Genomic DNA, 56875 nt, shown 5'->3' on the forward strand with positions numbered 1-56875 from the left:
CACAACCGGCTCAAGTACCGCCGCAACACCCGCCGCACCCGGAACAAAACCGGTACCGGAGCCGGGGCCGGGGCCGGGGCCAAAGCCCCGCCCCCGCCGGACGGCAAGGCCCCGCCGGGAGGCAAGGCCCCGCCGGGCCCGCCAGGCAGCAAGGACCCGCCCGACTCCGCGGGCTGACACCACCACCCTCCTCACCCCCGGGAAGAGAACACCCCGGAGGGCCACACCCCACGGCACCCCCTGGCCGGGAGGCGATTGTTCCCGACCAGGGGGTGCCCGGGCGGGCGTGTTCGGCGGTGTAGGCGGGTGATCCCCCGCTTCGCGGTCATTCTCGGCACCGAAAACGGCCGCGAAGCGGGGGCGCGTCACCGAAAACCCCGTTGTTGGTGCTCATGGGAGCACTGCCAACACTCGAGGCCGGCCCCGGAGGCCGGCCTGACGGTCGAACCCGACACTGGCAGCAAGAGCAGCGGTTACCGCCCTCGGCAGTGACGCTGGAACCGGCTTCGACCGCCGAAGTCGGCTCCAGTAGCAAGAGCGCGGGCACCAGGGGTCGAGTTCGGCTCCGGTAGCAAGATCAACAGTGCCTGGGCAGTTCCAGAGGAGCGCACACGCCGGCCTGCCCCGGCCTCAATGCCGTCACCGGGAGCAGGCGGGGCCAGGCTTGTGCCTTACGCAGGAGCGAGCCACCATGCCCGCGCCGCAAGCGGTGGTCGCAATGCGGCCACCACAGGGGGTTTGGTAGTTAGGACCCCCACTTCTTCGGCCGGATGGGGACCTGCGGCCGGTAGGTGTTCGGCGGCGAGAGCGCAACAGCCCGGCATCAAGGGGCGGACCGCACACCCCGAGGCGCCCCACCCCGACCCACCACAACGCCGCCACCATCCCCATCCAGGAACAGGAGTGGGGGTGGCGCCGAAACGGGTTGCGGAAAGCCCCGGCCGGGCTAGGCTCGACGCTCCGACGAACACCACCCACCTCAGCCACAGCCCCCCGACCCACCATCCACCTGAACCGATCCCCGAGCCCCACCCGAGGACCAGGACCCGACGCTCCACCGAACACCACCCGCCCCGAACCAATCCATCCATGAACCCCACCCCCTTGCCCCATCCCCCTCGTCCCCTCGTCTTCCCACAGCCCCGGCCCGACCCGCCCCGCCCCGGCCACCCGCAGGAACGAGCGACCCCGCCCCATCAACGATCCAGCGTGTGTCCCGCGGATGCCGGTACACCGGAAAGCCGAGGAGGGCACGGCTCGAGTGACCGATGAGAGCAGAACAGGAGCAGCGCCCCCGCCGGACGCGGGCACGATCGCCGCGCGGGTCCGCCGGGGCGAGGTCAGCGCGGTCGAGACCGCCCGGGAGACGCTGTCATGCATCGACCGAACCGCACACCTGCACGCTTTCACCGAGGTATGGCCCGAGGAAGCACTGGAGCGGGCACGCTCGATCGATGGTGCCCTCGCCCGCGGCGCGGACCTGCCGTTGGCTGGGGCGTCCCTCGCGGTCAAGGCTTCGGAAGGAACCGGCTCCCACCAAGCCGATGCGCTGATCGGGGCCGGGGCGGTGCCGGTCGGTTCCACGTCCGTTCCCGGGCCCGGGACTGCGTGGAAGACCTGGGGCCACACCGACGCCGGGCGCACCCTCAACCCTTGGGCCCCGGACGTGGTACCCGGCGGTTCGTCGGCGGGTTCGGCGGTGGCGGTGGCGACCGGGGCGGTGCCGTGGGCGACCGCGAGCGACGGGGCCGGGTCGACACGGATCCCGGCCGCGTGGTGCGGGGTTCTCGGGTACAAGCCCACGACCGGGTTGTTGCCGGCGCGCGACAGGGCCGGGTTGACCGTGGGTGGGCCGATCGCGCGCACGGTGGCCGATCTGGAGCTGTACCGGCGTGTGGTCCTGGGCGCTCTCCCGGCCCCCGCTCCCGTCCGTGTCAGGGTGGCGTGGTCGGGGACGTTGGGTTTCAACACCCCTGAGCCCGAGGTGGCAGGCCTCGCCGAACGGGCCCTGCGGCGTTGGGAGCGCGGGTCCGACACGGTCGAGGTGGTCGACACACCCATCGCGCTCAGCGATCCGGGCGTGGTCTGGTTCGCCCGCCGCGGGGCCGGTCCGGACACCCGTGCGGTCGTGGGCCGGGGCGACCGGGAGGCGCTGGCGGAGCTGTTCTCCCGTGTGGACCTGTTGGCCACCCCGACCACACCCAATCCCCCGCACCCGCACGCGGGGCCCGGGGAGGTGATGAGTGTGGGGTTCACGTGGTTGTTCAACCTGACCGGGCACCCGGCGGTCAGCCTTCCGGCCGGACGCACCGCGCGGGGGCTCCCGGTCGGGCTGCACCTGGTCGCCGCGCACCGCGCGGACGCATTCCTCCTGTCGGCCGCGGCGGACTCCGAACGCGCCGCCACGCCCGCACTGTGGCCGGGGTGAGCAGGCGCCTCAGAAGCCGGTGAAAGCGGTGTCGGTGCGGTCCAGGGATGCGGCCACACCGACCCGGTGGTCGTCGGTGTCCATGAGGGCGACCTGTTCGGCGGCCTCGTGCTCCATGGCGGCGGGCAGCGCCGCGCGGAGGCCGGCGCGGAGCGTGGCCTTCATCGAGCGCACCGCCAGGGGCGCGGAAGTGGTGATGCGGTGGGCGTGTACGAGGGCGGCCTCACGTACCGCGTCGGCGGTGTCCTCGTCGGTGAGGTGGTCGGCGAGACCGATGGCGTGGGCCTCGGTCCCGGTGACGCGGCGGGCGGTGTAGAGCATGTCGGCGGCCTTCTGTTCGCCGGCCAGACGCGGGAGGGTGAGGGTGATCCCGAAACCCTGGTGCAGACCCAGGCGCCCGAAGTTGGCGTGGAAGCGGCTGGAAGGTGCGGCCACCCGGAAGTCGGCGGCGCACGCGAGGCCGAGCCCGCCGCCGACGGCTGCCCCTTGGACGGCGGCGACCACGGGGACGGGCAGGTCGAACAGGCGCCGTCCCTCGGTGTAGAGGGCACGCAGGGTCCGGTCGGGGGTGGCTCCGATCCCGGTTCCGGAGAAGTCGACGCCGGCGCAGAAGTTCTTGCCCTCGGAGGTCAGGACGAGCGCGCGACACCCGGGTGAGGCCGCGGCCTTCTCGGCCTCCTCGGCGAGCTCTCGGAGGAGGTCGAGGTCGAAGTGGTTGTTCGGGGGCCTGCGGATCTGCAGGACTCCGACGTGCCCGTCGAAGCGGACGGACAGTTCCTCACTCATGGTCTCTCCCGGGTCTGGTGGTGGAACGGACCCGAGGTTACTCGGTAGTAGATCAGCGCCCGGTGACCCACCCCCGTGCGCGCCGCCCCGAGGCGCCCGGCAGGCATGACGAAGGCCCCTCCCTCGGGAGGGGCCCCGGCCCGGCTCGGATGCCCCGTAGGGCGCGTGATGTCGCTGCACGCTCTCCGCCAGGCAAAATCCACCCTACGCGCCCCTTCACGGTGGAGCGCACGAAGAACCCGGACCGGACACCCTCCCGTTCAGGGGTGTGACCCACGTCGCCCGCACAGCCCCGGTTTCCGCGACCTCGGCACCGTCGGAGATTCTTCACATCGAGGACACCCGGAAGACCGGGAGGCTGCCCCGGGAGAGAGTGACGCGCGTCGCATTCACGAATTTTCCGAGTGGCTCGGCCCCCTCCATCCCCGAACGGGCCATCCGATGAACACACTCCGTGACCCCCGCCCCGCAGTTCGGGGCGCACGCGCGCGCGAAACCGACCGTTTTTCCATGACCGTGCGTGTCCGCCCTGGCCCTCAGTGCCACGAACCGACCGCTGTACGAAGCCTGGTCTTTAGGTTAGCCTTCCCTTGGTCCGGAGCCCTTCTGCCAGGAGCGCCCCGTATTCAGTGCCTTCGTTCCGCCTCATGGCCGCATCCGATCCACGGACGCAGCCGGCATGCCCGTTCTCAGGAGGACCATCCATGAGCTCGCTCGCGCGGTCCGTACAGGACCCGCAGGCCGCCACACCGGCCACGCCGCCCGACCCCTCCCCCGAGTATCTGGCGCAACTCTTCGACTCCGGAAGCGCCGAGCGCTACCACGACCTCACCCGAGAGGCCTCCGGACGTGTCGCCCGCCGTGTGGCCGACACCGAACAGCCACTGACCGGCGCCACCGCCGAGGACCTGCGTCCCGGCATGGCCGACGTCGACCTCGACCGCCCCCTCGGCGACCCCGTCGCGGCCCTGGACGAGCTCGAGCACCTCTACCTCGACGACGCCGTCTACTTCCATCACCCCCGCTACATGGGCCACCTCAACTGCCCCGTGGTCCTGCCCGCCCTCATGGGCGAATCCGTGCTCTCGGCGGTCAACTCCTCCCTCGACACCTGGGACCAGAGCGCCGGCGGCACCCTCATCGAACAGCGGATGATCGAGTGGACCTGCGGACGCATCGGCTTCGGCCCCTCCTCCGACGGGATCTTCACCAGCGGCGGCAGCCAGTCCAACCTCCAAGCGCTGCTGCTGGCCCGCAACGAGGCGCACGAACGCGAGGGTGAAGGCGCCCGTCTGGCCGACCTCCTCCCTCGGATGCGCATCCTGGCCTCCGAGGCCGGTCACTTCAGCGTCGCCAAGTCGGCCGCTCTGCTGGGACTCGGGTACGAATCCGTGATCCCGGTAGCCTGCGACGATCGCCGCCGTATGCGCCCCGGCGCCCTGGCCGCCGAGCTCAGGCGCTGCAAGTCCGAGGGGCTCCTGCCCGTGGCCGTGGTCGCCACCGCCGGTACCACCGACTTCGGCAGCATCGACCCGCTGCCGCAGATCGCCGACCTGTGCTCACGCAACGGCGTGTGGATGCACGTGGACGCCGCCTACGGGTGCGGGCTGCTGGTCTCGCGCCACCGCCACCTGCTCAGCAGTATCGAACACGCGGACTCGGTGACGGTCGACTTCCACAAGTCGTTCTTCCAACCGGTCAGCTCCAGCGCCGTACTCGTGCGCGACCGCACCACGTTGCGCCACGTCACCTACCACGCGGACTACCTCAACCCGCGCTCGGACGGCAGCACCCCGATCCTCTCGCCCAACCAGGTCGACAAGAGCCTGCAGACCACACGGCGCTTCGACGCGCTCAAGCTCTGGCTGACCCTGCGTGTCATGGGCGCCGAGGGTGTGGGCGAACTCTTCGACGGTGTCCTCGATCTGGCAGCGCAGGGCTGGCAGCTGCTCGACCGGGACCCCAGGTTCACGGTCGTGACTCGGCCGGCGCTGAGCACGCTGGTGTTCCGGTGCGCGCTGCCCGGGGTCGAGGAAGATCTGGCCGACGCCGCCAACCGCTACGCCCGTGAGGCCCTGTTGGACTCCGGGGCGGCCTTCGTCGCCCGTACGACGGTCGACGGGCGCCCCCACCTGAAGTTCACCCTGCTCAACCCCAAGGCCACGGTCCAGGACATCGGCGAGGTCCTGGACCTGCTGGCCGGGTACGCCGAGCGGTTCGCCGCCGAGCACGGCGCCCCTGCCCCCGACGCCCTGTCGGCCGCCGGCACCGAGCCGGCCACCACGACCAACGGGAGCCCTCAGTGAGTGACAGCGCGCAACAGGTGTACGACTTCGCCGCGATTGGTGTGGGCCCCTTCAACCTGGGCCTGGCCGCCCTGAGCGAGCCCGTGGCCGAGCTCGACGGGCTGTTCCTGGACGAAAGACCCGAGTTCGACTGGCACAGCGGCATGATGCTGGAGGACGCCGAGCTCCAGACCCCGTTCATGTCGGACCTGGTCACCCTGGCCGACCCCACCTCCCCGTTCTCCTTCCTCAATTATCTGAAGGAGTCCGGGCGCCTCTATCCCTTCTACATCCGCGAACGTTTCTATCCCCTGCGCGCGGAGTTCAACGACTACTGCCGCTGGGTCACGCGCCGGCTCGGCGACCGGGTCCGGTTCGGCCACCGGGTCGAGTCCGTGGAGTTCGACGACGAGCGCGCGCTCTACCTCGTGCACAGCACGGAGACGGCCACCGGGCACACTCGCGTGGACCCGGCCCGGCGCCTGGTACTGGGCACCGGCACCCCGCCCTATGTGCCCGGCCCCTGCCGTGACCTGCCCGGGGACGCGGTGCACAGCTCCGGGTACCTGTACGCCAAACAGGATCTGCAGAAGAAGGACAGCATCACGGTCGTGGGCAGCGGCCAGAGCGCCGCGGAGATCTTCCACGACCTTTTGCAGGAGGCCGACACCCACGGCTACCGGCTCAGCTGGGTCACCCGATCGCCGCGGTTCTTCCCGCTGGAGTACACCAAACTCACGCTGGAGATGACCTCCCCGGAGTACGCCGACCACTTCTACTCGCTGCCGAAAGGCAAACGCGAGGAGCTGATCGCCTCCCAGAAGAACCTCTACAAGGGCATCGACTCCGACCTCATCGACGCGATCTACGACCTGCTCTACCTCAAGGGCAGGGCGGGGGCGCCGAAGGTGCGCCTGATGACCAACACCGAGGTCACCGGAGTGCGCCAGGACGAGCAGGGCGCCTACCGGATGGAGCTGCGCAACACCGACCAGGAGCGCGGCTTCGCCCTGTACACACACGGTCTGGTGCTGGCGACCGGATACCGGTACCAGGTCCCCGATTTCCTGGAGCCGATCGCCGACCGCCTGGCATGGGACGGCCCGGGACGGTTCGCGGTGCGCCGCGACTACCGGGTGGACCGGGCCGCGCACGAGGGCGGGGCCGCCGAGGGGACCGGTGCGGTCTACGTGCAGAACGCAGAACTGCACACGCACGGGTTCGTCTCCCCCGACCTGGGCATGGGCGCCTACCGCAACTCCTGCATCCTGCGCGCAATGCTGGGACGCGAGCCCTACACGGTGGAGCGTTCCATCGCTTTCCAGGAGTTCGGTGCCCCCGGCGGGACGGCCGCGGGGACGTGGGACGGCGACGACCTGGTGCCCCTGCCCGCCACCGACGACGCTCCCCTGGAGGCCTCGAACCGATGAGTGAGTCCGCACACGAGACCACGGTGTTCACCCGCGAGGACCCCCTGCTGGGCCGCTTCACCGTGCGCCCCCTGGACCCCGGATCCGACATCCCGATGCTGCACCGGTGGCTGACCGACCCCAAGTCGGAGTTCTGGTTGCTGACCGAGGCGAGCCGGGACGACATCGCACGCCAGTTCCGGGCCACGGTCGCCTCCGAGCACGAACAGGCCTACATCGGCGAGTGGGAGGGCGAGCCCAGGTTCCTGGTGGAACTGTACGACCCCGCCCACAGCGAACTGAAAGACGTGTACACGGTGCTGCCCGGCGACACGGGCATGCATTTCCTGGTCGCACCGACCGACACCCCGGTCTCGGGGTTCACGCGGTCGGTGATCACCACGGTCATGGAGCTGGCCTTCGCCGACCCCGGCACCGACCGGGTGGTGGTCGAACCGGACGTGCGCAACCGGCCCGTGCACGCGCTCAACACGGCGATGGGGTTCCACGTCGAGCGCACGGTGGCCCTGGGCGGCAAGGAAGCCCGCCTCAGTTTCTGCAGCAGAGACCAGTTCGGGGCCGCGACGGCGGCCGAGACGACCACGGGAGGGGACCGGCGATGAGCGTCAGCACCCACCACGACCGGACCGACACCGACCAGGGACGGGACGAGCCCCGTACGGCAGCCCCTCGGCCGTACGGCGCCGCGCCCCAGGAGGCGACGGCGCATCTGACACCAGAACTGTGGGACCGCGCCAACCGCCTGCTGGTGCGCAAGGCCCTGGCGGAGTTCACGCACGAGCGCCTGCTGGAACCGCAACCGGCCGGGGAAGAGCGGTACACGCTGAGCAGCGACGACGGCGGCGCCGAGTACCGGTTCACCGCCCGGGTCATGGCGTTGGACCACTGGAAGGTCGACGCCGACAGCATCGAGCGGGTGGGCCGTGGCGGCGAGGCCCTGCCGGTGGACGCCCTCGACCTGGTCCTGGACCTGCGTGAGACGCTCGGGCTCAGCGACGAGGTGCTGCCGGTCTACCTGGAGGAGATCACCAGCACCCTGGCCGGGAACGTCTACCGGATGGCCGACGGCCCGCGCAGCGCCGCCGAGCTGGCACGGGCCGGGTTCCAGGAGATCGAGGCCGGCATGACCGAGGGCCACCCCTGCTTCGTGGCCAACAACGGGCGGCTGGGTTTCGACGCCGCCGAGTACGCGGCCTTCGCCCCCGAGGCGGCCGCCCCGGTGCGCCTGGTGTGGGTGGCGGCGCGGCGGTCGCTGACCACCTTCACCTGCTCGGACGACGTGGACCGCGAGCAGCTGTTGGCCGAGGAGTTGGGCACTCGGGTGCTGGGCTCCTTCAACGCCCGGATGCGCGACCTGGGGCTGGATCCGGCCGAGTACCACCTGATCCCGGTGCACCCGTGGCAGTGGTGGAACCGCATCTCGGTCACCTTCGCCGCGGACGTGGCACGCCGGGACCTGGTGTGCCTGGGGCACGCACCGGACGAGTACCGCGCCCAGCAGTCGATCCGGACCTTCTTCAACACCTCCTCGCCCGAGCGGCACTACGTCAAGACGGCGCTGTCGGTGCTGAACATGGGGTTCCTGCGCGGGCTGTCGTCGGAGTACATGGAGGCCACGCCCGCCATCAACGACTGGCTCACCGAGCTGGTGGCCGGCGACCCGATCCTGGCCTCGACCGGGGTGGGGGTCCTGCGGGAGCGGGCCGCGGTGGGCTACCGCACCGACCACTACGCGCGAGCCGCCACGAAGGGCTCGCCGTACCTGAAGATGCTGGCGGGACTCTGGCGCGAGAGCCCGGTCCCGCGCCTGGGGCCGGGCGAGCGCCTGGCGACGATGGCGTCGCTGCTGCACACCGACGCCGAGGGACGCTCGCTGGCGGCCGAGCTCATCGCCGAGTCGGGCCTGGAGCCCACCGAGTGGCTGCGCCGGTACCTGGACGCCTACCTGGTGCCGCTGCTGCACTCCTACTACGCCCACGACCTGGTGTTCATGCCGCACGGCGAGAACGTCATCATGGTGCTGCACGAGGGGGTGCCCCAGCGTGTGCTGATGAAGGACATCGCCGAGGAGATCGCGGTGATGAGCGAGGACGCGGTGCTGCCGGAGGCGGTGGAGCGCATCCGGGCGGAAGTACCCGAGGACAAGCGGCTGCTGTCGCTGTTCACCGACGTCTTCGACTGCTTCCTGCGGTTCCTCAACGGGATCCTCTCCGACGAGGGCGTGGTGAACGAGGACGAGTTCTGGTCGACGGTGGCGCGGTGCGTGACCGATTACCAGGACTCGGTGCCGCACCTGGCGGAGAGGTTCGAGCGTGAGTCGCTGTTCGTGGACCGGTTCGCGCTCTCGTGCCTGAACCGGCTGCAGCTGCGCAACAACAAGCAGATGGTGGACCTGCAGGACCCGGCCGGGGCCCTGCAGCTGGCCGGCACCCTGGAGAACCCGCTCGCCCGGTTCCGTCCGGGCGGCGAGTCCCGGTAGGCGCATCGGGCCCGTCAGCAGGAAACGGGTTTCCGCGTCGGCGGCCCTTCCCGGTCCGGCATGTACCGGGTTCAGGAAGGGTCGTCGACGTGCAGCCCGGCCACGGCCGCCTGCAGCCGGTCCCGTCGGCCTCCGGTCAGGGCCACCCCGAGCCGGTCCAGCCACTCATCGAGTTCGCCTCTGCCGAGTTCGCGCTTGGTGGTGCGTGTGCCGGGACGGCGCACGGTGACGGTCCCGTGGGTGAGGGTCGCGTGGCTGCCGTCCGCGAGGTGGCCGGACACGGTCAGCATGGACCGGAAGGGCGAACCGCCGTGGACACTCACGTAGTGGTTGGCCATCGCCACGTCGACGGGGCGTACGGGCAATTCGTCCGTGGTGTGTTGACGTTCCCACGCACCACGGGTCCAGCGCTGCAGTTCCCAGAAGACCGTTTCCTCCTCCACGACACGGCGCATCCGGTGGGTCGCCCCGCCGTAGGTGTCCTGTGCCCCGTCGCGCATCTCGATCGGCCGCAGCAACCTGGCGTCGAACCCGGGGTCGGCCAGCCACCGGCGCCCGTCCAGGACGATCTCGACGACCATGTGCGCCCGCGCCGACTCCGCGGGGTCACCCACCCGCCCCAAGCGGCGCCGTACGTCGTAGCCGAGGCGTTCCAGGGCAGCGGCGAACAGGACGCCGTGCTCGAAGCAGTATCCGCCGCGCCCTTGCTCGAGGAACTTGCGGCTCACCGAGGCCAGGTCGACGTGTGGGCCGTCGCCGAGCAGCACGTCGATGTTGTCGAAGGTGAGAGTGCGTATGTGGGCCTCGTTCAGACGGTCGAGGGTCGCACGGTCGGGCACGCGCGGTTCCACCCCCAGGCGTTCGTAGTAGGCCCGCAGGTCCAGTGCCGCGGTGTTCCAAGGGTCCTCGTGCCGCATGGTCCGTTCCTTCCTGTGGGGTGTGCGATGTTCCGACCGTGGCCGATGAGGGTTCCGGAAGGGTTCCGGCGACCTGTCGGCCGGGGCCGGGACGCGGGAGCGCCGTGGCCCCCGGTCGGGTGTCCGTAGGAGGATGTGGGCATGCACGTCGATGTGTTGGGGCAGGTGCGTCTGAGCACCGATGCCGGTGAAGGGGTTCCCGTCCCGGAACGCAAGGTACGGCTGCTGTTGGCCCTCCTGGTTTCTCGGCGGGGCGAGGCGGTCCCCGCNGCCCGGCCCACACGTGTACTCCGGTCCAAGCTGTCCCAGCTCAGGAGCGCCCTGGACCTGGCCGGGGACGGCGGCCGGGGCCTCTTGGTCCACACCCCCGCGGGTTACCGGCTGGATCTTCCGTCCGGGGCGGTGGACGCCGAACGGTTCCGGGACCTGGTGGAACGTGCGCGCGCCGCGGGATCGGCGCGCGAGCGTGCCGACCTGTCGGGTGAGGCGTTGGCGCTGTGGCGGGGTGAGGCGTACGCGGACGTGGCCGACGAACTCTGGCTCGCCCCTGAGCTGGCCGCGCTGGAAGAGGCCCGGTTGAGCGCGGTCGAGGAGCGGACCGAAGCTCTGGTGGAGACCGGCGAGGCCGAGGCCGCGGTGGAGCTGGCGACCGTCCCGGCGAAGGCGCACCCCACTCGGGAGCGGCTCGCGGGGGCGTTGATGTCGGCCCTGTACCGGACCGGGCGCCAGCACGACGCGCTGATGTTGTTCGAGTCCGTGCGCGGGCACCTGGCCGAGGCGCTCGGGGCGGATCCTGGACCGCCGCTGCGGGCGCTCCACGAGCGCATCCTGCGGCACGACCCGGAACTGACCCCGCAGACCGGTGAGCGCCCCGGAGAGAGGACCGGGCCGACCCGGGGCGGACTGCCGGCCGAGGTCTCGTCGATCATCGGTCGTGAGAACGAGGCCGCCGAGGTCGGCGGGCTCCTGAGCAACGGGCGGCTGCTGACCGTGACAGGGATCGGCGGGGTCGGCAAGACCCGGCTGGCGGTGCACGTGGCGCACGCGTGGAGGGGTCGTTTCCCCCGGGGTGTGTGGTTCGTGGACCTGACGGCGCTGTCTCCCTCTCCGGGGCTCACGGACCGGGCCGAGGGGTGGGAAGTGGCCTACCGGGTGACCGACCTGGTCGCGGCCGCGATAGGGCTCCCGGTGCGCACCGTTCCCGACGACTGCCTGCACCGGCTCGGGGACGCCCTGGGCGGGCGGCCCTCACTGCTGGTACTGGACAACTGCGAGCACGTGATCGACGAGGCCGGGGCCTTCGTCGCAGCACTCCTGGAGAACGTGACGGGGCTGCGGGTGCTCACCACCGGCCGGGAACCGTTGAACCTGCCCGGCGAGCAACGCTATGAACTGCGTCCGCTGACCACCACGGCCGACCACGGTCCCGGGCCGGCGATGCGCTTCTTCACCGAGCGTGCACGCGCCGTGGACCCCGGTTTCGTGATGGACGAGGAGACCGCTCCGGTGGTGGCGCAGGTCTGCCGTGCCCTGGACGGGCTGCCGCTGGCGTTGGAGCTGGCCGCGAACCGGGTGCGCGCCCTGTCGGTCCACGAATTGTCGGAGCGGCTGGCCAACCGCCTCGACCTGCTTACCCGACCGGGCGGGCGAGTGCCGCGCCGCCAGCAGACACTCAGGGCGGTGATCGACTGGAGCTGGTGGCTCCTGGACGACGACGAGCGGAGGGTCCTGAGGCGCCTCGCGGCCTTCCGCGGCGACTGTCCGTTGACCGCCGCCGAGGCGGTCTGCCCCGACCCCGACGGCACGGGGGCCGAGGGGGTGACCTCCTCCCGGGTCCTGGACGTCCTGACCGGGTTGGTCGACCGCAGCCTGGTGACCTCGACCCTGGTGGGCCGCGAGCGGCGGTTCGGGCTCCTGGAATCCATCAGGATCTACGCGGCCGAGAAACTCGCCGAGGCGGGCGAGGCCGAGGAGATCGGCCGACGCCACCTGCACCATTACACGGAGCTGGCCCGTCGGGCCGACGCCGGCCTGCGCGGGCACGACCAACGCGCGTGGCTGTGCCGGATGGAGAGCGAACACGTGAACCTACGGCAGGCCCTGGAAACGGCGCTGGCCGTCGGGGACGGTGCTTGTGCCGTCGAGCTGACGCTGGGCACGTTCTGGTTCCAATGGATCACCGGGCGTATGTCGCACGTGCGTGAGGACCTGGCGGCCGCGATCGCGCTGCCCGGCACGCACCGTGACCGCTTCGCCCGGGCGAACGCCCTGTGCGTGACGTTGGGGGCCCATGCACACCCCGATCAGGCGGAGGCCCGGATCGGACGTGCACTGTCCCTGTTCGGGGACGCGGCCCCGGTGGAACGCGCCGATGTCCAGTGGTTCGCCGGTCTGACCCTGTTCACCCTGGGCCAGGAGGAAACCGGCGAGCACCACATGTCGGATGCGGTCGGTGCCCTGTCCGAGCACGGCCGGGACCGGGCCGCCGCCGTGGCGGTCTGTTACAGGGACTGGGTGCGCCTATGGGTGCAGGGCATCCTGCCCGAGGGGCTGCCCGACGGCCGCGCGGCCCGGACGGTCCTGGAGGAGGCGGGCGACGAGTGGGCCGTGGCCAAGAGCCTGGAGGTGGACCACCTCGAGGCCGAGGTTCGAGGCCGCCACGACCGTGCACGCACGATCGCCGAACGGGCACTGGAGCTGTGCCAGGACCTGAACCTGCGGTCGGAGGTCTCCTGGTGGCGGGTGAGTCTGGCCGTCTGCGCGCTCCGCGCGGACGAGAAGGAGGAGGCCACCGTCCTGCTGCGGCAGGCCAGGGAACAGGCGGGTGAGCTCGTCGACACCTACTGCCTGGGCTATGCCGACCTGGCCGAGACGATGGTGGCCCGCCGGGACGGTGACCCCGCCCGCGCACGCCGGTTCCTGGACCGGTGGACCGGGGCCGGAGCGGTCAGCGGAACCGGTCCTCTCACAGGTTTCGAGGAAGGGTTCCTCGCGTTGGCCGAGGGCGAGCACCGGCGGGCCGCGGCGGCCCTGCGGGGCCTGCTCCCGTCCGTGGTGGCCACGGGGGCCGGGCCGGTGCAGGCCCGTGCCCTGGAGCTGGCTGCCGGGGTGTGGGCTCTCGGCGGTGAACCGGCGCGTGCGGCCGAGGCGTTGGGTACGGCCGAGACCACGCGCGCGGGCGCCGCGCCGAACGTACTGGAGCGGGCCGACCTGGACGCGGCGCGGGCCTCGGTACTGCGGCGGATCGACGAGGGGGCCTTCGAAGCGGCGCTGGAACGGGGCCGGGTACGGGACGCCGCCTCCGTTCTGTCCCACGCCCTCGGCCGTGTCCCCGAACCTTCCGGCTGACACCCCTGGCGGGCCGAGCGGGTTCCGGGCCGACCCGGTGCCCCGGAACCCGGGGGGAACCCTTCCGGAACCCAGCGGGGCGAGTGTCGGGGCATCGACACAGAACGACGTCCCGGAAGGATCACACGGCGATGACCGACACACAGCGTTCCGCGCACGCCCCCGCCCACACGGCCGTCCCCCTGCGGGTGGCCCTCATCATCGGCAGTGTCCGCAAGGACCGTTTCGGCCCGGTCCCGGCCCGGTGGATCTCCCGACAGCTCGGTGCCCGACCGGATCTGGAGGTGGAAACGGTCGACCTGGCCGAGTACGAGCTGCCCCTCGTACTCAACGGCAACGACCCGGGCGAGCCCCTTCCCGAACCGGTCAAGGCGCTGGGCGAGCGGTTGCAGCGGGCCGATGCCTTCGTGGTGGTGACCCCGGTCTACAACCGCAGCTACCCGGCCTCGCTGAAGACCGTCATCGACTGGTTCCACGAAGAGTGGACGGCCAAGCCCGTCGGGTTCGTCTCCTACGGCGGAATGACCGGCGGGGTGCAGGCGGTGGAGCACCTGCGCGGGGTCTTCGCCGAGTTCAACACGGTCTCCCCTCGTGAAGCGGTGCTGTTCCCGAACTTCTGGGAGGTCTTCGACCACGACGGACGCCCGGTGGAGGCCGAGGCCGTCTCCGGGGTGACGGAGGTCTTCCTCGACCAGCTCCTGTGGTGGGCCCGCGCGCTGCGGCGGGCACGTGCGGAGTCCCCCTTCCCTGGGCAGGGCGAGCCGTGAGTTTCCCGGGGCAGGACGGCCTCAGGGTGTGGTCCCCTCGCTGAGGCGCCCGCCGTGCAGGCGCAGGATCCGGTCGGCGCCGCGCGCCTCCTCGGCGGCGTGAGTGGCCACGAGGACGGCGCGGCCCCGGTCGCGTTCCTCGGCGAGCACATGCGCGATGGCGGAGCGCGCGTCGGTGTCCAGCCCGGTGGAGGGTTCGTCCAGGAGCAGCAGTTCGGCCTCCTGGGCCAGGCCCTGGGCGACGAGCACCCGCTGGCGCTGGCCTCCCGAGAGCGTGTTGAGGGCCCGACCGGCCAGGTCGGCGATGTCGAGCCGGGCCAAGCAGTGTGCGACGGCCTCGTGGTCCTCGCGCCGCAGGCGCCGCCAGGCACCGCGGCGGGCCCAGCGCCCCATGCGCACGGTCTGGACGACGGTGAGCGGCAGCGCGTCGGGCACCGCGCTGCGTTGGGGAACGAACGCGGGCCGTTGCGGCCCGTGGTGCCGGACGCGGCCGGAACGCAGGGGGTGGGTTCCGGCCAACACCCCGAGCAGGGTCGACTTCCCGGATCCGTTGTCGCCGACCAGAGCGGTGACGGCCCCCGCGTGGAGGTCGGCGTTCACACCGCGCAGGATGTCGTCCCCGTCGTACCCGGCGTGCACCGCGTCCAGGTGCACCCGTGTCGTGGTCATGGTGATCTCCGCTCCGCGTTCGATTTGCAAATGATAACGGTTTTCATTGTAAAGTATCGGTCATGGAAGCACTGATCGGGCCCTTCGAGGTCACCTTCGTCCAGCGCGCCCTGTGGGGCGGCGTCCTGGTATCGCTGACCTGCGCGCTCGCGGGAACGTGGGTGGTGCTGCGCGGCATGGCCTTCTTCGGGGAGGCCGTCTCGCACGGCATGCTCCCGGGTGTGGCCCTGGCCTCACTGCTCGGCGGGAGCGTCTTCGTCGGGGGTGCCCTGGCCGCGGGCGCCATGGCCGCCGGGGTCACCGTGCTCAGCCGTTCGCCCCGGCTGTCCAGGGACACCAGCATCGGGCTGCTCTTCGTCGGCATGCTCTCGATCGGTGTCATCGTGGTCTCGCACTCGCGGTCCTTCGCCGTGGACCTGACCGCGTTCCTGTTCGGGGACGTGCTCGCCGTGGCCCCGCGCGACCTCGTGCACCTGGCGGTCGCGCTCGCGGCGGTCGCGGCCCTCGCGCTCGTGGGGCACCGGTCCTTCCTCGCCCTGGCCTTCGACCCGCGCAAGGCCCACACCCTGGGGCTCTCGCCCCGCTGGGCCCATGCGGCACTCCTGGCCCTGGTCACCCTGGCGGTGGTGGCGTCCTTCCACGTGGTCGGCACCCTGCTCGTCTTCGGCATGCTCATCGCCCCACCCGCCACGGCCGCTCTGTGGGCCCGCACCGTCCCGGGCATCATGCTCGGCTCGGCCGTGCTCGGATGCGCCGCGACCTACGTGGGCCTGCTCGTGTCCTGGCACGCCGGAACCGCCGCCGGAGCCACCATCACCGCCACCGCCGTCGGGTTCTTCCTCCTCTCGGCCCTGGCCGCACACGTGCGCGGATCACTGACCCGACGGACCTCCCCGCTCCCCGTCCCACCCGTACCCGCCGCCGGCTCCGAGAGCACGGCCCGCAGCGAGAGGATCCCCGCCCCATGATCCAGCCACCCCGCCACCGCACCCCGCGCGCCCTTCCGCTCACCGCCGGGGTCCTGGCCCTGACGGCCGTGGCCACCGCGTGCGGCACCACAGGTGCCCCGGCGGACGAGGCCGGCGAGGCGAGCGCCGAGGCCACACCCCACGGCCACGTCGAGGGCGCCGAGGAGGCCACCGAACCCCAGCCGCGCCTGGTCGTGGCCGACGAGAGCGGCACAGCACAGGTCCTGGACCTGGTCACCGAGGAGACCACCGACCTCGACCCGCTGTCCGAACCGCTGTCCCTGACCGGGGACGGCCGCTTCGCCCACCTGTCCGACGGCGAGCGCACCCGTGTGGTCGACACCGGGGTGTGGACGGTCGACCACGGCGACCACGACCACTACTACCGGGCACCGGTCGAAGAGCTCGGCGAGGTGCCGGTGCAGGGCCCGTCCCGGGTCGCCGCGGACACCACCCGCGCGGTGCTCTCCGGCGAGGAGGACAGCCTCGTACTCGACCGCTCCTCCCTGGAGGACGGCGGCGTGGAGACCGCCGGCCCCGGGACCGATGATGCCGGTCCCGGCTCGCTCCTGGCCCCGTTCCGCGGATTCCTCGTCCGCGTCGGCGACGACGGGACGGTCGAGGTACTGGACGGGGACGGCGAACAGGCCGAGAGGNTTCCTGGCCTGCGAGCACGGCGCCCTGGAGGTGACCGAGTCCGACGGGGAGTTCTCCGCCGCCTCGGTCCCCTACCCCGAGGGCACTGACGCCGACGAACGCGCCGAGACCCTGCACCACCGCCCGCACGCTTCCACCGTCGCGGCCCCGGCCGGCGGCGACGGCGTGTGGGTGCTGGAGTCCGACTCCGAGGAATGGGACCGCATCGACCTGCCCGACACGGTCGCGGCCACCGCGATCGGGGCGGGCGGCCCGGTACTGGCCCTGACCGGGGACGGCCGCCTGCACGCCTTCGATCCGGAGACCGGCGAGGAAGAAGCCTCGGCCGACCTGCTCGGGACCGTCGGCCCCGACCACCCCCCGGTGATCGAGGCCGGCACCGGGCGCACCTACGTCAACGATCCCGAGGAGGGACTCGTGTACGAGATCGACCACGACGACGACCTGCGGGTGGCCAGGGAACTGGAGACCGGACCCGCCCCGCACTTCATGGTCCGGACGGGATACTGATGCGTACCCCCGCGCACGGGCCCGCGTCCGCCGCCGCGGCCCTGGCACTCGCCCTCACCGGGTGCGCGAGCGAGGCCGGCGCGCAGGAACAGGTGGTGGTCACGACCAACATCCTGGGCGACATCGCCGAGAACGTCCTCGGCGACCGGGCCGAGGTCACGGTGCTGATGCCGCCCGACACCGATCCGCACTCCTTCGAGGTCTCCGCGCAGGAGGCGGCCCTGCTCGAGTCGGCCTCCCTCGTCGTGCACAACGGCCTCGGCCTGGAGGAAGGCGTCGAACACCACGTCGCCGCCGCCGAGGAGGCCGGGGTGCCCACCCTGGAGGTCGGCGCGCACGTGGACCCGATCGATTTCACCTCCGACGAGGACGAGGGCGCACCCGACCCGCACTTCTGGACCGATGCCCGACGTGTGGCCACCGCCGTCGACCTCATCGCCGACGCCGGTGCGGAGGAGCTCGACGGGGCCGACGCCGACGCGGTGCGGGCCGACGCCGAGGACTACCGCGGGCAGGTCGAGGAGCTCGACGCCTGGATGGCCGAGCGCTTCGAGGCCCTGCCCGAGGAACGCCGGGCCCTGGTCACCAACCACCACGTCTTCGGTTACCTGGCCGAACGCCACGGGTTCGAGGTGATCGGCGCGGTCGTTCCCAGCGGCACCACGCTGGCCTCCCCCAGCAGCTCGGATCTGGCCTCCCTGGCCGACGCGGTCGACCGGGCCGGGGTCGGGGCGGTCTTCGCCGACTCCTCCCAGCCCGACCGGCTCGCCCGAGCCATGGCCGAGGAGGCCGACACCGAGATCGAGGTCGTGCCCCTGTTCTCGGAGTCGCTGACCGCACCGGGCGGGGGCGCCGAGACCTACCTGGAGATGATGCGCGCCAACACCGACGCCATCGCCGACGCCCTGGCCGAGGACCAGGACTGACCCCCTTGTTCCCCCACACGACATCCCCGCAGATGAGGAGAAATCCCATGTTCACCCCACGCCACACGGGCCCGGCTGCCCTGGCCGTGTCGGCCCTGCTGTTGACCGCTTGCGGCGGCGAGACCGACGGAGCCACGCAGGCCGACACGGGTGCCGACGTCACCGACCCCGTGGTCACGACCTACGACGGGGGCGTCCTCGTCCTGGACGGTTCCACCCTGGAGGTGGAGGCCGACATCGAGCTCGACGGGTTCAACCGCCTGAACCCCACCGGGGACGGCCGACACCTGCTGGTCTCCACCTCCGAGGGTTTCCAGGTGTTGGATGCGGTCGCCGGGGAACTCACCGGCACCGTTTTCGGGGCCGAGACACCCGGCCACGTGGTCGTGCACGAGGGCCGCACGGCGCTGTTCGACGACGGGACCGGCGAGATCACCGTGTTCGACAGCGAGGCCGCCGGCGAGGTCACCCCGGAGGAGGCCGACACCCACACCGCCGACGAACCGCACCACGGTGTCGCGGTGGAGCTGTCCTCCGGGCAGCTCCTGCACACCCTCGGCGACGAGGAGTCGGTGGACGGGGTCGTGGCCCTGGACCCCGACGGCGAGGAGATCGCCCGCAGTGAGGACTGCCCGGGTGTGCACGGCGAGACGGTGGCCCAGGACGAGGCCGTCGTCGTGGGCTGTGAGGACGGCGCCCTGATCTACGACGGCGACGGCTTCACCAAGGTCGACAGCGAGGACGATTACGGGCGGATCGGCAATCAGGCCGGTTCCGAGCACTCCCCCGTGGTCCTGGGTGACTACAAGGTCGACGAGGAAGCGGAACTGGAGCGCCCCGAGCGGGTCGCGCTCATCGACACCGCGGACGAGGAACTGGAGCTGGTCGACCTCCCTGCCAGTTACACCTTCCGTTCCCTCGGCCGCGGTCCGCAGGGTGAGGCCCTGGTCCTGGGCACCGACGGCACCCTGCACGTGATCGACCCGGAGGAGGGCGAGGTGACCGACGGCGTCGAGCTCATGGACGAGTGGGAGGAGCCGCTGGAGTGGCAGAAGCCCCGCCCGGCGCTGTTCGTTCGGGGTTCCACGGCCTACGTGAGCGACCCCGACGCGGACGAGCTGCACGCGGTCGACCTGGAGTCCCTGGAAGTCACGGCCACGCAAGGGCTGGAGGCGGCACCGAACGAGCTCAGCGGCGTCTCGACGCCCTGACCCGCACCCGCTGACCCCTCCCCCGCCGGCGGCGGACCCGGCTTCCCCCGGGGCCGCCGCCGGTCCCTTCTTCCCCCGGCGGCGTGGCCTGTTGCTCAGGCACGCTGGGGGCGGCGGTCGACCGGGACGATCATCGGGGTCTCGGTCTCGGGGTCGGGCACCACACGCACCGGCAGCCCGAAGACCTCCTCCACCAGGTCGGCGGTGACGACCTCCGAGGGGGTGCCCTGGGCGACGATCGCGCCCTCCTTCATCACCACCAGGTTGGTGGCGTAGCGGGCGGCGTGGTTGAGGTCGTGCAGGACCGCCACGAGGGTGTGCCCGCGGTTGTGGTGCAGGTCCGCACACAGGTCGAGCACGTCCATCTGGTGGGCGATGTCGAGGTAGGTGGTGGGCTCGTCCAGCAACAGCAGCGGGGTCTGCTGGGCCAGGACCATCGCCAGCCACACACGCTGGCGCTGCCCGCCGGAGAGTTCGTCGACGGAACGGTCGGCCAGGTCGGTGACCCCGGTGGCCTCCATGGCGTCGGTGAGCACGGCCTCGTCCTCGGCCGACCACTGGCGCAGGAATCCCTGGTGGGGGTAGCGGCCGCGGGAGACCAGGTCGGCCACACCGATGCCCTCGGGGGCCACCGAGCTCTGCGGCAGCAGGCCCAGACGGCGGGCGACCTCCTTGGCCGGGTAGGAGCCGATGGCCTCGCCGTCCAGGTGCACCTGACCGTCCGCGGGCTTCAGGGTGCGCGAGAGGGCGCGCAACAGGGTGGACTTGCCGCAGGCGTTGGGCCCGACGATGACGGTGAAGGAACTGTCGGGGATGGACACGCCGAGGTCGCGGGAGATGACGCGCTGATCGTAGGCCAGGGTCAGGCCGTGGCCGTGGAGACGGGTGCCGTCGTGGCCGTTGGTACTCATGTGTTCCTCGTTGTGCTCAGGCACGGCCGCCGCGCCATTCGGTGTACAGAAGCCAGATGAGATAGCTGCCGCCGATGACGGCGGTGACCACACCCACGGGGAGCTGTGTGGGTGCCAAGGCCCGCAGGGCCACCAGGTCGGCGACCACGAGCAGTGTCGCACCCATGGCTGCCGCGCCCACCAGGGTGGTCCCGCCGGAGCGGGTCAGGCGACGGGCCAGCTGGGGTGCGGCCAGGGCGACGAAGCCGATGGGGCCGGCCACGGCGATGGCGGCTCCGGTCAGGGCGCTGGCCGCGGCGAAGGCGATGATCTGGGTGCTGCGGATGTCCACGCCCAGGCCGCGTGCGGTGTCCTCGCCCAGTTCCATGAAACGCAGGCGCCGGCCGAGGGCGAACAGTACCCCGCCCAACAGTACGAACGCGGTCCACACGGCCACGACCTCGGCCCAGCCGCGGTCGTTGAGGCTGCCGATCATCCAGATCTGGGCACCCAGGGCCTCGGTGAGTTCGGCTCGGGTCATGAGGTAGTCGCGCACCGAGGAGAGCATGGCGCTGATACCGATACCGACCAGGACGAGCCGGTAGCCCTGCACCCCGTTCTTCATGGCGAGCAGGTAGACGGCCGCGGCGGTGACCAGTCCGCCCGCGATCGCGCCCAGGGACACCTCGAGGCGGCCGGCACCGAAGACGAGGATGACGGCGACGGCACCGGTGGCGGCACCGGAGGTGAAACCGATGATGTCGGGGCTGCCCAGAGCGTTGCGCGAGAGACTCTGGAAGACGGCTCCGGCCACGCCCAAGGCGGCCCCCACACCGGCCGCGGTCAGGGCGCGGGGCAGGCGGGTGCCTTGGACGAAGAAGACGTCGAGGTGCTCGCCGTGGCCCAGGATCGCCCCGGGTACGGCCGCCAGGGACACCTCGTAGTCACCGACCGAGACCGACACCGCCAGGGTGAGGGCGCTGATCAGCAGAAGCACGAGGCAGACCACGAGGGTGCGGGGCCGGGCCAGGAAGGACATGCGTCCCTGCAGCGGCCGTACGGGAACGGTGCCGCGCGGGGAGCGGCGGGGCCGGCCGGTGCGGCGCCGCGGGGTCAGGGTGTCGCTCACAGCTGAGCCATCCTTCTGCTGCGGACCAGGGCGATGAACACGGGGGCGCCGACGATCGCGGTGATGATGCCGACCTCGAGTTCCGCGCCGGGAACGACGAGGCGGCCGACGATGTCGGAGGCGGTCAGCAGGACCGCCCCGAGCACGGCGGAGTAGGGCAGGAGCCAGCGCTGGTCGGGCCCGGTGACGATACGTGCCATGTGGGGGATGACCAGGCCGACGAACCAGATCGGCCCGGCCGCGGCGGTGGCGGCGCCGCACAGCAGGATGATGCCGACCGCGGTCAGCGCGCGCACGAGGGGGATACGGGCGCCGAGGGAGGCGGCGAGCTCGTCCCCGAGGGCGACGGCGTTGAGGGAGGGGCCCAGGCAGAGGGTGAGGACGATACCGGCGACGAGGAAGGGCGCGACCTGCCAGAAGAGGTCGATGTCGCGTCCGACGAGGGAACCGACCTGCCAGAAACGGATCCGGTCGAAGGCGAAGTCGTTGAGGACGACGATCCCGTGCACGAGCCCTTGGAGGACGGCGGCCAGGGCGGTGCCGGCCAGGGCCAGGCGTACCGGTGTGGCGGCGGAACGGCCGCGGGAGCCGAGTGCGTAGACGGCGACGGCGGCCAGGGCGGCGCCGAGGAAGGCGGGCCAGACCAGGGAGGTTCCGCCGAGGCCGAGGACGACACTGGCGACGACCACGGCCGCGGCGGCCCCGGAGTTGACCCCGAGGATGCCGGGTTCGGCGAGGGGGTTGCGGGTCAGGGCCTGCATGAGGGCGCCGGCGAGGCCGAGGGCGGCCCCGACGAAGACGCCGAGGACCGTGCGGGGCACGCGCAGGCTGCGGACGACGTCGTGGTCGTAGCCGCCGTCGTAGTGGACGAGGGCGTTCCAGACCTCGCCGGGGGCGATGGCTCTGGACCCCACGGAGACGCTCAGAAGCACGCACACGCCGAGGACGGCGAGGGCGAGCAGGAGGCCGGCGGGGCGGGCCACGCGTCGGGTGCGTGCGGGGGGAGGGAGTGTGGGAGCGCGCGGAACCACGTGCGTCCCCCGTTCGTGTTCGCGTCGATGAAAGGTGAGGCTTGCCTTACTGTGGCCCGAGGCGTCATCGTGGGGCGCGTCGGACCGCACCTGCCACCCGAGTTGTCAGGCCAGGCTTACCTTACCAATCCTCCATGCGAAGGATCCGATCGATGCCCCTGTCTTTCCGCGATTACCGTTCTGTCCCCACCCTGGTCCTGGGGCTCGCCCTCCTGGCCACCGGATGCTCCGCCGACGGTGAGGGGCACGGATCCCCCGAAGGCGGGTCCCGCACCGTGGAGGGCACCAACGGATCGGTGGAGATCCCCGCCGAACCGGAGAACGTGGCGGTGCTGTGGCGCCCCACCCTGGCCGCCGCCACCCGGCTCGGACACGACGTCGCCGCGACCATGGGCACACCGGGCGAGAGCGGACAGGGTCTGGAACCGTTCCTGCCGCCGGAGGCCGAGGGCGATGAGCTCGACGTGGTGACCAACTCCCCCTCCGAGGAGGACATCAACATCGAGGAGCTGGCCAACGCCGCGCCCGACCTCATCATCGGTGTGCAGACGCAGACCGGTACTCAGGCCGAGATGCTGCAGGACCTGGAGCAGATCGCCCCGACCGTGCTCCTGGAATGGCAAGGCACCGGTTCCTGGCGCGAACACCTGGAAGAGGTCGCCGAGGTCCTGGACGAACACGAGCGCGCCGAAGAAGCCGTGGCCGAGTACGAGGACGCGGTCGAACAGGCCCGCGAGGAGTTGTCCGGGGCCGGCACCGACCCGGCGGAGACCGAATTGTCCCTGGTTCGGTTGCAGGACGAGAGCGAGATCCGCTTGGAGACCTCGGCCTCCTTCCCCGGCCAGGTGGTGGAGGACCTCGGCTTCGCCCGCCCCGACGACCAGCTCGATCCCGAGGGCGGGACCGACTTCGTACCGCGCAGTTACGAGAACCTCGACTCCGCCGACGGCGACGCGGTCTTCGTGCTCACCGGCTCCGGCTACCCCGAGGCGCCCGAGTCCTTCTCCGAAGGGATCTGGGCCAACCTGTCGGCGGTACAGGAGGAACAGGTCTTCCACGGCGACCACGACGTGTGGGGCGCGGCCTCCTACTACGCGGCCCACCACATCGTCGAGGAGGTCACCGCCGCGCTCACGGGTGAGACCGGCCCCGCGGTCTGAGAACGCGGGGCCGGACCCCGGGCAGGGACCCGGCCGGGCCCCGCCCACGTCGCGCAGGCGCGGGCCCGGCAGCGGGTCACTCGAGCCCGTGCACGTCCAGGGACGACACGTACGCGGTGCCTTCCTCGGCTTCGGGCAGCACGAGGTCGGTGATCACCGCCTGGCCCCGGTCACCGAAGACCTCCACGGTGGAGCGGTCCACCACCCGCAGGTGCACCGTCCCGTCTCCGGTCTCCAGCGCCCTGGTGCGGCGGGCGCGAAAACCGGAGGTGATATCGACGGTCCCGTGTTCGGTGCGGCTGGTGGGGAGGGCCACGGGTGCCCTCCAGGGCCTCAACCGGTCGGGGTTCCTTCGGCGGGGGTACCTTCGTGCTCGTCGGCCAGGAGAGCGGCGAGATCGTCGAGAATGCCTTCGTCGTCGGCGGTGAGCTCGACCTCGTCGCCGTGGGCGGCGCCCAGCGACATCAGGGCCAGGACACTGGCGGCGTCGACCGGGGGCCCGGCCTCACCGTCGACGACCTCGGCCAGGCGGACGGCGCCCTGGTGCTCGGCGGCGGCCCGGGCCAGCAGCGAGGCCGGGCGGGCGTGCAGCCCCACGGGGGAGGCGATGGTGACACGTCGGTGCACGGATGCTTCCTCTCGGATCGTCGGGTCAGGCGGCGGCCGCGGCGGGGACCTCGGCCGGGATGCGCGCGCCGCGGCCGATGCTCTTGGCCAGCAGCACGGCGGCGGTGGAGACCGCGATCCCGATGAGGACCGCGACCAGGTACAGCAGCGGACCGCCGACCAGGGGCAGGACGAACACGCCCCCGTGCGGTGCCATGAGGGTGCTGCCGAAACCGATCGCCAGGGCACCGGCGGTGGCCGAACCCAGGACGATGGAGGGGATGACCCGCAGCGGGTCGACGGCCGCGAAGGGGATCACGCCCTCGGTGATGAAAGAGGCCCCCAGCAGCCAGGCCGGGCGGGCGCTGGCGTGCTCGGCGGGACTGAACAGGTCGCGCTTGATCTTGGTGGCCAGTGCCAGGGCGATGGGCGGGGTCATGCCCGCGGCCATGGCGGCGGCCATGAGCGCGAAGGCGGTCTCACTGCCGGTGGTGAGACCGCCGACGGCGAAGGTGTAGGCGACCTTGTTGACGGGCCCACCCATGTCGACGGCCATCATGGCGCCGATGAGACCGCCCAGAAGGATCGCGTTGGTCCCGGTCAGGCCGTTGAGCCAGGCGGTGATGGCCTGCATGGCCACGGCGATGGGCTCGCCCACGACCACGAACATCAAGGTGCCGACCACCGCCGATCCGATCAGGGGCAGCACCAGGACCGGCATCACCCCGGCCACGGCACGCGGCACGGGCACACGGCGCATCCCGGCGACGACCGCACCGGCGAGCAGGCCCCCGAGAAGGCCGCCGAGGAAGCCGGCCTCCACGGCCACGGCGGCGGCCCCGGCGACGAACCCGGGCGCGAGAGCGGCCCGGTCGGCCATGGCGTAGGCGATGAACCCGGCCAGGACCGGCACGAGGAAGTCCATGGCCAGCGTGCCGGTCTGGTTGGCCAGGGCGGCCCAGCTGGTGAGGCTGAGAACTTCGAAGTGTTCGGTGACCGGCGGGGCCTCGGTGATGTCGTAGCCGCCCAGGGCGAAACCGAGCGCCATGAGCAGCCCGCCGGCGGCGACGAACGGGATGATGTAACTGACACCGGTCATGAGCCACTGCTTGAGGCTGCTGCCGAACCCGCCCGTGCCCGTCGTCCTGGCCTCGGGCGGCGGTGCGCCCTCGCCAAGGGCGGCCGCGGGGTCGGTCCCGTTCCCGGCCTCCTGCGCGGTGCCTGCGGCTCCCTCGGAGCCCTCGTCTGTACCGGCCTGCTGCTGTCCGACGGCCTCGACGGCCTGGTCGAGGAGCCCGGCGGCGTCGTTCACCGCCTGCTTGACGGTGGTCTCGACGCAGGGTTTGTCCTCGAAACGTTCGCGTCCCTGCACACCGACGTCGGCGGCGAGGACCACAGCCTCGGCCGCGGCGATCTGCTCGTCGGAGAGGGCGGAGGTACCGGCCGACCCCTGGGTCTCGACGGAGACCTCGTGTCCGGCGGCACGTCCGGCCTGTTCGAGGGCCTCGGCCGCCATGTAGGTGTGGGCGATTCCTGTGGGGCAGGAGGTGACGGCGACGATCCTCACGGGGCCACCTCCGCTCGGACGTACTCGGCCACGTGCGCCGGATCGGTGGCGTTCAGGAGGGTTTCGGTGAACTCCGCGCGCATGAGCCGGCGCGAGAGGGCGGCCAGCACCGTCATGTGATCGGTGTCGCCGCCCTCGGGCGCGGCGATGAGGAAGATCAGGCGGGCGGGACCGTCGTCGGCCCCGAAGTCCACCCCGTCGGCGCTGCGGCCGATGGCGAGGGTGGGAACGGTGACGGCCTCCGACCGGCAGTGGGGGATGCCGATTCCGCCGGGCAGGCCGGTGGACATCTGCGCCTCGCGGGCCTCCACGTCGGCGAGGAAGCGCTCCAGATCGGTGACCCGACCGGCCTTGTGCAGGCGTTCGCCCAGGGTGCGCACCACGGCGCGCCGTTCGTTGGGGGCCAGGTCGAGGTCGACCAGTTCGGTGGTGAGGAGTTCGGTCATGGTGCTGCTCCCGTGAGGGTGAGGGTGGTGTCGACGGTGGTGACGTGCACGGTCTCCGTGTGCAGGTCGTCGGGTGCGGGCATGCGGCTGCCCGGGAGGCCGACGGCGGCGGTGCCGTGGGCCACGGCCGAACGCAGGGCCTCGGGCCCGCTGCCTCCGGCACCGAGGAACCCGGCGAGCAGGGCGTCGCCGGCGCCGACGGTGCTCAGTACCGCGGGGGCGGGGCCGTGGGCGTGCCAGGCGCCGTCGTCCTCGACCAGGAGCGCCCCGTCGGCGCCGAGGCTGACCAGGACCGCGCCCACGCCCAGGCCGCGCAGCCCGTGGACGACGTCGAGGACGGCGCCGAGGGTGGGCAGGGGGCCTCCGGCGAGTTCGGCGAGTTCGTCGTGGTTGGGCTTGACCAGGTCGGGGCGGGCCTCGGCGGCGCGTGCCAGTGCGGGGCCGGAGGTGTCCACTGCGGTGCGGGCGCCCGCGCGGCGTCCTGCCTCGACGAGGTCGGCGTGCAGGTGGTCGGGGCCGTCGGTGGGCAGGCTCCCGCAGGTGGCGAGCCAGTCGGAACCCTCGGCCAGGAGAGTGGCCCGCTCGACGAGTTCTCGGACCTCGCCGGGGGTCAGGGCGGCACCGGATTCGTTGAGTTTGGTGGTGGTGCCGTCGGCCTCGACCAGGGTGAGGTTGCTGCGGGTGGCGCCCCGCACGGGGACCTCGGCGACGGGGACCCGTTCCTGTTGGAGGAGGGCGCCCAGGCGTGCGCCCTCGGATCCGCCGCTGGGCAGCAGGGCGGTCGTGGATCGTCCGGCCGCGGCCAGGACCCGGGAGACGTTGACACCCTTGCCACCGGGGTCGAGGTGGGCCCGGGCGCGGTGGACCTCGCCGCGGTGGAGGGTGTGCACCGCGACCGTGCGGTCGAGGCTGGGGTTGGGGGTGACGGTGGCGATCACGCGATCACCAGATCGGTCTCGGCTCCGGCAAGGGCCTCGCGGGCCTGTTCGTCGAGGCCGTCGTCGGTCACCACCGCGTCCATCTCGTGCAGGTGGGCGAAGCGGCTGAAGTGGTCGTCGCCGTACTTGCTGTGGTCGGCGAGCAGGACGCGGCGACGGCAGGAGCGGACCATGGCGGCCTTGACGGCGGACTCTGCGGGGTCGGGGGTGGTGCAGCCGCGCTCGGCGGAGAACCCGTTGGTGCCGAAGAACCCGATGTCGACGGTGAGGCCGTCGAGCACGTCCTGGGACCAAGCGCCCACGGAAGTCAGTGTGGTGGCGCGCACCCGCCCTCCGAGCAGGTGGAGCTCGCAGTCGCGCCGGGCCACGAGCTGCTGGGCGGCGGGCAGGGAGTTGGTCACGACGGTGAGTTCGGCGCCGTCGGGCACGAGCCCGGCCAGGCGGGCCGTGGTGGTGCCGCCGTCGAGGAGGACGGTGCCGCGTCGGGGCAGGTGCTCGACGGCGGCGCGGGCTATACGTTCCTTCTGGGCCTCGTTGGTGCGGTCGCGCAGAGTGACGCTGGGCTCGAAGTCCAGGCGCTCGACGGGGATGGCGCCGCCGTAGACCCGGCGCACCACACCCTGGCGTTCGAGGACCCCCAGGTCTCGACGGATGGTCTCCGGTGCCACGGTCAGTTCTTCGGAGGCCGACGTGACGTCGACGCGTCCGTCCCCGCGTGCCTTCTGCGCCAACAGCTGTCGGCGCTCGGCCCCGTACATGCCCGATTCCCTCCGTTGTCTGATTTGGTATTGACTGATTTTGCCCGTTGTTGCCATATTGTCAAGGGTCTGCGAACCGCCGGAGAACACGGAGGCACCATGGCGACCGGTCCGCTCCCCCACCCGAGTCCACAGCTGCGCGGGGTCGGGGTGAGCCCCGGAACCGCGGCGGGACCGACCGTGCGCATCACCGAACGCGCACCCGAACCCGCCGCCGGACCGGCCCCCTCCGACCCCGCGGCCGAAGCGGCCCGTATCGGCCCGGCGGCCGAGACCGTGGCCCGGGCGCTGCGCGAGCGCGCCACCAACACGGAGGAGGCCGCCGCGGTATTGGCGGCCACCGCCGAGATGGCCGCCGACCCGTCGCTGACCACCAAGGCCGAGGCGCTCGTGAAGGAAGGGCACCTACCTGCCGAACGCGCCGTGCACGACGCCGCCGAGGCGTTCGCCGGGATGCTGGGCGCCGCGGGCGGACTCATGGCCGAACGGGTGCGCGACGTGCTCGACGTGCGCGATCGGATCGTGGCCGAGCTGCGCGGCACCGTCCCGCCCGGGGTCCCCGACCTGGACCGGCCGTGTGTGCTCCTGGCCCGGGACCTGGCACCGGCCGACACCGCGGCCCTGGATCCGTCACTCGTGCTGGCCCTGGCCACGGAGGAGGGCGGCCCGACCGGGCACACCGCCGTGCTGGCCCGGGCGCTGGGCATCCCCGCCGTGGTCGCGGTCCGCGGCCTGCTGGAGCACACGGCCCACGGCGCGGTCGTGGACGGAACGACCGGGAAGGTGTCGCTGCACACCGAGGCCGTGCCCGTGCGGGCCGCCGCGGTGGCCGAGGTGTCCTGGGACGGAACGGGGCGCACACGCGACGGCCACCCGGTTCCGGTCCTGGCCAACGTGGGTTCGCCCGCCGACTCCCGGGCCGCTGTGGAGGGCGGCGCGCAGGGGATCGGCCTGTTCCGCACCGAGTTCTGTTTCCTGAACGCCGCGGTCGAGCCCTCCGAGGCCGCGCAGCGCGAGGCCTACCGTGCGGTGCTGGAACCGCTCGTGGGGCTGCCCGTGGTGGTGCGAACGCTGGACGCCGGCGCCGACAAACCCCTGCCGTTCCTGTCGATGGGGGAGGAACCCAACCCGGCGCTGGGCGTACGCGGGCTGCGGGTGGCCTTCGAGCGCCCCGAGCTGTTGGAACGCCAGCTGTCCGCGATCGTCGGCGCCGCCGCCGATACCGGGGCGCGGGTGAGCGTGATGGCGCCGATGGTGGCCACCGCCGCCGAGGCGGAGTGGTTCGCCGAGCGCGCCCGCGCGGCAGGGGCGGAGCGGATCGGGGTCATGGTCGAGNAGCGTGGGCACCAACGACCTGGCCCAGTACACCTTCGCGGCCGACCGGCTCAGCGGGGCGTTGGCCGAGCTCAACGACCCGTGGCAGCCGGCGTTGCTGCGACTGGTGGCCGAACTGGCACGCGAGGGGCGGGAACACGGCGTTCCGGTCGGCGTGTGCGGTGAGGCCGCCACCGATCCGCGCCTGGCCGGTGTGCTGGCCGGGGTCGGGGTCAGCAGCCTGTCGGTGTCGGCTGCCGCACTGGCCCCGGTGGGTTCGGAACTGGCCGTCCACACGCGGGAAGCCTTCGGACGGGCCGCGCGGGCGGCGCTGGCGTCCGGTTCCGCGCAGGGGGCGCGGGAGGCCGCGGCGCAGTCGCTCGCCTCGGAGGGGCACACACCCGCCTGAACCGGGTGTGTGCCCACCCCGGGCCCGGCGGCGCGGTGGGCACGCTCTACAGTTCAGGGGCGGTGCCCGTCGGCGCGGGGCCGGCACTCGTCCCGAGCCGCCGACGGTCCATGGAACGGATCGGCCGCCCCTCCGCCATCCCCGGGAGCAGTATTGGACGCCAGGAAGCACGCCCACCCGCGCGCCGAGGACGCGGAGGCCCCGTGGTGACCGCCGATCCCGGGGACTTCTCCCCCACCTGGACCTGGAGGACCGCCTCGGGCGCACAGGTGCAGGTGTGGTCGCCGCCGTCCGCGCCGCGCGCCCTGGTCCAGTTCCAGCACGGCTTCGGTGAGTACGGCGAACGGTACGTACACCGGTACCACGGGCTGATCCCGCACCTGGTCGGGCTGGGTCTGGAGGTGTGGTCGATGGACCTGCTCGGCCACGGGCACTCCCCCGGACGGCGGGGCGTGACCGACGTGTGCGTGTCCGTGCGTGAACACGGGGACGTGCGTGCCCGGATGTTGGAGCGCGGGTTGCCGGTGCTGCTGTTCGGGCACTCCCTGGGCGGGCTCATCAGCGCCGGGTCGATGCTGCGCGCGTCCGAGGGGGTGCGCGGGGTGATGCTGACCGCGCCCGCGCTGGTGCCCCGGGCGCCCGGGGCGGTGCGGGTGGGCGCCGACCTGGTCTCGCGGGTGGTGCCGCACGTTCCGGTCCCGGTCCGGCGGGAACCGTCCGCCGATCCCGCACTGCGTCGGGTGGCCCTGCGTGCGGCCGAACGCGAACCCCTGCTGTACGTGGGCAAACTTCCGATGCGCACGGGTGCGACCACGTTGGAGACGGCTTCTCGTCTGTGGCGCCGTGTGGAGCGTTGGCACGTTCCGTCCCTGGTGGTGCACGGGACGGCCGACAATTCCACGGACCCGCGGATGAGTGTGCGCCTGGTCGAGCGCATCCCTGCCGGGGACAAGACGATGCACCTGGTCGAGGGCGGCCGGCACGAGCTCCTGTACTCCACGGGCGGGGAGCGGATCGTGGAGCTCCTCGGGTCCTGGGCCCTCGAGCACATCGATTGACCCTGCCGCACCGGGCGGGACGGTGCGGGTATCACCTGCCGCCCGTTCCGGGCCTCAGGCGGTGTGGCCGACGGCGCCGGCGAAGTGTCGGAACACGGCCGCGCTGAGTTCCTCCGGCGTGCCCTCGCACCCACGGCGCAGCCAGTCGGTGATGACCCCCATCAGTGCGCCGGACAGCAGGGCCGCGGCGGGGTCGTGCGGGACCTCGTCCGGGTCGTCGGCGTGGGTGGTCGCGGCGGTTCCCACCCGGTTGACGTGCACGGCGACGTTGATGCGCCGCAGCAGGTGATCGAGGACCCGTGCGCTGCCCTCGGGCCCGAGCAGGGCGCGGTAGAGGTCGGAGTGTTCGCCGATGTGTGCGAACACCGCGGTGAGTTCCTCGCGTCCGCGTCCCGGGTCGGCTTCCCCGCCGAGGTGGAAGACCGGGGTGGCGTCGACGAGCTCGTCGAACATCTGCGTGCACGCGGAGGCGGCCACGTCGTGCACGTCCGTGTAGTGCTCGTAGAACGTCGTGCGGTGCACACGTGCGCGGCGGGCCACGTCGGAGACGGAGAGGCGGGACAGGTCGCGTTCGGCCACGAGTTCGAGCAGAGCGCGCTCCATGGCGCCGCGGGAACGTCGTTTGCGCGGATCCGGGTGCGGGCTGGGTCGTGACACACGACCAGGCTAAGGCAGCCCCGACCTCTCACCTCCGTTGCATCCCACCCCTAAACTACACATGTCGGATAATGCGTCGAAATGCATCAGAGGCACTCCATGAGGACGAACGACATCGCCGTGGTCATCGGGGTCGGCGGTATGGGCCGGGCCATCGCGCAGCGCGTCGGCGGAGACGCCCGCCTGCTGCTGGCCGACCACTCCCCGGAGGCGCTGGAGACCTCCGCCGACCAGCTCCGCGGGGAGGGATACGAGGTCACGACCCGGCCCGTGGACGTGGCCTCGCGTGCGTCGGTGGCGGAGCTGGCCGGGGCGGCCGCGGAGCTCGGCCAGGTCCGCCGGGTGGCACACACCGCCGGGCTGTCCCCGGTCCAGGCGTCGGCCGAGCGGATCCTGGCCGTGGACCTGCTCGGGGTCGCCCTGGTCCTGGAGGAGTTCGGCCGCGTCATGGCCCCGGGCGGGGCCGGGGTGATCATCTCCAGCATGGCCGGGCACCGGGTCCCGGCGCTGCCGGAGGAGGCCGCGTCCGCGTTGGCCAACGCCCCGGCCGAGGAACTCCTGTCGCTGCCCCTGATCACCGACCGTGCCGCCACCGATCCGGGTGCGGCCTACTCGATCGCCAAGCGCGCCAACCACCTGCGGGTCCAGGCCGCCGACACCGCATGGGGCGAGCGGGGTGCCAGGGTCAACAGCATCAGTCCCGGCGTCATCGCCACCCCCATGGGCCGCGGTGAGCTCGACAGCGAGCACGGCGCGTCGATGCGGGCGATGGTCGATGCGTCCAACGCCGGACGCCTGGGCACACCCACCGACATCGCGGCGGCCGCCGAGTACCTGCTCGGCCCCTCCTCGAGTTTCGTGTCCGGAACGGATCTGTTGGTCGACGGGGGTGTGACCGCTGCGGTCACCAGCGGCCGCCTGGGCTGACCGTTCCCCGGGGCCTGCCCCCGGGGCCCGCTCCTTCCCCGGACTTCGGGGGACCCCGGGCAACATGGGACCGGAGCCCACCTGTACGGTGCCGAAGCCCGAGCGGTACCGTGATGCCGCTCCCCGCGCCGAGAGCCCTCCCCCGAGGCCGAAAGGACACCTTCATGTCCCCCACCCCCCGCATCGACGCCGTCGTCATCGGCGCCGGCTTCGCCGGCATGTACACCCTCCACCGGCTGCGGGACCGCGTCGGCCTCCACGTCCGGGTCCTGGAGGCCGGCCACGGGGTGGGCGGCACCTGGTACTGGAACCGTTACCCGGGCGCACGCTGCGACACCGAATCGCTGTACTACTCCTACTCCTTCGACGAAGGCCTGCAAGCGGAGTGGACCTGGAGCGAGCGTTACGCCGGCCAGCCGGAGATCCTCGCCTACGCCGAACACGTCGCCGAGCGTTTCGACCTGCACCGCGACATCACCTACGGCACCCGGGTGGAGAGCGCGGCCTTCGACGATTCCACCGGGAGCTGGCAGGTCCGCACCGACGGCGGGGAACGGATCGAGGCCCGTTATCTGGTGACGGCCGTGGGCTGCCTGTCCGTTCCCCAGACCCCGGACCTGCCCGGTGCGGAGAACTTCGCCGGACGGATCCTGCACACTTCGCGCTGGCCCGAGGAAGGTGTGGACCTGGGCGGAAAGCGGGTCGTGGTCGTGGGTACCGGCTCCACGGGCATCCAGATCACGCCCGAGGTGGCGCAGCAGGCCGCCCACACGACGGTGTTGCAGCGCACCGCCAACTTCGCGGTCCCGGCTCGCAACCGCCCCTACGCCGAGGGGGAGTTCGACGAACTGCGCGCCGAGTACCCCCGGTACCGGAAGGAGGCCCTGGCCTCGGCCGGCGGGTTCCCCCTCCCTGCCGCCCCGGAGAGCGCGGAGGGCTTGGACGAGCAGCAACGCCGGGCCGAGATGGACCAGCGGTGGCGTGACGGCGGCCTGGTGTTCCTCGGTTCGTTCGCGGACGCCCTGTTCAACCGCACCAGCAACGACGCCATGTCCGAGTACGTGCGTGAACGCATCCGCGAGACCGTCGGGGACCCCGCCACGGCCGAGCTGCTGTGCCCCGACGACCACCCCATCGGCAGCAAGCGCATCTGTGTGGAGTCCGGCTACCACGCCGCGTTCAACCGCGACGACGTCAGCCTGGTGTCATTGCGCGAGCACCCCGTGGAAGGGTTCACTCCGGCCGGGATCGTGGCCGGCGGCACCGAGCACCCGGCCGACGTGGTCGTCATGGCCACCGGGTTCGACGCGATGACCGGCCCCTACCTGCGTATGGACCTGAGGGGACGCGGCGGCGTGCGTCTGGCCGACCGTTGGGCGCAGGGCCCGCGCACCTACCTGGGGGTGGCCACGGCCGAGTTCCCGAACCTGTTCATGCTCACCGGACCGGGCAGCCCCTCGGTGCTGGGAAACGTGATGGTCTCCATCGAGCAGCACGTGGAGTGGGTCTGCGACTACATCGCCCACCTGGATGCCGAAGGTGTGGGCACGACCGAACCCGAGGCGTCCGCGGAGCAGGAGTGGACCGACCACGTGGCCGAGATCGCCTCCTTCACCTTCTATCCGGAAGGCGGCTCCTGGTACATGGGCGACAACACCCCCGGCAAACCCCGGACGTTCATGCCCTACGCGGCGGGGATGGACGTGTACCGGCAGCGGTGCACCGAGATCGCCGAGCAGGGTTACCCGGGTTTCGCACACGCGTGAGGCCCGCCGGCCCGTGACACAGGAGGCGCCGCCCGCGACCGCGGGCGGCGCCTCGCCGTTCCTGCCGGGCCGCTCGGGGGTCGGCCCGGTTCACCGCCGGGAGTAGGCACCGTCGATGAGCAGCACGCCGGCTGCCGCGATCAGGACCTGCACCGCGAGCACGAAGATCCACATCGAGGTGAACAGGCCCGCGATCGCGCTGCCGACGAAGGCCGCCACGATGCCGATCACGATCGTCAGCCAGATCGGCAGGTGCTGCTTGCCCGGGACGGCCAAGCGGCCCAGGGCACCGATGATCAGACCCACGACGAGTGCGCTGATTATGCCGCTGATGCTCATTGTGGAAGATCTCCTCCGTTCATGGTTTCTTGTGTCCCGGCCCTCCCCGTAGAGCGTCCACTCATGCGTGACGTGTCCGACACCACAGGAATTCGCCGCCCCGGCGGGCCCACCGGGGCGGGTGTGACGGGCGGGTGGACCTTCACCATGGCCGAGGCCGACGGACGTGTGGTCCCGGATGTGCTGCTCTCCCCCGAGTAGGTCACCGCACGCGGTCGGCGCGGCACGTACCCTCGAAGGGTGTCCGAAACGCTCGACGCCGACGACCCGACGGCCACCGCCGAGCGCGTGCGCGCGATCCTCGGCGACGGTCCCGTGCTCGCCCTGACCGGTGCGGGGGTGTCCACCGACTCCGGGATCCCGGACTACCGCGGCCCGGGCTCGCCGCCGCGCAACCCGATGACCTACCAGCAGTTCGTGGGCGATGCCGCCTTCCGCCGCCACTACTGGGCCCGCAACCATGTGGGTTGGCGGCACATGGAACGCACCGGGTGCAACGACGGGCACCGTGCGCTGGCGGACCTCGAGGCGGCCGGGTTCCTCTCGGCCGTGGTGACCCAGAACGTCGACACCCTGCACGAGGTCGCGGGCAGCCGCCGCGTCATCGACCTGCACGGGCGCTACGACCGGGTGATCTGCCTCGGGTGCCGTGAGGTCACCGCGCGCAGCAGCCTCGACGAACGGTTGGCGGAACTGAACCCGGACTTCTCGGTGACGGTGGAAGACATCGAGCTCGCCCCGGACGCCGACGCGGTGCTCTCCTCCACCGAGGGTTTCCGGGTCGCCGACTGCGGCGGATGCGGGGGCATGCTCAAACCCGACATCGTCTACTTCGGGGAGAACGTGCCCAAACCGCGGGTCGAGGAGGCCTACACCCTGGTGGATGAAGCGGCGGGGCTCCTGGTCGCGGGCTCGTCGCTGACGGTCTTCTCCGGACGCCGTTTCGTCAAGCGGGCCGCCCAGCAGGGCAAACCCGTGGTGATCCTGAACCGGGGCGCGACCAGGTGCGACGACCTGGCCGCGCTCACCGTCGACGCGGGATGCTCGCAGGTGCTGCGCGCCCTTGCCGGCCCCTACGCCGGCCCCGCCTGGATGGAGGCGACCACACCTTTGTCGACGAGGACGTCGGTGCCCGAGACGTAACCGGCGTCGGGTCCGAGCAGGTAGGCCACGACGGCGGCGACGTCGTGGTGGTGCCCAGGCGCGGCACGGCGGCCCCGTCGACCATGGCGCGCGCCGGCCCCCTCGGGGCCTCGAGTTCGGGCCGGCTCGTGCGGGTGGAGACGGCCCCGGGGCTGACGGAGTTGAGGCGGGACCCGCGCGCTCCCCGTTTCAGGGCCTCGGCCTGCACCCGGAGCTGGTTGCCGCGCTCGGCGTACCCGTAGGCGGCGTTCCCTGCGGAGAACCGGTCGGTGGCGGCGGAGGGCAGGTCGGCCAGGAGTACGTGGGAGCCGGAACCGATCCGCCGGACCGTGGCCATCCCCATGTCGCCCGCACCGATGACGACCATGACGTCGCGTTTCATGCCGTTCTCCGCCCCATGTCCAGTTCCCCGTTGCATCCGATCCCAGACCTCACCATGGGTGATCGCACGGGCACGGAACGCCCCGAGGCCGCCGGCCTCTGTGCCCTCCGAACACCGCCGGTCGAAGACGGCGGGCCCCGCGAGCGCTCCGTCCGAGCGGCGGCATCCGGCCCGGCGCGCGTGCCCGGGCTACCCGTTCGACCCCACAGTGTCCCGGGACAGGTCGACCGGCTGCCCGGCCTCCAGCCCTACTGCGGCGACGTGGTCTGCGACCCTCTGCTTGGCCTGCTCCATCTGCGACGTGGAGATCTCGAAGGTGGCACTGGCGAAGTAACCGTCCTTGGCGTGGGCGGGGTTCGGATGCGGGTTGCGGTAGAGCTGCTGGGCCAGGTCCCGCAGTTCGAGCATGATGGGCACAGCCATGGCCATCGTCTGCGGAGCACCCCGGAAGGCTGTTTCGAGGCAGCTGAGCAGGGTCGCATAGGTCTCGTTGAACGCGACGGCCTTCCTGTGCACGGCGCGTCCGTGCTGGTACTTCCCGTACTCCGCGACCGTGGAATCTCCCTTGATCGGGTAGGTGTCCTCCCAAGTGACGTCGAGCATCGGTCCGCTCGGCGGCCGTTGGGGCGCGTCGTTGGGGCTGTAGCAACGGCCCTCGGCGATCTCGTTGAACCGGAAGTAGTGGGCGAGCTGGCGCTCTTCGCCGAAGAGCTGGTCGTCGCTGTCCCAGATCGAATCGTGCACGCCCTCGCCCTGTTCGCTGATCATCTCCAGCGCGGTCAGAGCGGTGTCCAGTCCGGTGACGTGGAAGACCTCGCCTCCGGAGTTGTAGAAGTCCCCGGGTCCCACCTGCTTGCCCCGGGATCCGGTGAACACCTCGTGCTCGCCCTGCTCCTCGACCAGGGCTCTGATCCCCTGCCCGACGGTGTCGTAGAACTGGCCGATGGAGGTCCAGCCGGCCCCGTCCTTCTCGTCGGTGTGGAACGCCCGGGGCTTCTCGATGGCCAGGAAGGTGTTCAGCGCCTCCCGGGAGAAGTGGCGCAGGCCGATGGGGGCGAGAGCGGTGCTGCTCATCGGCAGCTGGGCCGGATACTTCCCGATGAACTCCGGGTGCGCCACCTCGGGTTCTCCACCGACCGCGTTGAGCAGGTTGGCGGCCATGGTCATGTGCAGCATCTCCTCCAGGAGCACGCTGCGAATGGTGTAGTAGGCCGTGCTGTTGGTGCCGGGGCGGATCGTGTACATCCCCGTCATGTAGACCGGGATGGTCAAGTGCTCCACCTCCAGCGCCGCTTGCAGGTACGTGCGAAGCTCCTGGATCGTCCGCGGAACCTTGAAACCCGCGTCGTGCACTTCGTTCGCGTTGATCACACCTTCTCCTCGGCGTTCGCGCGGGACCGCAGGTTGGTCGGCTGGCTCAGGGCGGCCAGGTCGCGGTGGATGCGTTCGGCACTGCGCAGGGCCAGCGCGCACATGGTCAGGGTCGGGTTGCTGGTACCGACCGAGGGCATGCTTCCGCATCCCACCGCGTAGAGGTTGGGGTGGTCGTGGGTGCGCTGGTCGGCGTCGACCACGGAATCGTTCGGGTCGGTGCCCATGATGTGCGTGCCGGCACCATGGCCGGCGCCGTGGTAGGTCAGGTCCGTGCCCCTGTGGACGAAATGGCCCAGTGGCGGGACCCCGTCGACGGGCTCGTGGTCGGTGTAGGACGTGGCACCGAGTTCGGTGAAGATGCGCTCGGACACCTCGTAGGCCGCGTACACACCTTCGCGAACGTGTTCGCCCAGGTCGTAGTGGATGATCGGCCGGGGGTTGCCCATGGCGTCGCGATAGCGGCGGGGATCGATGGTGACACGGTTGTTCTCGTCGGCGGACTGCTCGACCGCGATCTGGAGCTGGAGCTGGCGGCCGATCGTCGAGCCCAGCAGTGACCGCAGCTGGGGACCGAACACTCCCCCGGTCTTCACCCCGCCGTCGCTCTTGCCGCCCAGTGCCAGGGCAGAGGCGACGTTACTCATCGGTGCCCCGGTCGACCAGGTCCAGCCCCAGTTGCTGAGCTCGATACGGAACGGAGCGCGTTCGCGGCGCTTGCCGCCGAACCGGAAATCCTCCACCCCCGAGGTGTGGCCGGGGCCGCGGTAGGGGCCGACCTGGTCCGCGGCGAGTGCCCAGGCCAGGGTCGTGGGGTGGTCCATGAGGTTCCTGCCCACCTGCCCGCTGGTCGTGGCCAGTTCCGAGGCCAGGAGCAACCGGGCGTTCTCGATCGCGTGCGCGGCCAGGACGACGATGTCGGCACGTACGGTGTGGGACTCGCTGGTCGGCGACGCGGGGTCGTTGTAGGAGCGGTACTCCACCGCCCGTACACGCCGGTCCTGCCCCCGCAGGACACGGGTGGCCACGCTGCGCGCGGCAAGGGTGACCGAGTCGGAGAAGCCGTCCTGGACACGGAGCGGGGTCGACTTGGCCTGGACGGGGCAGATCGGGACGCAGCTCGCGTTGCCCACACAGCGCTCCCCGTAGTTCGGCAGGCCCACCGCGCCCTTGGGGCGGTAACCCTTCCGTTTGTCGTACTCGGGTGCGGGGGTGCTGTTGCGGGCCTGCGGGAGGCTCCTCACGTGGAGTTCGCGTTTGTCGCCCATCGGGTCGGTGACCTCGCGGCCCTCGAGCTTCTCGTGGCAGTACTTGTCGATGTGGCTGGGCGGGATCCGGTGCATCGGGTAGAGGTATCCCGAGTCGCTGACCACGCCCAGATGGCGCTGCCCCTCGGCGTCGCCGGCGACGCCGAGCTCCTTCTCGGCCTCCTCGTAGTAGGGCTCCAGGTCTGCCGCGTCGATCGGCCAGTCACGGCCGTACCCGTACGTCGACCGCGTGGTGAAGTCGTCGGGGTGCATGCGCGGGACGGCACCGAGCCAGTGCATGCCCGCGCCGCCGAGCGCACGGACGTAGTCGGTGCCGTACGGCATCTTCCCCTTCTGCACGAAGTACCCGTCGGCGGTGTACTCGGGCCTGCCCTCCCCGGAGCCTGATGCGTCCGGGGACAGGTCGAGGACATCGGGGGAGGGAGCGGCGGCGTTGTGCCGGTAGGCCGAGTTGGGCACCTTCGCGACGGCGGAGTGGAAGGTCCGAACCGAGTCCAGGTAGCCGGACCAGGTCTGGGTACCCGCCTCGCCGGCCTCCAGGACCAGGACCCGCCATCCGCGCCTACCGAGCTTCTCGGCGATGAGGCTTCCGGCCCATCCGGCCCCGACGACGACGGCGTCGTAGGAGCCCCGGGCCGCTTCAGCACCCGTGGTCGTCTCGATCATGCGGTGTTCCTCTCCGATCGCGGGGCCCGGGCCGTTGGTAGGGCCGAGGGCGGAACGTCGCGGGCCACCCTGGGGCCGGGCAGCATGTGCGGTTCGATGCGGGTACCGCCGGGCACGGACCGTTCGCCGCGGGTGCTTTCCTCTTCCGGCCGGCTGCCCCCTGTCTGCTCGGCGAGCCCGCACTCCTGAACGATCTCGGTGAGCGGGGGCAGCTCGGCCGGTTCCCTGCCCCACGTGCCGAACCCCGGAGGTTTGGCCCCGACGGGGTGGCTCTGGAAGGTACGCCAGACCAGACCTTCGACGTAGGTGCTCGGTGCGACGACGAACTCGGTATTGGCCATCTCCCGCCGCAGATCGGCGTGGGCGTCCACTGCCAGCTTCGGCCAGGCGCCGGTGTACCAGAGGTAGGTGATCGCCCGTGCGATCTCCCGGTCGGTCTCGGAGAGCTCGCTCGGATCGAGCAGGGGTGTGCAGGCTTCCGTCAGCTCGGTCAGGAATGTGTCGAGCCTGTACCGGCCCACCTGCTGTCGAGCGGTGTCCAGGTACAGCTGGGCCATGCCTGTGGCGTGCAGGTCGAACGGGGCGAATCCGGTCAGTGGCACACACAGTCTGACGAAGCGGAGGGTGTCCTCGGGGATGGGCCTCACTTCTCGTCCTCCTCGGGTCCGGACGGGTGATCGTTCGGCCGGCCGCCCGGCACGGTCACCGGGCGCCGGGGCCCGGGCACCGGTACGACACGGTCGGGTGCCGGAGATCCCCCGAACACCGCCGTTCCCGCTGCCGTCCGTCGCGGCTGCCCGGCCCTGCGCAGGTAGCCCACCTGCCCACCGGATCGTCGAGGATCCGTTCGCAGCAGAACCGGCATTCCGCCCGAAAAGAACGGACACGAGAAAACCGCGATGCGCTGGTCAGGACGATCACCCCGAACACAGACATCGAAAGCGGCGTTCCGAGAATCCAGCCACCGAAGAGAAAATCACGCACGCTTTTCACTGGTCAACAGCCGTACACGTTTCAGTCGACAACCCTGCCACGCGGGACCGCCGAATCCTCGGGGCCGAGCGCGGCAGACATGAACGACACACCCCTGATGCACCTTTTTCCCTCGGCGGATATACGAAACAAAACCACCGTCGTGCGCAATTTTGCGAAAAACGCGAAAACGACATTTGCATGTGTGCGGGAACCCTCAGGCTTGGCACTCGATCCAGCAACAGAAAAGGAGGAGGGTTTCCTCTTTTTGGCATGTCCTGTATCAAGGCCGACCCCGAGGGGACGGGCCGTGCCGGAACAGGGTTCCGCACTACCCGCGTCAGCTCACCCCGGGTGAGTGCGATGCGTCCCAAGATCGTCCTGAACTCGCAGAAGGAGGGCGGTGGGGGCCTCGCCGGACAATACGGAGGCCACCCCCACCTTCCCCCGGACGCCGGGTGGGACGGCATTCCGCGCTTCGTCGCCTCGATCGACTGCGCGGCCCTCCCCCAGGAAGCACGGAGCCCGCACAGTCCGGCTGAGCCGGTGTGTGCAGGTAAGGCCCTCCCCGCCCCCCGGGGAGGGCCGCCCCGTACGCCTGCTCGGGCGGGGTCAGGCTGCGGCGAGGATGCGGTTGCCGCCCGTCTCCTCGGCCCACGGACGCAAGGCGGGCGGGTCGGTGTGCGGCCACAGCTTCAGCAGCAGGGTGTCGACGTCGGCGGCCTCTTCCAACCCAACGGGCGTGGCGATCCAGAACGATTGGGTGTTCTCTCCCCACCAGATGACGAGGTGCCGGTTGGGATCAAGGCTGCGCCGAAGGCGTCCGTTGAGGGTGGTGGAGGGCCACGGGTGGGCCTGGATCCGGGCGGCCTGGGCGTGCTCGCGGGAGAACTCGGAGCGGTGCCCGCCCAGGCGGGGCAGGCGTTGGGCCCGGCGCTGCCGGCAGGAGGGGTGATCGCACACCGTGCACGCGGACCCCACCAGGGGACGCCGGCCTGGGAGCGAGCGGTACAGCGGGTCACTGGAAGGGCGCGGGGAGGGGATAGGGTGCTGCATCAGATCCTCTTTTCCTTACTTATGCGTGCTTGGGGTTGAGGGTTCAGGGCCGGGAGAGCGTTGGTGCGCTCTCTCGGCCCGTCTCATGCCGGGGGCATGTCAGCGAACGGTGTTCCAGTCGCTTCCGGCCAGATCGTGGGCCAGGAAGAACCAGACACTCCGGTACTCCGCGTTGCCGTTGTCTCCCCACTCGGTGGCGAAGGCGTCGACCATGGCCAGACCGCGACCGGACTCGGTGTCCTGATCGAGGCCCTCGGGTGCGGGCACCAGAGGGGCGTTGCGTGTGCACAACCCGCCCCGGTCACGGCAGGTCAGACGGAGTCCTTCCTTGTTGCGGTGCACGCGCAGGGTGTAGCTGCCGCCCGGCTGCCCGGAGAGGCTGTGGCGCATCGCGTTGTTGGCGAGCTCGCTGCCGAGCAGGGTGAACAGGTACCGGTAGTCGGCGGACTCGGTGGCCGCGCAGGTGTCCAGGAACGCGCGCACCAGCGGCATCACAGCGGGGATCCCGGCGAAGCCGTAGCTGCGGGCCCGGTAGTTGGGGCGTTCGGGCAGGCCGGAGAAGTAGTGCCGCTGGAACGGTCGGATGAAGCTGGCCAGCGGGACCGTGGCCTCGCCCTGGACGGGCACCGGCGCGGGGGTACCGACGTTGACGGGGGTGGTTACAGGCATGACGGACACACTCCTTGGCATGGCGGTACATGAGCAGGGGTCGTGCTTGGTGCCCGCTGGAGGAGACTCACGGTTGCCGTGATGCGCGGAACGGGCAAGGCGTAGCCTGAGCGACCATGAACCCTGTGTGATCCATCGGTCACTGACTACACACTCATAGTGCTACACGAATTTCGAGCGATCAACCACTTCTCTTCGAAATTCGCAGAGCCACAGAGTAGGATCTCCTCATGCAGAGCCCCATCAGTCCCACCGTGCGCCGCCGAAGGCTGGCTCGCGAGCTGCGCCGACTGCGAGAGACACACGGCCTCAAGCTTTCCACTGCAGCGAAACAGGCCCAGGTCCCGCTCTCCACCCTCAGCAACATCGAGAACGCCGAAGCCAGACGCATCAAGGTTCGTGACATCGATGCCCTCGCCGACCTATACAAAGCATCCGTGGACGCCAGGACAGCCCTCCACGAGCTCTCCCGTGAGTCCAAGGAACAAGGATGGTGGTCCAACTACAAGGATGTCTTCGGTGGGAACGCTCTGCCGGACTTCGAAGTCGAAGCATCCATGATTCGCTCTTACGAGTGCATGGTCATCCCCGGCCTACTTCAGACGCCTGAGTACAGCGAAGCGGTCTTTCTGGGTGGAGGCGCCTACTCAGAACTCGAGGTGGGACGCCATGTGGATGCTCGGATACAACGCCAACACATCCTGAACCGTCACAAGCCGCCCCACCTGTGGGCGGTCATCGATGAAGCCGCGCTACGGCGCGAACTGGACGACCCCAGCATCATGCGCGACCAACTCCAGCATCTGGCCAACATGGCCACGCGCCACAACATCGATCTCCAGGTACTCCCCTTCAGCGCAGGCATGCATGCCGGAATGTCTGGATCATTCGCACTTCTGGACTTCCCTGGTGGAATCGACCCTGGCATCGTGTATACGGAGACAGCAACCGATAGCCTTTTTGTCCAAGAACCAGAGCCTGTGCAGAGATTTGTAACTATTTTTTCACATCTCAACGCAGCTGCCTTGAGAACATCACACACCATTAGATTCCTCCAAAGCATCCTGGAGCCGAACGAACAGCATGAGAACACCTGAAAACTTGAAGTTTTTTAAGTCCAGCTACAGCAGCGACCGGGTCAACTGCGTGGAGGTCGCGCACGTCCCCACGAACTTCCGCAAGAGCACCCGCAGCGCACAGAACCAGGACTGCATCGAGGTCGCCGAGCTCCCGTGCGGCGCCGCCATCCGCGACTCCAAGCACCCCGACTCCGGCCACCTCCCCTTCCCCTCCGCCGAATGGACCGGCTTCCTCGCCTCCGCCCTCTCCCGCTGACCAGCAGACACAACGGTGCCCGGCCGCTGCCCTCTTCGGCGGCGACCGGGCACCTCGCTCTTCACCCTCGTTCACCGGGCAGCAGGCACGGGTGTCCGTCCTTTTCCCGGAGCCACCCCTGGTCGACCAGGTCTCGGATGGCCAGCGCGCCCTCCCGCCGATCCAGCCGAACACCGCCTCCAGGTCCGGCCTCGCCCGCTCACGGTCACGACGGCGGCCCCGAAGCTCGGTGGGCACGATTGTTCGGATCGGAGACCGGGTAGTGGACGGCCCATGCTGCTAGTGAGACCGCCGGGCGTCTACCGGGCCCAGGAGGACACCTCGCTGCTCCGCCACGTGCTGCGCCGACGCGGTCAGCACGGCCTGGTCGAAGGCCGTTCGGTCCTCGACGTCGGTTCGGGTACCGGTGCGCTGGGCATCGAGGCCTTCCGTGCCGGCGCCACCGGCCTCACCGCGATCGACCTGTCACGACGCTCGGTCCTGGCGAGTTGGCTCAACAGCCGTCTGCACGGGGTCCCGGCGAAGGTCAGGCGCGGTGACCTGTTCGCTCCCGTGAAGCCGCACCGCTTCGATCTCGTGCTCGCCAATCCGCCTTACGTGCCCTCTACCGGTCGGCCGCCGTCCCGCCACCGGACGGCGAGGTGCTGGGACGCGGGACCGGACGGGCGGCTCCTGCTGGACCGGATCTGCTCGGGGGCGCACTCGGTGCTCAACGAGGGCGGAGCGCTCCTGCTCGTGCAGTCCGGGCTCGCCGGTGAGCAGGCCACGGTGGACCGGTTCGAGGAGGCCGGCCTGGTGGGCGAGGTGGTGGCCCGGGCCCACATCCCGTTCGGCCCGGTACTGCGGGCACGCGTTCCGCAGCTGCGCGCCCGCGGGCTGCTCGCTCCCGACCAGGTCGAGGAGGAACTCGTGGTCATCGAGGCGCGCCATGGCTGAGGACCGCCGCCGGGTCGTCGTCACCGGCGAGGGCCCGATCCTCGTCCACGGCCCGGTCGACGTGGAGATGCCCGACGGAACGCGTGTACAGAGCGATCGGGCGGTCACTGCGCTGTGCATGTGCGGACGCAGCCGGCGCCGCCCGTTCTGCGATACCAGCCACCGGCGACGTGTACGTGGCAAGGAGGGGGAGGAGGACCCATGAGCACGACGATGTCGGGGGCGCCGACGCTGCCCACCCCCCGTGGACCGATCTCCGAGTCGGTTCTGTCCGCGCTGCGCGGGAACCGGCCCGCATTCCCGGGCGTGGACGGGGCTCCACCGTACGGTGGGGACCTCCAGCTGGCGCTCTACTGCTGTTACGAACTCCACTACCGCGGTTTCCGGGACGTCGACACCGACCGCGAATGGGATCCGGCCGTGCTCGCGGTCCGCGGCGAGTTGGAACGGGTCTTCCTCGACGCGCTCAGGGACGACGTGCCCTCCGGCTCGGACGTCGAGGGCGAGCTCGACGCGCTCCTCGCCGAACACGTCGACGCGTTCGGTGTCTCCCACCACTTGCGCCGCCACGGGGAGCTGTGGCAGCTGCGCGAATACGTCGCGCACCGTTCGCTCTACCACTTGAAGGAGGCCGACCCGCAGTCCTTCGTCATCCCGCGTCTGCACGGCCCGCCCAAAGCTGCCCTGGTGACGGTTCAGCACGACGAGTACGGCGCGGGGGATCCCGAGCGGACGCACTCCAAACTGTTCGCCGACATGATGGCCGAGCTCGGTCTCTCCGACGCCTACGGCGCCTTTCTCGGCTCCGCTCCCGCCGAGATGCTGGCCGAGGTCAATTTCATGTCGCTGTGCGGGCTGCACCGCGCCTTGCGTGCGGCGCTGATCGGGCAGTTCGCCACCATCGAACTCACCTCCTCCCCTGGCTCGGACCGGTTGGTCAAGGCCATGCGGAGGTTGGGCTGCGGTCCGGCCGCCCTCCGGTTCTACGCCGAGCACGTGGAGGCCGACGCGGTGCACGAACAGCTCGTTCGGCGCGAGGTGATCGCGCCGCTGCTGAAGGCCGAGCCCGAGTCGGCCTCCGACGTCGTGTTCGGGGTCCGCAGCAGTACGTTCCTCGCCGGCCGGATGGAGGAGTATCTGTTGCACCACTGGAATCGCGGCGAGTCGAGCTTCCGCGAAGAGGCCTACGCGAGGAACCCATGAGCTCACCCGGACCGGCGGCGCGAGCCGGCGTCGTGCCGCTCGCCGACAGGGACGACGCGGCCCCGGAGGAGGCGGTCGTGCGCGACTGCCTCCGGCAGAGACCGCCTCGGCTGCCGCCCTGGCTCGGTTACGACGCGGTCGGTTCCGCTCTGTTCGAGCAGATCACCGATCTGCCCACGTACTATCTGACCCGTGCGGAACGGAGCCTGTTGGAGCGCCACTCCTCGGAGCTGGCCGAGCAGCTCGCCTGCGGACGGCTCGCGGAGCTGGGCAGCGGGAGCGCGAAGAAGACACGGCTGCTGTTGGAGAGCTGCGTACGCCTGCGTGCGACCACCTATCTTCCGATCGACGTCGATCGGAGCATGCTGGACTCCAGTGGCGACGCGTTGCGCGCGGAGATGGACGCTCTGGAGGTCACCGGGCTGTGGGGACGGTACGAGGCGGGTCTGGAGTGGCTCCGTACTCACCCCGGTGAGCCGCTCGCGGTCGCCTTCCTCGGCAGCAGCTTCGGCAACACCACGCGTGAGGAGCGTGAGGAGTTGCTCGGCGAGATCGCCCGCAGCCTGCGCCCGGGCGAGCGCTTCCTGCTCTCCGCCGACCTGGACAAGAGCCGCGAGGCCCTGGAGACTTGTTACAACGATCCCCCGGGGTACTCGGCCTTCGCCGACTTCCGGCTCAATTACCTCACCCAGCTCAACCGTCGCTACGGCGCCGGCTTCGTGCTCGAGGACTTCGTTCCGGAGGCCCATTACAACGCGGAGACCTCGACCGTGGAGGGGATTCTTCGTGCTCGGGCCGACCGGACGGTGCCGATACCGGGGCTCGGCCTCACACTGCACGTACCGCGGGGCCACTTCATCAACGTCGGCTACTCGGTGAAGTTCCACGGCCGACAGTTGGCCCGCGACGTGGGGGCGCACGGTTTCGGTCTGCGGTCGCAGTGGCGGGACCACGAGACGCAGTACGGGTTCTTCCTCTTCGGCCGCGACGGAGTCTGAGCCGGAAGCTGCACACCCGCGGGCCGACGGGCGGTGGTCGGCCGCAGCCGCGGGCCACCGCCCGTCGGGCCGCCGGAGACCGATCCCTACGCCGGCCTTGCGGGCGAGCGGGTACGGGGCGGGTCACCTACCCCTTCGGCCGGTCCTTCGTCCAGTACTGGGTGTTGGCCCACACCCCCGCCAACAGGGTCGCCCCGACCACGATCAACGCGATCGCCCACGACCCCACCGGCGCCATGGCGGTCTCACAAATACCGGCGTCCATCCTGGGCGCCTCCCCCACGGCGAACCACGCGAAGGATCCGTCGACGCTGCCCGGGGCCCACCAACCCGCCCCGCACGATCCGCTGGGAACCAGCCCGAGGGCAAGACCGGCGACGATCGAAGCGGCGGCCACCGTGCGGAGTATCTGGACAGGGGACATGTCTCTCCTCGAATCAGGGGATTTCCCTGTGGGACGCCCCCGCGAGCCCCCTGGTTGCCGCCCGTGGAAGCCGGCCACCCGGCGATCGGTGAAGACCTGGTCTCGCCTACGCAGGAGAAAGCGAGGGAGGGTCAGTCTTGCGGACGTGCCGGAACGGGGCGGTTCGGGCAGTTCCATTAAAGGATGAGGGGTGAAACTTTAATGGAGGGGCGATCCGTTGAAGGATATCCGCGATCTCCGCAGGATCCGCTGAAGCGGCGGAGACCGCGCCGTCAGCTCCAGAGAGTGATGTGCACCGGGGGCCGGAAGTGGCCCACCGGGACACCCGTGCCCCGCAGCATCGCCTGAGTGGCACGGACGGTGGCAGCGAAGCGGACGAACTCCTCGGCCACACCGGGGGGTCGTCCTCGCTCAGGGTCGCGGCGGTCCAGGAGCCCCCGGTGCGCACGGGCGGACCGGGCGGGGTGAGCAGCGATCCGGATGCCAGGTCCCGGGAGACGGCGAACCCCGGTGCGGGCCGGAACCTGTCGGCCCCGGCCCGTGCGGCCACGGGGTCAGGCCCCGCCGAGGGTGGTGCCCGGGACGCGGGTCGCGGCCCAAGCGCCCTCGCCGTCCTCGCGCAGTTCCAGACTGCCTGCTTCCTCGTCACCGGAGAAGACCATCTCGGCGGTGGCGATCTCGGTCTCGCCGTCGAGGTCGCTGCTGATCTCGACCCCGCCGACCTCGAGGCCGTCGGCATCGGGCAGGGACTCGGCGTAGTCCGGGAAAGCGGCCGCGCAGTCGTCGGCCTCCTGGGTCCGGGCGAGGAGGTCCTGGGCGGGCTCCTCGAGCAGTGCGCACCCGGTCTCGCCGTCGCGGTCGTGCACGGCCCGGACGAAGTCCCCTGCCGCCTGCTCGGCCGCGGACGCACCGTCGCCCTCGGGGGCGGCCCCGGCGCCGTCGTCGCCTCCACAGGCGCTCAGGGCCAGGAGGAGGGCCAGCGAGGGAACAGCGAGAAGAGCGCGTCGCATGGGGAGGATGTCTCGCATGGGGGTTCGTGCCTTTCGTAGAGCGGGGGAAAGACCGGGGGTCGCGGAATATTGTTACCGCATTCACCGGACCGGTGACTACTCGTGCAGACAGGAGGGCACGGGCCACGCTCGGCCCGCGTTCCACGGGGGCCGGGGTTGTCCCCTCCGGCGGCCTCTGGTGGGATAGAACGTGTCCCGCGTCACTCGAAACCGTGAACGGGCAGCACACAAGACTTTCTGGCGCGAAAGAGCACGCGCGGGCGTGCCACGGGCGGCACTGCCGCGCGTCCGCGCCGGAGGTGAAGATGACGCATCCGCTGCGGGAGAGCCCACGGACCGACCCGTTCGCGGAGATCCCTCCCGACGTGGGCACGCCCCTGCTGACACTGGTACCCGGCATGGCCGAGGAAGCGCTCGAGGGCATCCGCCGGCGGGCGGAGAGCTTCGGAGCACCCCTGGACCCGGAGGAGTCCGACCAGCTCCGCGCGATGCTGGCCACCGCGCTCGGGGCCTTCCTGGAACGTGTGCGCCACCCCGAGAATGCCCCGGAGCAGGCCGAGGGGCTGGCGACGCAGTTCCGTGCGTTCGGTGAACACGAGGCCCGCTTCGGACGCACTCTGGAGTGCCTGCACACGGCGATGCGCACGACCGCGGCGGTGGCGTGGCGGCACATGGCCGACGCCGATCCGCGCACACGCAGCTACATGGGGCCGCTCGGCGAGGCGATCTTCGCGTTCCAGGAGGAGATCTCGACCGCGGCGACGCAAGGGCACACGCACGTGCGCGGCGCCGGAGTGGAGGCTCTGCGCCGACGCCGGACCCGGCTGTCGCGGGTACTCCTGGGCGAGACCGGGACCGAGTACGACGTCCGCGCGTTCGGCGGTCTGGCCCGTGCGGCACGGTGGCAGGTGCCCGAACGTGTGGCGGTGGCGCTGCTGCACCAGAAGGGCCCTGCCGAGGCCGCACCCATGCTGCCCGGCGAGGTTCTGGTGGATCTGGACCGGGCCGACCCCCGCGCCATCGTCCCCGACCCGGAGGGCCCCGGACGCCCCCGTGCGCTGGAGCGGATCTTTCGCGGGTTCGGTGTCGTACTGGGCCCGAGTGTGCCCCTGGACCGTGCGCCCGAGTCCCTGGGCCGGGCCAAGGACCTGGCCGAGTTGGTCGGATCCGGGCTCGTGACCGGGGACGACGTGGTGCGCTGGGACCATCATCTGCCGGAACTGCTGCTCTCACGCGACCCGGGGCTCGTGGGAGCGATGGCGCGTTCCCGCCTCGCCCCGTTGTCGGCCCTGCGCGCCCAGCAGCGCACACGGATGACGGACACGTTGCTGGCATGGTTGGAGTCCGGGCTCAACGCGAACGAGGCCGCGGAACGGTTGCAGATCCACCCGCAGACGGTGCGGTACCGGATGCGCCAGTTGGAGGGGTTGTTCGGTGAACGGCTGCGCGATCCGGCCGAGCGTTTCGAGCTGGAGCTGGTCCTGCGGGCCCGACGCCTGCTCGGCCCCCTGGAGGGCGAGTGACCTCCGCCCCGCCGGCTCCGACCAGGGCTTCTGCCGGTCTCCGGCCGGGGACATCCGGTACCGGGCCGGCGTCGCAGCTGCTCACGGGGCAGGTGTGGCACCTGTCCCGAGCCAGGACCCGGGGCAGGTGCCACACGGCCGGGCGGGCGCACGAGGCCCGCGCCCCGGGGCACTCGCACGAGCACAGCGTCTTCGGTCCCTACGCGGGCGCGAGGGCGCGTACGACGGCGGCGGGGTCTGTGCCGGGCGGGGTGAGGGGTGCGAGGACGGGTGTGCTCACACCGTTGTCGATGTAGGCGCGCACCCGTTCACGGCAGTACTCGGCCGGCCCGTGCACGAGGAGGTCGTCGACGACGGAGTCGGGGATGGCGGCCAGGGCACCCTTGCGGTCGCCCTCCTGCCACTTCTTCCACATGGGCCCGAGCTCCTCGCGGCCCAACCACTCGTGGAAGGCCCGGTAGACGGGCACGTTGAGGTAGGCCGCGATCGCCCGGCGCCCGATGGTGCGTGCGGTCTCGGGGTCGGTGTCGGGCGCGACGAAGATCCGCGCGACGATCTCCTTCTCCTCCCCGAACTGGCGCACGTGCGGGGCGACGGTACGCACGTCCTCCGCGGAGAGCCAGTTGATGATGGCGCCGTCCCCCTCGCGGCCGGCCAGGCGCAGCATGCCCTGGCGCAGCGCGGCGACGAGGATCGGCGGGCTCTGCTCGGGCGGGGTCGCGAGCGTGAAGCCCTGGACGGAGAAGGTGTCGTAGTCGGCCTTGACCTTCTCTCCGGTCAGGGCGGTGCGCAGGAAGCGCACGGTGTCGCGCATGCGCTTGTAGGGCTCTTCGAAGGGGATGGAGTTCCATCGCTCGACGATGACGTTGGAGGAGGTGCCCACCCCGAGCGTGAAACGGCCGGGTGCAGCGGCGGCGAGGGTGGCGGCGCTCATGGCGAGGGTCGCGGGTCCGCGTGTGTAGACGGGCACGATCGCGGTACCCAGGCGCAGTTGCGGCGCCCACTCGCTCGCGAGGGCGAGCGGGGTGAAGGCGTCGGTGCCGTTTGCCTCGGCCGACCACACGTCGGTGTAGCCGAGGTCGGGCATGCGTTGGAAGAGGTCCTTCTGTTCGAGGAGGGACAGTCCTTCGAGCGGGACGGTCATACCCCAACGGGGGGTGGTCATGGCGTCTCCCTGTGGGTCGGTACTACCAGAAACCATACCGCCCGGTCGGTTTGCTGACACCCCCGGGTTTTCCTCCGATCGCTCCCGAGACACGCCTCCGTGTCCCCGGCAACGTGTGGAGCAACGGCCACTGGGGCGTATCTTCGTAACCGAAAGCACACCCGAAGCGAGCGAAGGAGGCCCAGCCAGTGGCCACGCCACCCTCCCCATACGACTTCCTGCCGGAGGTCCCGTCGTTCACGGTCACGAGCACCGACGTGGCCGAAGGCCGGACCCTGCCCAAGGCACAGGTCAGCGGAATCATGGGCGCCGGCGGTGAGGACGTCTCGCCGCAGCTGTCCTGGAGCGGGTTCCCGGAGGACACCCACAGCTTCGCCGTCACCTGCTTCGACCCCGACGCACCCACGGCCAGCGGTTTCTGGCACTGGGCGGTCGCCAACATCCCCGTGAGCGTCACCGAGCTGGCCACCGGCGCGGGTGAAGGCTCCGAACCGGTCGAGGGATCGGTGACCCTGCGCAACGACGCGGGCAGCAACCGCTACATCGGCGCCGGACCGCCGCCCGGACACGGCCCGCACCGCTACATGTTCGCCGTGCACGCGGTGGACGTGGCCCGCCTCGAGGTCGACGAATCGGCCAGCCCGGCCTTCCTCGGATTCAACCTGTTCTCACACACGCTGGCCCGGGCCGTCCTCACCCCGGTCTACGAGCAGTAGTCGGCCTCCTGAACAAAGGGGCCCTGAGGGCGGGCGGTGGTCTCCCGGCCACTGCCCGCCCTCTCCTTCGCCTCCCGGGGGCATCTGGGTACACGCGCGAGCGGCCGAAAAGGTTCACCTCCGGCGACGACACAACCGGAACCGGCCAATCCGCCACCCGCTCGGCCTTTCGGCGTTACTCTCTGTGGTCTGACCAGCCTCCCTGACTCCCGGACAGCCTTGAGGGGTGCATCGGTGCCAGACCAGACAACGACGAAACCGACCGTCGTGGTGACCACCGCCGGCTCGGCTCCCACACCCGGCACCATCCTCCACCTGCGCGCCTGCGGGTTCCGTGTGGTGGCCACCGACGTCGATCCCACGGCCCCCGGCCTGTACCTGGCCGACCGGGGCTGCTTGGTTCCGCCGGGCGACAGCACGGCGTTCCTGCCCCGTATACAGCAGTTGTGCGCGGAGGAGGGGGCCATGGCGATCATCCCCCTCGTCGACGAGGAACTCCTCGGGGTCGGCGCGCTCGACGGCCCCGCCACGACGGTGCTGCTGCCCCGCCCGGAGTTCGTGCGCACCTGCCTGGACAAGTACGTCCTCATGCGCGAGCTCGATGCGGCCGGGATCGGGGTACCGCGCACCTGGGCGGCCTCCGAATGGCCCGCGCAGGCCGCCGACACCGCCCCCGAGGGGCTGGTGATCAAACCCCGCAGCGGACGCGGCAGCCGCGGGGTGTCCTTCATCGACTCCGCACAGGACATGGCACGGGTCGTGGCAGAGGGCGGTTACGGTACCGAGGAACTCATCGTGCAGGAGCGTGTCACCGGCCCCGAGTACACCGTCTCCGTCGTCACCTGGCGCGACGGTCGGGTCCAGGCCGTGGTGCCCAAGGAGGTCGTCCTCAAGCAGGGCGTCACCAAGTACGCGGTGACCCGCCGCAACGAGGCGGTGGAAGAGGCCTGCCGCGCGATCCAGGAGAACCTGCGCGCCGACGGTCCCTTCAACGTGCAGTTGTGCCTGGACGGCCAGGGCCGTCCACGGGTGTTCGAGATCAACCCCCGGTTCTCGTCGACGGCGGCCCTGACCCTGGCCGCAGGGGTCGACGAGATCGCCGGACTGCTGCGCCAGGCTGTGCTGGGCGGCCCGCCGCTCACCGATGAGTGGGACGAGGGTGTGGCCATGGTGCGGCGTTGGACCGACGAATTCCTGAGCGAGTCCCAGTTCCTCTCGCACGGCATCTCACCCGCCCCGTCCGCGACAGCTCCCCCGCCCGCACAGCTCTCGCACGAGGACGTCCCGGACGAGCACCGGACCCCGGTGCGTGTGCGGTGAGTGCCCCGGAGACCCATCCCCTGTCCGAGGCCCTGGCCACCGCCGTCACCGAGGTCGGCGCGCTGCTGCGCACCTGGCGCGCCGACCCCGCGAGTCTGCACGGGACCTGGGAAGGCAGCCAGTTCAAGGCCCGCGCCGACGCGATGGCGCACCGGGCGTTGAGCGACCGGCTCACGGCCATCGATCCGACCATTCCGATCCTGAGTGAGGAGGACCCCGCGGGCCTGTCCCGGCACCGGCCCTCCCGCTACTGGCTCATCGACCCCATCGACGGCACCGCCAGCTACACACACGGCTTCCCCGGCTACGTCACCCAGGCGGCGCTGGTCATCGGCGAACGCCCCGAGGTCGCCGCGGTACACGCGCCCGACAGCGACACGCTCTACACGGCGGTGCGGGGCCGGGGCGCGCACCGCGACGGCGAACACCTGCCGCCGTTGGGCGCCTGGCCGCCGGGGACGGGTGTGCTCACCGACAACACCCCGGAGCCACGCGGTGTGGCGCTGCGGGCGTACGAACGGTTCGGCTACGACGAGTACCTGGAGAGCGGAAGCATCTCCCTGAAGCTGTGCCTGATCGCCGAGGGCACCGCGCACCTGTTCGTCAAGGACGTGCCGGTACGCGACTGGGACGTGGCCGCTCCGGCACTGCTGTTGTCAGAGGTGGGCGGGCACGTGACCCGGTTGGACGGGGTCGGGTTCTCCTTCCGCGGCCCGTGGGAACACACCGGTCTGGTGGGTGCCGCCGACCCCTCCACGGGGCGTCAGGCCGCGCACTGGTTGAGGAGCTGACCCAGCTCCGGATCCGGCTTCACCGAAGCCTGGTCCGCGGCCCGCAAGTGGTGTTCACAGGGCCTTTCCGCGCCCAGGGGTGAGGCGTATCGTGTGGGCCACGGCTCGCACCTGTGGGGGTGGGAAGTGCAGGACCAACGTCTTCCGCTGAAACAGATCCGTGCTTCCGACGTCGAGCGGGACCTCACTGTCGAACGTCTGGCCCTTGCTTTCACCGAGGGACGCCTGGACCGTGAGGAGTACGAACACCGCGTCGAGTCGGCGCTGATGGCGGTACGCATGGGTGAGCTCGGCCGGCTCACCGCCGACCTGCCTCACCCCGCCTTCTCCGGCCGGCGTCCCCGGTTCAACGACAGGCGGCGCGGCGGCGATCTCGGTTCGTTGGTGGTCCCGCTGCGGGAGTGGAACGAGGAGTGGCGCTGCTGGGGCGGCGCCGTGGCGGTTCTCACCGGCCTGTGGGGACTCACCAGTGCCGTGGGCGGGGAGATGCTCCCCTTCTGGCCGGCGGTGCCGCTGGCGATCTGGGCGGCACTGCTCCTGGTGTCGGCGCTGGTCCCGGGGCAGGAACACACCTGAGCCGGCGAGGCGGTCTCCTGCGGGGGTGCGTGGGTCCAGGAATGAGTGTGCGGCGGGGGAACAGCAGGAGCCGTGTCAGCCGACGGCGTGCAGCCAGCGCACGGGCGCGCCGTCGCCCGCGTACCGGAAGGGTTCGAGTTCCTCGTCCCAGGCCTTGCCGGTGAGCAGATCGAGCTGCGCTGTCAGGTCGGGACCCCCGGCGGCGGCCTGTTCGGTGGCCACGCGCAGGCGTCCCTCCGGCACCAGGACCTCACCGGCGGCGCTCATGATGGAAGTGAACATACCCAGTGACGGCGTATAGCTGTAGCGAACGCCGTCGCATCCGGGTGAGCCCTCCTCGGTCACCTCGAACCGCAGCCGCTGCCACGTGTTGAGGGCAGACGCGATCTCCCCGGCCGTTCCGGGCCTACCCTGCCAGTTGAGTTCGGCCCGATGGTTTCCTGGGGCCGCCGGCTGCGCGACCCAATCGAGTTTGACGGGCACCCCGACGACACCCGCGACCGCCCACTCGACGTGTGGGCACAGCGCCGCGGGCGCGGAGTGGACGTACATGACGCCACGTGCGGACACCGAACCTCCTGATACGAACGAGTGCGCTTCCCCGACGCCCTCGTACCACGAGAAGGCTGCATACCCGCCTTGATGCGTTTGCCCCATTGTGCCGTAAGGGCATCCGGAGAACCAGCGGTCACGCTGGTCGTTTTCCTGCGTTCCCCCCGTCACCGGGACGCTCAGCGGTTAGCGTGAGCCTCAGAACGGCAGGCAGTCCGATCATAGTGGGGGCGGTTGTGCCAGACCAGCCGGGTGAGGGCAACCACGGCACGAATGAGTCACAGAAAACGATACTTTCGACCACAGTCGAGGGTAGAACCCCACCCGGATTGCCGGTTCCGGCCAGAACGGACGAGGACGACGCCACCCTGATCGCCCGCGCCCGGGAGGGAGACGCCCACGCCTGGGAGATCATCGTCGACCGGCACCTACCCATGGTCAACGCCATCGCGACCTCCTACCGGCTGGGTTCGCCCGACCGGGAGGACGCCGTGCAGACGGTGTGGTTGGCCCTCAACCAGCACCTGCCCCACCTGCACTCACCGCACCATCTGCGCCCTTGGCTGCGCCGCGTCACACATTCCACCTGTGTGCGGCAGCGCCACCACGGCCTGCGCCTGCGGCCCGTGGACCCCCAGGCCCTGGCCGAGCGGCCCCCGGGAGAGGACGCCTCGGGCCCCGAGCACGATCCCGAAGCGCTCTACCTGCGCAAGGAGGTCCACGAGGCACTGCACCGCGCCGTGGGCGGCCTCACCGACCCCGCCGACCGGCGCGCAGCCCGCTACTACCTGGGCCAGGCACCCGCCCACGAGAGCACGCCCGTCGAGCGACGGCGCCTCAAGCGCCGGCTCCACCGACTCCTGAGGGAGCACCGTTGAACCACCGCGCCGCACACCCAGGGGACCTGCGGGGACGAGCCTCCGCTCTGGCCGCCTTCGACCGCTCCGACGACCGGCGCGGGCAGGCGTGGCTCACCTCCGAGTACTGCCCTGACCCCGAGCCCGTGCGTGATCGCGGGCCGATCCTGCTCACCCATATGCGTTTCGACCACGACAGGCTCGGCCTCGACCTGTGGGTGCGCGACAGGGGCGGGACACGTTCGCTGTCCGGACTGGTCGCCGGGGACACCGCCGGAACCCGCGTCCAGGTACGCTGCCCCGACCGCGCGTACGACCGGCGGGTGGCCCTGGACGGGTCCTTCGGGGTGGCGGAGCTCGCACCGGGACCGGTGAGCCTTGTGGTGCGGTGCCGGGACGACGCCTCGGTCGTGACGGACTGGTTCACGGTCTGAGCCACCGAACTCCGCCCGTCTTTCATCCCGGACCCTCGGCCCCGACACCTGGAGCCGGCCTCCCCGCAGGCATCCGTCACGCACACGGGCCTCACTGTCACCCGAGCGAGCTCCCCCGTCGGCACCGGGCCCGGCCGTCCCCCGACCCGGCACACAGCAGGATCTGCGCACCGTTCCTCCAGCACCTCCCCGCGCACCGCTCCCACACCACCCGCAGCTGTCTCCGCGCACAGAAACGGGCATTCCGAACCCCGATCCCGGGACAGGCAGAAAACACGGCCACGCACGACCTCTTGTCCGGTTTCGGAATGGTTCGCCCAGCGCATCGTGGACCGTCTCGCACCGAGCCCTCCCCACACCGCATGCGAGCTGGTCACACTGGGACCGCCCCGGCCCCCACCGTGGAAATGAGGCGTCCTCCGTGGCACCGAACTCACCCTCGCTCACGTACTCGGCCGCTCTGAGCACCGGGCACACGCTGCTCAGACAAGTGGGCGAGGGCGTGCGACTGGCCCGCGGCGGGCACTTCGAGGACACCGTCGCCCTGCTCGAGGAGACCCAGTACCGCCTGCGCCGCCATCCGCTCTCCCGGGTCTCGACGGTACTTCCCGGGACCCTGGCCAACCTCGGGCTGGCGCAGAGCCTGTGCGGGAACTTCGACGCCGCACGGGACCACCTTCAGGAGGCACGCGCCCGGGCCGATGAGCACGGGTTGGCGGTCCTGGACCTCATCGTCCGACAGAACCTGGGCTGTCTCGCCCTGCACCGGGGCGACAGCTCGGCCGCCATCGGGCTCTTCCACGACCTGCTGCCCAGCATGCCCGAGGACCGACGCGAGGCCCTGCACGTGGACATGGCCGAGGCCCTGCTGACCGAAGGGCTCGTGGAGGAAGCCGTGGAGGCCCTGGACGAGCGCGCGGGCACGGGACCGACGGCGCAACTTCGGGAGGCCACCCTCCGCCTGCTGGAGGGCGACCCCACGCACGCCCGCGCCGTCGGCCTGCGGGTACGGCAACTGCACGGGCGCGGGTCCTTGTGGTACCGGTTCGCCGACCGTCTGGTGCGCCGGGCGGGACGGCGCTCGCCCCGCCGCAGGGGCTGTCCCGTCCCCGTTTCGGGCACGCGCCCGCCG

General features: G+C 71.1%; 56 protein-coding genes (1 of these 56 cut by a window edge). 33 read left to right on the forward strand and 23 right to left on the reverse strand.

Annotated features, from left to right (window positions below):
• The first annotated feature begins 1261 nt into the window (after positions 1-1261).
• Positions 1262-2428, forward strand: a complete 1167-nt coding sequence (locus tag D473_RS0115405; RefSeq protein WP_017609957.1) for an amidase — start codon at positions 1262-1264, stop codon at positions 2426-2428.
• 9 nt (positions 2429-2437) lie between these two features.
• Here the strand turns inward: D473_RS0115405 and D473_RS0115410 are convergent, their stop codons facing one another.
• Positions 2438-3214 carry an enoyl-CoA hydratase/isomerase family protein gene (locus D473_RS0115410; RefSeq protein WP_017609958.1) on the reverse strand — a complete coding sequence of 259 codons (777 nt, stop codon included), beginning with the start codon at positions 3212-3214 and terminating at the stop codon, positions 2438-2440.
• Positions 3215-3918: 704 nt separating this feature from the next.
• Here D473_RS0115410 and D473_RS0115415 point away from each other — a divergent pair.
• From D473_RS0115415 to D473_RS0115430, 4 genes are read left to right on the forward strand one after another with little or no spacing between them, the layout of a single operon-like run.
• On the forward strand, positions 3919-5520 hold the full coding sequence (locus D473_RS0115415) for a pyridoxal phosphate-dependent decarboxylase family protein (RefSeq protein ID WP_017609959.1): 1602 nt from the start codon (positions 3919-3921) through the stop codon (positions 5518-5520).
• Positions 5517-6929 carry a lysine N(6)-hydroxylase/L-ornithine N(5)-oxygenase family protein gene (locus D473_RS24940; RefSeq protein WP_017609960.1) on the forward strand — a complete coding sequence of 471 codons (1413 nt, stop codon included), beginning with the start codon at positions 5517-5519 and terminating at the stop codon, positions 6927-6929. The genes D473_RS0115415 and D473_RS24940 overlap by 4 nt, the downstream gene beginning before the upstream one ends.
• Positions 6926-7531: a GNAT family N-acetyltransferase gene (locus D473_RS0115425; protein WP_017609961.1), complete on the forward strand. Its 606-nt coding sequence runs from the start codon at positions 6926-6928 to the stop codon at positions 7529-7531. The genes D473_RS24940 and D473_RS0115425 overlap by 4 nt, the downstream gene beginning before the upstream one ends.
• On the forward strand, positions 7528-9408 hold the full coding sequence (locus D473_RS0115430) for an IucA/IucC family protein (RefSeq protein WP_017609962.1): 1881 nt from the start codon (positions 7528-7530) through the stop codon (positions 9406-9408). Before D473_RS0115425 ends, D473_RS0115430 begins: the two co-directional genes overlap by 4 nt.
• A 71-nt stretch (positions 9409-9479) precedes the next feature.
• Here the strand turns inward: D473_RS0115430 and D473_RS0115435 are convergent, their stop codons facing one another.
• Entirely contained in the window at positions 9480-10325 is an 846-nt protein-coding gene (locus D473_RS0115435) for an arylamine N-acetyltransferase family protein (RefSeq protein WP_017609963.1), read from the reverse strand.
• Between the two features lie 141 nt (positions 10326-10466).
• Here D473_RS0115435 and D473_RS0115440 point away from each other — a divergent pair, with 141 nt between their 5' ends.
• Both D473_RS0115440 and D473_RS0115445 read left to right on the forward strand, forming a co-directional pair.
• Positions 10467-13673 (forward strand): ATP-binding protein, encoded by a 3207-nt coding sequence (locus D473_RS0115440; RefSeq protein WP_017609964.1) that lies wholly within the window; start codon positions 10467-10469, stop codon positions 13671-13673.
• A gap of 131 nt (positions 13674-13804) precedes the next feature.
• The gene (locus D473_RS0115445) at positions 13805-14440 is read left to right on the forward strand and encodes an NADPH-dependent FMN reductase (RefSeq protein WP_017609965.1); all 636 of its coding nucleotides are present in this window, start codon (positions 13805-13807) and stop codon (positions 14438-14440) included.
• Positions 14441-14461: 21 nt separating this feature from the next.
• Here D473_RS0115445 and aztA read toward each other — a convergent pair whose 3' ends face one another.
• Positions 14462-15109 carry a zinc ABC transporter ATP-binding protein AztA gene (gene aztA, locus D473_RS0115450; RefSeq protein WP_033353477.1) on the reverse strand — a complete coding sequence of 216 codons (648 nt, stop codon included), beginning with the start codon at positions 15107-15109 and terminating at the stop codon, positions 14462-14464.
• Positions 15110-15171: 62 nt separating this feature from the next.
• Between aztA and aztB the strand changes: the two genes are divergently transcribed.
• The 4 genes from aztB (at position 15172) to aztD (ending at position 19381) form a co-directional block, all read left to right on the forward strand.
• Positions 15172-16077, forward strand: coding sequence for a zinc ABC transporter permease AztB (gene aztB / locus D473_RS0115455; protein WP_017609967.1), 906 nt, complete (start codon positions 15172-15174; stop codon positions 16075-16077).
• Positions 16078-16764: 687 nt separating this feature from the next.
• A complete protein-coding gene (locus tag D473_RS26135) occupies positions 16765-17244 on the forward strand; it encodes a PQQ-binding-like beta-propeller repeat protein (RefSeq protein ID WP_051043098.1) in 480 nt (159 codons plus the stop codon).
• Positions 17244-18170 carry a zinc ABC transporter substrate-binding protein AztC gene (gene aztC, locus D473_RS0115465; protein WP_017609968.1) on the forward strand — a complete coding sequence of 309 codons (927 nt, stop codon included), beginning with the start codon at positions 17244-17246 and terminating at the stop codon, positions 18168-18170. Before D473_RS26135 ends, aztC begins: the two co-directional genes overlap by 1 nt.
• 47 nt (positions 18171-18217) lie before the next feature.
• A complete protein-coding gene (gene aztD, locus D473_RS0115470) occupies positions 18218-19381 on the forward strand; it encodes a zinc metallochaperone AztD (RefSeq protein WP_017609969.1) in 1164 nt (387 codons plus the stop codon).
• 95 nt (positions 19382-19476) lie between these two features.
• Here aztD and D473_RS0115475 read toward each other — a convergent pair whose 3' ends face one another.
• The 3 genes from D473_RS0115475 to D473_RS0115485 are packed head-to-tail and all read right to left on the reverse strand — an operon-like array spanning position 19477 to position 22431.
• Positions 19477-20292, reverse strand: a complete 816-nt coding sequence (locus D473_RS0115475) for an ABC transporter ATP-binding protein (RefSeq protein WP_026126991.1) — start codon at positions 20290-20292, stop codon at positions 19477-19479.
• Between the two features lie 16 nt (positions 20293-20308).
• Positions 20309-21400: a FecCD family ABC transporter permease gene (locus tag D473_RS0115480; RefSeq protein ID WP_017609971.1), complete on the reverse strand. Its 1092-nt coding sequence runs from the start codon at positions 21398-21400 to the stop codon at positions 20309-20311.
• Positions 21397-22431, reverse strand: coding sequence for a FecCD family ABC transporter permease (locus tag D473_RS0115485; protein WP_026126992.1), 1035 nt, complete (start codon positions 22429-22431; stop codon positions 21397-21399). The genes D473_RS0115480 and D473_RS0115485 overlap by 4 nt, the downstream gene beginning before the upstream one ends.
• Positions 22432-22583: 152 nt before the next feature.
• On the opposite strand from D473_RS0115485, the gene D473_RS0115490 reads away from it, so the two are divergent.
• Entirely contained in the window at positions 22584-23591 is a 1008-nt protein-coding gene (locus D473_RS0115490) for an iron-siderophore ABC transporter substrate-binding protein (RefSeq protein ID WP_017609973.1), read from the forward strand.
• Positions 23592-23667: 76 nt separating this feature from the next.
• Here the strand turns inward: D473_RS0115490 and D473_RS0115495 are convergent, their stop codons facing one another.
• Genes D473_RS0115495 through D473_RS0115520 form a run of 6 tightly spaced genes read right to left on the reverse strand, consistent with a single transcriptional unit; the run spans position 23668 to position 27906 of the window.
• Positions 23668-23907, reverse strand: coding sequence for a GH32 C-terminal domain-containing protein (locus D473_RS0115495; protein ID WP_017609974.1), 240 nt, complete (start codon positions 23905-23907; stop codon positions 23668-23670).
• A 17-nt stretch (positions 23908-23924) separates the two neighbouring features.
• A complete protein-coding gene (locus D473_RS0115500) occupies positions 23925-24218 on the reverse strand; it encodes an HPr family phosphocarrier protein (protein WP_017609975.1) in 294 nt (97 codons plus the stop codon).
• Positions 24219-24243: 25 nt separating this feature from the next.
• On the reverse strand, positions 24244-25764 hold the full coding sequence (locus D473_RS0115505; protein WP_017609976.1) for a PTS fructose transporter subunit IIC: 1521 nt from the start codon (positions 25762-25764) through the stop codon (positions 24244-24246).
• On the reverse strand, positions 25761-26210 hold the full coding sequence (locus D473_RS0115510; protein WP_017609977.1) for a PTS sugar transporter subunit IIA: 450 nt from the start codon (positions 26208-26210) through the stop codon (positions 25761-25763). The genes D473_RS0115505 and D473_RS0115510 overlap by 4 nt, the downstream gene beginning before the upstream one ends.
• Positions 26207-27148 carry a 1-phosphofructokinase gene (gene pfkB / locus D473_RS0115515; protein WP_017609978.1) on the reverse strand — a complete coding sequence of 314 codons (942 nt, stop codon included), beginning with the start codon at positions 27146-27148 and terminating at the stop codon, positions 26207-26209. The genes D473_RS0115510 and pfkB overlap by 4 nt, the downstream gene beginning before the upstream one ends.
• Positions 27145-27906, reverse strand: coding sequence for a DeoR/GlpR family DNA-binding transcription regulator (locus D473_RS0115520; RefSeq protein ID WP_017609979.1), 762 nt, complete (start codon positions 27904-27906; stop codon positions 27145-27147). Before D473_RS0115520 ends, pfkB begins: the two co-directional genes overlap by 4 nt.
• Positions 27907-28005: 99 nt before the next feature.
• Here D473_RS0115520 and D473_RS25765 point away from each other — a divergent pair, with 99 nt between their 5' ends.
• The 3 genes from D473_RS25765 (at position 28006) to D473_RS0115530 (ending at position 30687) form a co-directional block, all read left to right on the forward strand.
• A complete protein-coding gene (locus tag D473_RS25765; RefSeq protein ID WP_275040654.1) occupies positions 28006-29406 on the forward strand; it encodes a putative PEP-binding protein in 1401 nt (466 codons plus the stop codon).
• Complete coding sequence (locus D473_RS28450) at positions 29303-29629, forward strand: putative PEP-binding protein (RefSeq protein ID WP_275040655.1); 327 nt, start codon at positions 29303-29305, stop codon at positions 29627-29629. The genes D473_RS25765 and D473_RS28450 overlap by 104 nt, the downstream gene beginning before the upstream one ends.
• 203 nt (positions 29630-29832) lie before the next feature.
• Complete coding sequence (locus tag D473_RS0115530; RefSeq protein WP_017609981.1) at positions 29833-30687, forward strand: alpha/beta fold hydrolase; 855 nt, start codon at positions 29833-29835, stop codon at positions 30685-30687.
• Between the two features lie 54 nt (positions 30688-30741).
• Here the strand turns inward: D473_RS0115530 and D473_RS0115535 are convergent, their stop codons facing one another.
• Positions 30742-31344 carry a TetR/AcrR family transcriptional regulator gene (locus D473_RS0115535; RefSeq protein WP_026126993.1) on the reverse strand — a complete coding sequence of 201 codons (603 nt, stop codon included), beginning with the start codon at positions 31342-31344 and terminating at the stop codon, positions 30742-30744.
• Between the two features lie 99 nt (positions 31345-31443).
• On the opposite strand from D473_RS0115535, the gene D473_RS0115540 reads away from it, so the two are divergent.
• A complete protein-coding gene (locus tag D473_RS0115540) occupies positions 31444-32271 on the forward strand; it encodes an SDR family oxidoreductase (protein WP_017609983.1) in 828 nt (275 codons plus the stop codon).
• Positions 32272-32435: 164 nt separating this feature from the next.
• Positions 32436-34037 (forward strand): flavin-containing monooxygenase, encoded by a 1602-nt coding sequence (locus D473_RS0115545; protein WP_017609984.1) that lies wholly within the window; start codon positions 32436-32438, stop codon positions 34035-34037.
• A 90-nt stretch (positions 34038-34127) separates the two neighbouring features.
• On the opposite strand, the gene D473_RS0115550 is transcribed toward D473_RS0115545, so the two are convergent.
• The gene (locus tag D473_RS0115550) at positions 34128-34376 is read right to left on the reverse strand and encodes a GlsB/YeaQ/YmgE family stress response membrane protein (RefSeq protein ID WP_017609985.1); all 249 of its coding nucleotides are present in this window, start codon (positions 34374-34376) and stop codon (positions 34128-34130) included.
• A 63-nt stretch (positions 34377-34439) separates the two neighbouring features.
• Between D473_RS0115550 and D473_RS27710 the strand changes: the two genes are divergently transcribed.
• Positions 34440-34577: a hypothetical protein gene (locus tag D473_RS27710; RefSeq protein WP_017609986.1), complete on the forward strand. Its 138-nt coding sequence runs from the start codon at positions 34440-34442 to the stop codon at positions 34575-34577.
• Positions 34578-34616: 39 nt separating this feature from the next.
• Positions 34617-35519, forward strand: coding sequence for an NAD-dependent protein deacetylase (locus tag D473_RS0115560; protein WP_017609987.1), 903 nt, complete (start codon positions 34617-34619; stop codon positions 35517-35519).
• 571 nt (positions 35520-36090) lie between these two features.
• On the opposite strand, the gene D473_RS0115570 is transcribed toward D473_RS0115560, so the two are convergent.
• The 5 genes from D473_RS0115570 to D473_RS0115595 form a co-directional block, all read right to left on the reverse strand.
• The gene (locus tag D473_RS0115570; protein ID WP_017609989.1) at positions 36091-37272 is read right to left on the reverse strand and encodes a ferritin-like domain-containing protein; all 1182 of its coding nucleotides are present in this window, start codon (positions 37270-37272) and stop codon (positions 36091-36093) included.
• A complete protein-coding gene (locus D473_RS0115575) occupies positions 37269-39206 on the reverse strand; it encodes a GMC family oxidoreductase (protein ID WP_017609990.1) in 1938 nt (645 codons plus the stop codon). The genes D473_RS0115570 and D473_RS0115575 overlap by 4 nt, the downstream gene beginning before the upstream one ends.
• Positions 39203-39853: a hypothetical protein gene (locus D473_RS0115580; RefSeq protein ID WP_017609991.1), complete on the reverse strand. Its 651-nt coding sequence runs from the start codon at positions 39851-39853 to the stop codon at positions 39203-39205. Before D473_RS0115580 ends, D473_RS0115575 begins: the two co-directional genes overlap by 4 nt.
• Before the next feature lie 937 nt (positions 39854-40790).
• The gene (locus D473_RS0115590) at positions 40791-41234 is read right to left on the reverse strand and encodes a hypothetical protein (RefSeq protein ID WP_026126994.1); all 444 of its coding nucleotides are present in this window, start codon (positions 41232-41234) and stop codon (positions 40791-40793) included.
• Between the two features lie 99 nt (positions 41235-41333).
• Complete coding sequence (locus tag D473_RS0115595; RefSeq protein WP_017609994.1) at positions 41334-41903, reverse strand: ATP-binding protein; 570 nt, start codon at positions 41901-41903, stop codon at positions 41334-41336.
• A 230-nt stretch (positions 41904-42133) separates the two neighbouring features.
• Between D473_RS0115595 and D473_RS26695 the strand changes: the two genes are divergently transcribed.
• The 6 genes from D473_RS26695 to D473_RS0115625 all read left to right on the forward strand — a co-directional run bounded on the left by D473_RS26695 (position 42134) and on the right by D473_RS0115625 (position 46375).
• Positions 42134-43000: a helix-turn-helix domain-containing protein gene (locus D473_RS26695; RefSeq protein ID WP_083918024.1), complete on the forward strand. Its 867-nt coding sequence runs from the start codon at positions 42134-42136 to the stop codon at positions 42998-43000.
• Entirely contained in the window at positions 42987-43238 is a 252-nt protein-coding gene (locus D473_RS0115605) for a DUF397 domain-containing protein (RefSeq protein ID WP_026126995.1), read from the forward strand. The genes D473_RS26695 and D473_RS0115605 overlap by 14 nt, the downstream gene beginning before the upstream one ends.
• A gap of 282 nt (positions 43239-43520) precedes the next feature.
• A complete protein-coding gene (locus D473_RS0115610) occupies positions 43521-44174 on the forward strand; it encodes a HemK2/MTQ2 family protein methyltransferase (protein WP_017609997.1) in 654 nt (217 codons plus the stop codon).
• The gene (locus tag D473_RS0115615; RefSeq protein WP_017609998.1) at positions 44167-44379 is read left to right on the forward strand and encodes a CDGSH iron-sulfur domain-containing protein; all 213 of its coding nucleotides are present in this window, start codon (positions 44167-44169) and stop codon (positions 44377-44379) included. Before D473_RS0115610 ends, D473_RS0115615 begins: the two co-directional genes overlap by 8 nt.
• Positions 44376-45377: an iron-containing redox enzyme family protein gene (locus D473_RS0115620; protein ID WP_017609999.1), complete on the forward strand. Its 1002-nt coding sequence runs from the start codon at positions 44376-44378 to the stop codon at positions 45375-45377. Before D473_RS0115615 ends, D473_RS0115620 begins: the two co-directional genes overlap by 4 nt.
• Positions 45374-46375 (forward strand): L-histidine N(alpha)-methyltransferase, encoded by a 1002-nt coding sequence (locus tag D473_RS0115625; protein ID WP_017610000.1) that lies wholly within the window; start codon positions 45374-45376, stop codon positions 46373-46375. The genes D473_RS0115620 and D473_RS0115625 overlap by 4 nt, the downstream gene beginning before the upstream one ends.
• A 127-nt stretch (positions 46376-46502) precedes the next feature.
• Here D473_RS0115625 and D473_RS0115630 read toward each other — a convergent pair whose 3' ends face one another.
• Together D473_RS0115630 and D473_RS0115640 are read right to left on the reverse strand one after the other, a co-directional pair.
• Complete coding sequence (locus tag D473_RS0115630) at positions 46503-46799, reverse strand: hypothetical protein (protein WP_017610001.1); 297 nt, start codon at positions 46797-46799, stop codon at positions 46503-46505.
• Between the two features lie 554 nt (positions 46800-47353).
• Entirely contained in the window at positions 47354-47809 is a 456-nt protein-coding gene (locus D473_RS0115640) for a hypothetical protein (RefSeq protein WP_026126996.1), read from the reverse strand.
• A gap of 305 nt (positions 47810-48114) precedes the next feature.
• Between D473_RS0115640 and D473_RS0115645 the strand changes: the two genes are divergently transcribed.
• Positions 48115-49332, forward strand: coding sequence for a PucR family transcriptional regulator (locus D473_RS0115645; protein WP_017610004.1), 1218 nt, complete (start codon positions 48115-48117; stop codon positions 49330-49332).
• Positions 49333-49531: 199 nt separating this feature from the next.
• Here D473_RS0115645 and D473_RS0115650 read toward each other — a convergent pair whose 3' ends face one another.
• Positions 49532-50497 carry an LLM class F420-dependent oxidoreductase gene (locus tag D473_RS0115650; protein ID WP_017610005.1) on the reverse strand — a complete coding sequence of 322 codons (966 nt, stop codon included), beginning with the start codon at positions 50495-50497 and terminating at the stop codon, positions 49532-49534.
• Positions 50498-50685: 188 nt separating this feature from the next.
• Here D473_RS0115650 and D473_RS0115655 point away from each other — a divergent pair, with 188 nt between their 5' ends.
• From D473_RS0115655 to D473_RS0115670, 4 genes are all read left to right on the forward strand, one after another.
• Positions 50686-51213, forward strand: a complete 528-nt coding sequence (locus tag D473_RS0115655) for a YbhB/YbcL family Raf kinase inhibitor-like protein (RefSeq protein ID WP_017610006.1) — start codon at positions 50686-50688, stop codon at positions 51211-51213.
• A gap of 267 nt (positions 51214-51480) precedes the next feature.
• A complete protein-coding gene (locus D473_RS24955; protein WP_017610007.1) occupies positions 51481-52533 on the forward strand; it encodes an ATP-grasp domain-containing protein in 1053 nt (350 codons plus the stop codon).
• Positions 52530-53324: an inositol monophosphatase family protein gene (locus D473_RS0115665; RefSeq protein ID WP_017610008.1), complete on the forward strand. Its 795-nt coding sequence runs from the start codon at positions 52530-52532 to the stop codon at positions 53322-53324. The genes D473_RS24955 and D473_RS0115665 overlap by 4 nt, the downstream gene beginning before the upstream one ends.
• Positions 53325-53450: 126 nt before the next feature.
• On the forward strand, positions 53451-53900 hold the full coding sequence (locus tag D473_RS0115670; protein WP_026126997.1) for a DUF1707 SHOCT-like domain-containing protein: 450 nt from the start codon (positions 53451-53453) through the stop codon (positions 53898-53900).
• A gap of 75 nt (positions 53901-53975) precedes the next feature.
• On the opposite strand, the gene D473_RS0115675 is transcribed toward D473_RS0115670, so the two are convergent.
• Positions 53976-54470, reverse strand: coding sequence for a DUF3145 domain-containing protein (locus D473_RS0115675; RefSeq protein ID WP_026126998.1), 495 nt, complete (start codon positions 54468-54470; stop codon positions 53976-53978).
• 311 nt (positions 54471-54781) lie between these two features.
• Between D473_RS0115675 and D473_RS0115680 the strand changes: the two genes are divergently transcribed.
• From D473_RS0115680 to D473_RS0115690, 3 genes are all read left to right on the forward strand, one after another.
• Positions 54782-55330 carry an RNA polymerase sigma factor gene (locus D473_RS0115680; protein ID WP_017610011.1) on the forward strand — a complete coding sequence of 183 codons (549 nt, stop codon included), beginning with the start codon at positions 54782-54784 and terminating at the stop codon, positions 55328-55330.
• Positions 55327-55743, forward strand: coding sequence for a hypothetical protein (locus tag D473_RS0115685; RefSeq protein WP_017610012.1), 417 nt, complete (start codon positions 55327-55329; stop codon positions 55741-55743). Before D473_RS0115680 ends, D473_RS0115685 begins: the two co-directional genes overlap by 4 nt.
• 421 nt (positions 55744-56164) lie before the next feature.
• Positions 56165-56875, forward strand: the 5' end (the start) of a protein-coding gene (locus D473_RS0115690) for a CHAT domain-containing protein (RefSeq protein ID WP_026126999.1). The gene runs 1212 nt beyond the window's last position; 711 of the gene's 1923 nt are visible here — the first part of the coding sequence; it begins with the start codon at positions 56165-56167; its stop codon lies beyond the right edge, outside the window.

It is taken from the genome of Nocardiopsis xinjiangensis YIM 90004 (assembly GCF_000341145.1).
Lineage (GTDB): Bacteria > Actinomycetota > Actinomycetes > Streptosporangiales > Streptosporangiaceae > Nocardiopsis > Nocardiopsis xinjiangensis.

Excerpts from the sequence above, each read along its gene's own strand:
- D473_RS0115410 (WP_017609958.1), bottom strand. The coding sequence starts at position 3,214 with ATGAGTGAGGAACTGTCCGTCCGCTTCGACGGGCACGTCGGAGTCCTG.
- D473_RS0115415 (WP_017609959.1), top strand. The coding sequence starts at position 3,919 with ATGAGCTCGCTCGCGCGGTCCGTACAGGACCCGCAGGCCGCCACACCG.
- D473_RS0115425 (WP_017609961.1), top strand. The coding sequence starts at position 6,926 with ATGAGTGAGTCCGCACACGAGACCACGGTGTTCACCCGCGAGGACCCC.
- D473_RS0115430 (WP_017609962.1), top strand. The coding sequence starts at position 7,528 with ATGAGCGTCAGCACCCACCACGACCGGACCGACACCGACCAGGGACGG.
- D473_RS0115435 (WP_017609963.1), bottom strand. The coding sequence starts at position 10,325 with ATGCGGCACGAGGACCCTTGGAACACCGCGGCACTGGACCTGCGGGCC.
- D473_RS0115445 (WP_017609965.1), top strand. The coding sequence starts at position 13,805 with ATGACCGACACACAGCGTTCCGCGCACGCCCCCGCCCACACGGCCGTC.
- aztA (WP_033353477.1), bottom strand. The coding sequence starts at position 15,109 with ATGACCACGACACGGGTGCACCTGGACGCGGTGCACGCCGGGTACGAC.
- aztB (WP_017609967.1), top strand. The coding sequence starts at position 15,172 with ATGGAAGCACTGATCGGGCCCTTCGAGGTCACCTTCGTCCAGCGCGCC.
- aztC (WP_017609968.1), top strand. The coding sequence starts at position 17,244 with ATGCGTACCCCCGCGCACGGGCCCGCGTCCGCCGCCGCGGCCCTGGCA.
- aztD (WP_017609969.1), top strand. The coding sequence starts at position 18,218 with ATGTTCACCCCACGCCACACGGGCCCGGCTGCCCTGGCCGTGTCGGCC.
- D473_RS0115475 (WP_026126991.1), bottom strand. The coding sequence starts at position 20,292 with ATGAGTACCAACGGCCACGACGGCACCCGTCTCCACGGCCACGGCCTG.
- D473_RS0115490 (WP_017609973.1), top strand. The coding sequence starts at position 22,584 with ATGCCCCTGTCTTTCCGCGATTACCGTTCTGTCCCCACCCTGGTCCTG.
- D473_RS0115510 (WP_017609977.1), bottom strand. The coding sequence starts at position 26,210 with ATGACCGAACTCCTCACCACCGAACTGGTCGACCTCGACCTGGCCCCC.
- D473_RS0115520 (WP_017609979.1), bottom strand. The coding sequence starts at position 27,906 with ATGTACGGGGCCGAGCGCCGACAGCTGTTGGCGCAGAAGGCACGCGGG.
- D473_RS0115540 (WP_017609983.1), top strand. The coding sequence starts at position 31,444 with ATGAGGACGAACGACATCGCCGTGGTCATCGGGGTCGGCGGTATGGGC.
- D473_RS0115545 (WP_017609984.1), top strand. The coding sequence starts at position 32,436 with ATGTCCCCCACCCCCCGCATCGACGCCGTCGTCATCGGCGCCGGCTTC.
- D473_RS0115550 (WP_017609985.1), bottom strand. The coding sequence starts at position 34,376 with ATGAGCATCAGCGGCATAATCAGCGCACTCGTCGTGGGTCTGATCATC.
- D473_RS27710 (WP_017609986.1), top strand. The coding sequence starts at position 34,440 with ATGCGTGACGTGTCCGACACCACAGGAATTCGCCGCCCCGGCGGGCCC.
- D473_RS0115575 (WP_017609990.1), bottom strand. The coding sequence starts at position 39,206 with ATGATCGAGACGACCACGGGTGCTGAAGCGGCCCGGGGCTCCTACGAC.
- D473_RS0115590 (WP_026126994.1), bottom strand. The coding sequence starts at position 41,234 with ATGCAGCACCCTATCCCCTCCCCGCGCCCTTCCAGTGACCCGCTGTAC.
- D473_RS0115595 (WP_017609994.1), bottom strand. The coding sequence starts at position 41,903 with ATGCCTGTAACCACCCCCGTCAACGTCGGTACCCCCGCGCCGGTGCCC.
- D473_RS26695 (WP_083918024.1), top strand. The coding sequence starts at position 42,134 with ATGCAGAGCCCCATCAGTCCCACCGTGCGCCGCCGAAGGCTGGCTCGC.
- D473_RS0115605 (WP_026126995.1), top strand. The coding sequence starts at position 42,987 with ATGAGAACACCTGAAAACTTGAAGTTTTTTAAGTCCAGCTACAGCAGC.
- D473_RS0115615 (WP_017609998.1), top strand. The coding sequence starts at position 44,167 with ATGGCTGAGGACCGCCGCCGGGTCGTCGTCACCGGCGAGGGCCCGATC.
- D473_RS0115620 (WP_017609999.1), top strand. The coding sequence starts at position 44,376 with ATGAGCACGACGATGTCGGGGGCGCCGACGCTGCCCACCCCCCGTGGA.
- D473_RS0115625 (WP_017610000.1), top strand. The coding sequence starts at position 45,374 with ATGAGCTCACCCGGACCGGCGGCGCGAGCCGGCGTCGTGCCGCTCGCC.
- D473_RS0115630 (WP_017610001.1), bottom strand. The coding sequence starts at position 46,799 with ATGTCCCCTGTCCAGATACTCCGCACGGTGGCCGCCGCTTCGATCGTC.
- D473_RS0115640 (WP_026126996.1), bottom strand. The coding sequence starts at position 47,809 with ATGCGACGCGCTCTTCTCGCTGTTCCCTCGCTGGCCCTCCTCCTGGCC.
- D473_RS0115645 (WP_017610004.1), top strand. The coding sequence starts at position 48,115 with ATGACGCATCCGCTGCGGGAGAGCCCACGGACCGACCCGTTCGCGGAG.
- D473_RS0115650 (WP_017610005.1), bottom strand. The coding sequence starts at position 50,497 with ATGACCACCCCCCGTTGGGGTATGACCGTCCCGCTCGAAGGACTGTCC.